We start from the raw sequence: 57373 nt of genomic DNA, 5'->3' as shown, positions 1-57373 counted from the left end.
TGTAATACATAATATTTCCAGTGAAAACAGCCACTATATAAAGCTCAAGAGGTGTGTGACCTCTCGAGCATACAGCGATTAATTTGCAACCTTACGCTCGTAACCTTCTTTGATATCATCAAAATAGGGTGCGATCGGGAAACTCTTACCGTACTTAGAGAGATCATCCGGTGTAATTTCTGCGAATAACTTCTGCCAGCTCTGCTTATCCAGATGTTTTTTCACGTGTGTGGCATCAATGCCCGGATACCAGTTGAAACGTTTCACGATGCCCTCAGCTTGAATGTCGGGGCTGGTAGCCAACTCGATAAACTCGCGAGCGAGCTCTGGATTGGCCGCTTTGTCCGGCACGACGTAGTACATTGGCTGTCCTGGCATGCCCGGAGCAAGCAAAGTTAGTTTCAGTGAAGGCGGGATCTTGCCCTGTTCTTTCCAGCTATAGAACATATCGACCCATACTGGTCCCATGAAGATTTCGCCACGGTTTAGCATGTCTAGCGTACCGGCGTTACCTGGCGTGAAAGTGATGTTCTTGTTAAACACTTTCAGCTTTTCGAACGCGGTATCCCACTGAGATTGAACACCTTTTTGGTATGGCTTGGTTGACAGCTTATCTGCATCCGAGCCATATGCATAAACCCAACCCGTCACAAAACTCACACCAGACATACCGTTCTTGATGCCGTTGTAGCCGAATGCCTTCGGATTATTTTCAACCCACTGAACAAGCTCATCATATGATTTTGGGGGTGTCGGGATCAGGTCGCTGTTATACGCGATAGCTGTCTGGCTGTGGAACATTGGCATGACATACCCATCAACATTGGTACCCAGCGCATTTCTGGCACTGTCACGAGTAACCATCGCGCCTGTATTGATATCGTTCCGGTAGCGACTTAAAAGCCCTTGCTGAACCATCTCTCCACCAATTTTTTGATGGACAACCGCGACATCGATATCCCACGCTTTCAGGCCACTCTTATTTTGAGCAGAGAGCTTTTCCAGAATTTTATGAGAGCCTGCATCGCCAGGGCCGGTACCAACAACATTAATCTTGACACCTGGGTGTGCGGCTTCAAACTTTGGCGCTAAGTAAGTTTTTACGTAGTCGACCATGTTTTGGCTTCCTGCAGATGCGACATTCAGTGTTGTTTCCGCTTGGCTTACGCCGGAAACAAGAATTGCACCAATAGCTGTCAGTAAAGTCATATTGGTTTTTACAAACATAGCTAGTCCTTAATTTAGGTAGTTACTCGTGGGTTAGTGAATCGTCAGTGTTGCCCGCTATACATATGGAGCGAATGGTGGGGTACGCGTAATAAAACGTTTAAATCGGGTTCAAGAGGAGTCGGATGAATCGCTTGAATCAGCTGACCCTCACACTCTACGCTGACGCGATAGCTGTGACCAAAGAACGCACTTTGCAAAACCCTTCCGGAAAGCTGCAGCCCGTTCTCTTCAGACAGAGAGCGACGGGGTGTTTCGCAATTCTGTTCCACCAATTGCGCTTTCTCGCTTCGGAAATAAATTTGCAGCCCTTTGCTGTTTTCAGGCCAGACAACCAGATTGTCCGCCCCCATAAAGTCTGCGACAAAAGGCGTTTTTGGCTGGTTGTATACTTCCTCAGATGTACCCAGTTGCTCTATTTTCCCCTGATTCAGAACAGCAATGCGGTCCGCCATGACCAGGGCTTCTTCCTGATCATGGGTCACGATGAGGGATGTAAAACCAAATTGCTTTTGCAAAGATTTAATCTCATGGCGTACCTGAAGTCTTACTTTTGCATCTAGATTCGACAGCGGCTCATCGAGAACCAAAATGTCTGGCCGAATTGCCAAAGCTCTTGCCAAAGCAACGCGTTGGCGTTGGCCGCCGGATAAATCCGTGACTTTCTGATCTTTTAGCCCTTCTAGATTTACGATTGCCAAAAACTCATCGATCCTTTGATCAATTTGTTGGGCGGGAACCTTTCTCACTTTCAGGCCATAGCCGATGTTCTGCGCAACAGTCATATGCGGCCAGAGTGCGTAGCTCTGAAAAACCATGGTGATATTTCGTTTCTCTGCCGGTAGGTTGGTCATGTTTTTATCACCAAACCGGATCTCGCCTTCAGAAACAGGAAGAAAGCCACACAGCGCATTCAGTAGCGTCGTTTTACCGCAACCGGAAGGACCAAGCAGAGCAATCATCTCGCCTTGATGAACGGTCAGATTTATATCTGAGAGTATCTGCTTATCTCCGTAACCGGCACATAAGCCCTGAATGTTCAAACTAGTCATTGTTACCTCGAAAATCAGAAATATATAAAGTTCACTTCTGATGCTTAGATTTTTTTCGTCAATGAACACGTGTTCATTGACGTGTAAAAAAAATGCAAAAATTAACAGACATTATATGAGCGTACTTTGAGCTCGCTTTATGACAAATTAATTAATGAAAGAAGAAAGTTTGGTTTAAACAATGAAAATTGAAGTTATTGGATGTGGAAGTGCTTTCTCAAAAATAAGCAATACATCGTCGTTACTTGTAACAGACAATACAGGTAACCAGTTATTGATAGATTGTGGTCCGACTGTTCCTCGGGCTTTATATAATCGTTCTACAAGCGTCAACGAAATAGGCGCTATATATTTTACTCACATTCATCCGGATCATTGCACGGGACTCACGGCATTATTTAATTATTGGAAAAGCCATCACCGTACTGAGCCTGTGACTATTTTTTGTCAGGAAGAAAATAAATCTCCGTTGCAGTTTCTCGCCTTATTTGCCAACTGGCCAGCCAAAGAACTGTGCTTCGAAGTTCACTGGCAAATGATCACGGATCATTTTGTATGGAATCACTGGCAGTTGGAAACGGCTGAAACACAGCATGAGTTGACGAATAGGGCATTACGAATTTCAGCTGATGGGCAGCAGTTGTTTTATAGTGGTGATGGCAGGCCGACTCAGGCTTCGATTGATTTAATGCAACATACAGATTTGGCATTCCAGGAGTGTGCTTCATTTGACGCCCTGGATGAAACTTCATCCCACGGCGACTTCTACGCTTGTAAAGCTTTGTTAGAAAAATCCAATATAAAACGGCTCGGCCTCTATCATTGCTGGGATGAAGCCATTGCGGAAATAAAACAGAGCGCAGCAACAATCGAATATCTGTTTGTGAGTCACGATGGTTTAACCATCGATTTATCAGAATGACAAAATGGTGGATACCAAGTTGAGCACCAAAAATAAACCCAATGTCGTGACCGCGCAGGATGTGGCGAATTTGGCCGGCGTATCACGATCAGTTGTTTCCAGGACGTTTACTGAAAACGGCAGTCTCTCGGAAGCGACGAAGCAAAGAGTACTGAAAGCGGCTGAACAACTCGGTTATCAGGTGAACTTTCTGGCACAAGGTTTAAACCGGCGCCGTAGCCAGCTGATAGGGGTGGTTGTCGCGCATATCAATGACCCTTTCAGAAGCCTTTTGCTGGAAGCCCTGTTAAAAGAGATCCAGGCACGAGGCTACCAGTCCATGGTGACTGAGGTCCGTCCGGGGGATGAACTTGATGAAACCATGCGCCGATTTACGCAATACCGAGTATCCGGTGTCATCGTAACTTCCGGTCAGCCGCCGGAGGCGTTGGTTAAAGAGTGTCTTCAATACAGTATTCCGATTGTCGGTATTAACCGAGAAATAGATCTGCCCAAAGTCGACGTCGTTTGCTCTGATAACCACGCTGGCGCCAAATTGGCAGCCGATCAGCTGATTGCTGCCGGATGCCGTTCAATCGGTTGGCTGAATTACAAACACTCGACCTGGTCGGGTTTAGATCGGGAAAAGGGCTTTCAAAGTTCACTCAAGGGCTGGTTAGAAAACAAGGACCATGAATATATTGAGATTCAATCGGAAAGAAATGGATATGAAGGTGGATTTCTTGCTGCTGAGCAGTTGATAGCCTCTGGTCAACGACTCGATGGGATTTTCTGTGCCACAGCGCTCATGGCCTGCGGTTTTCTCGATGGCATGCGAAAAAATGGGCTGGATGCGCCCAAAGACTTTCACATTATTGGCTTCGATAATACGCCTTTAACGGCTCAATATAGCTACCGGCTGACCACGATAGAGCATGATGTCGTCGAAACGGCTAAGCGTGCCTTATGGTGTCTGGAAAGCAGAGCGCGTCATGAGGACATGGAACAAAGAGTTGAGCTGATTCCGGTCAAACTCATCACAAGAAACACATCACCAATCCACTCGCAGGATTCATAGGTAAGAAAATGAAAGCAGCAGAGAAACTGGAAGCGCTGGAAAACGCAATTAGAATCGCAGGCGACAAAGCGCTGTCTTTTCGCAAACAAGGCTTAACGATCGAAGTCAAAGGTAAGAATGATTTTGTGACTCAGGTCGACAGGGAAGTTGAAACAGAAATTAAAAGCGTCATCAGTCATCTGTTCCCTGAGGATGGCTTTTTGGGTGAAGAGAGCGGCATTAGCGCAGGAGAAGAAGGGATTTGGGTGATCGACCCAATTGATGGCACGACCAACTATATACAAGGGATGGATTATTGGTGTATCTCCGTTGCCTATGTAAATAATGATCAAATTGAACTGGGTTATATTTATGCGCCGGAAAGGGATGAATTCTTTGCGGCTCGAAAGGGGCTGGGCGCTTGGTTGAACGGACGTTGTTTAAAGATGGAAAATGAAGCGGAAGGCCAGTCTATCATTGGGCTTGGCCACTCTAACCGCAGACCACTTTCAGACGTAATAAACCTATTGACCATTTTAGATGAAAACAACGTCGATCATCGACGATTTGGCGCTGGTGCGCTGATGCTTGCTCATGTTGCTTCAGGACTCGTTCATGGATATTTTGAAGCGCACCTCAACAGCTGGGATGCGCTTGCGGGGTTACTTCTGGTCGAGGAAGCTGGCGGATGTGTCCCCGACTTTCTGGCCAATGATGGATTAATTAATGGGAATCCTGTTTGGGTCAGTACTCAGCGTCTGTGGCCTGTCCTCAACACCTATATGGAACAATTTTCATGATCGCTGTCGATAAAATTTCCCTTGTTGGCTATGGTGCAGCCATCTGTACAACCTGCTCGTTTATTCCTCAAGTTTGGCAGGTCATTCAGTCAAGAAATACCGAGTCCATTTCACTCTTGATGTACTGTATATTTGTCTTTGGTGTCTTTCTTTGGTGTCTTTCTCTGGTGTGTCTACGGTGTGGTAGTCAGAGATTTACCTTTAATTATGGCCAATCTCATTACGCTCATTCTGTCGGGCCTCATACTTGCAATGAAGCTCCGTGATACAACAAGTAAGGTCGACAATTAGTTAACTTCCATACACAATCAGGTTATGTCCGAGTAGAGGTAGTACGTGGGTTGTCACGTAATATTAGGCACTTTAATTACGTTATCAAATGGAACTTATCATGCCTAGTTAGAAAGTTTTCCATTAATGTGAAAATTAATAATGACATGATGGCTGTGGTCGTGCTGTCTTTGGGAAATAAATTCTATACATGATTCTTAAATTATTCATTCACCCTAATTTTTTAGGGTGAAAATTACAATTTTCCTAATTAACTCGATAATTGATGCGAAAATATTGCGGCATATGTATTCATTAAAATGTTAATATTTTTAACTATCGTCTCCATCATATGCTGACAATGACTTCAATTTAGGCTTGGCTTATTTATAGTTGAGTTCGCTGATTTTTTCATGCACGAATCCGTTTCGCACATCATTGCGTACCATCAGCAGCCCCCGTTTAGCGGGGGCTGTTTTTAATTGTGGTCGCTAATCGATGCTGTTGGATTTGTCTGAGAGCGCCCAAGCAAGCTGTGAATATCCTCCTGCTTGGGTAATCGCTTTGTAACATTGATTTATTTATGTTTTGCTCTTTTCAGGCTACGGGCCCCTTCCAGCATTAAGACCACGACCGCCAGCCAAATCGCGATATAGGTAGGCCACTCTTTCGGACTGATGGTTTCCCCCAGCAAATAAGCAACCACTAACAACAGGACAGGCTCCACATACACGAGCAAGCCAAACAGGCTGAGGTTGAGATGCGGGGCTGATAACGATTGAAACGCGAGAGCAAGGGCACTGATGATTCCTAAGCCTGCCACCACCCAGAGCAAATCAAAACTCATTGGTAGTTCGGAAAGCACATGGCCACTATGAAAAATAAAGTAGAGGCTGACAGGCAGGCTGAGCATCATATCAAACCAGATACAGCCAATGTTATTGGTATCGGTTTTGTACCGTAACCAGAAGTAGACGGGATAACCTAAACATACTACCAGTGTTGGCCACGACAGGGTTTGAGAGATCGCGAGTTGATTGGCCACTCCAACGACAGCAAACAGACAAGCCAGTTGCTGGAACCGAGACATTTTATCTTTGAAAGCAAACCGGCCGACAACCACCATAGTGATGGGCATAATGAAGTACCCTAGGGACACGGCGAGTCCGTATCCGTTTCCGGGAGCCCACATGAACAGCCACAATTGAATCCCGACCAGAAAGGATGAGGCGAGACGAGTGAGCCAAAAATGGCGTTCATTGCGTAATCGTTGGTAAATGATGACAACTTGAGGCCAATAGCCCTGTATCAGAATGAATAATGTTAACAGTGGGAAGGTGAGAAAAATACGCCAGCCGTAAATTTCCAGCCCCTCTAGGTCTTTGAGCAGTGAGGTGTAAGCGAACATCAGGGCGAAGAGAGCCGACGCAATGACATTCAGGGTGACACCGACAGTGGTATTAGTGCGAGTTTGCATACGTTGATATCGAGTGAGTGGGTAGATGGCTGTATTTTATTGCGTGCTTCTTGATAAAGGTGCTCTAAATACATACTGTTAGTGAGAAAATTTCTCACCCGGAAAATCATCATGACACTGGATAAATATGATTATGCACTGCTTGAGTTGTTGCAGAAGAATTGCCAGATCCCTTTACGCGAACTTTCGGAGGCGGTTCACCTGTCCACGGCCTCTGTGCAGCGTCGTATTCAAAAACTCAAAGATAACGGCTATATCCAGGCAAATATCGCGATCTTAGACCCAAATAAGCTGAATCAGGTGATTACAATTTTGGTCGAGGTTCAGGCGGATAAAACGCACATGGTGGATTTGCAGTTACTAAAGGACAGCTTTTCCGGGTCAGAAATTCAGCAATGTTACTACGTGACCGGTGAGGCAGACTTTATGTTGGTGTTGCTTGTGCCGAACATGCAGCGTTTTCAGGAGATCTGCGATAAATTGTTTCACAGTAACCCAAATGTGAAATGGTTCAGAACCATCGTGGTATTAGATCGCGTCAAGGCGACGCTGGATGTGCTCTAGTTGTAAGGGATGTAGGAGATCATGCTGAAAAGTTATGCTGTGGGGGAATAGATTGAGGGAAGCTCGCTGAACGAGAGCGTCAATTTGTGGAACCCGTAAAACTAGCATCTCAACCAAAGTGAATAGCCCCCTTTTAGCACCTTCATTAAATGAGTAACCCATTAATAAAAATAATGGAAAAAAGTCGCTTGGATGCACGTAATTTCGTTGAGGTGAGTGCTTTGTAAGGATGGGACCGCGCTTGCTTATCCGTGACCTGCTTAATTCTTAATCCCCTTAATTCCTCTGGGCTCGGAGCAATCTCACTGTGTCAGCCCTAACGCTTGTCGACTGATAAATAGCTCACGGACGTTACAATAGTATGATGTATACTTTACAGTAACTTAACCGTATATATGGGTAAATCTGTTGACCAAAACATTATTCTCGCAGTGGTTTCCCGGGCTCGTTCAGCTTAAGCATTACCAAAATGAATGGCTCGCCAATGACATTCGAGCTGCTTTTTCTGTGGTGGCGGTTGCATTACCTGTCGCCATCGCTTACGCGCAATTAACGGGCGTATCGGCGATTATCGGCCTCTATTCATGTGTGTTGCCGATGCTGGTTTATGCCTTCATGGGCACTTCCCGACAACTCATCGTTGGCCCCGATGCCGCGACCTGTGCGGTGATTGCTGCCGTAGTTACACCGCTTGCTGCAGGCGACCCTATCAAACACTGGCAGCTGGTGATGACCATGACCGCCATGACAGGGATATGGTGCATACTGGCCAGCCGCCTCAAATTAGGCATTTTTGCTGATTTTCTCTCTCGTCCGATTCTTCTCGGGTTGCTCAACGGTGTGGCACTGACCATCATCGTTAACCAGTTTGCCAAAGTCGTGGGCTTGAAATACGAGCAACGTTATTTGCTGGAACGCTTGTGGGAGGCTCCCCAACGGTTGGCTGAACTCCACTGGCCGACTCTGGGGTTAAGTATCGCTACGGTGCTGATTTATCTGGTGACGAAGCGCTTTCGCCCTACCTGGCCAGCCGCGATGCTCGCGATACTTGTCACGACCGCCTCTGTTTGGTTGCTTCATTTGGAAGAACAGGGCGTTTCCGTTGTCGGTGTTACTCAAGGTGGTTTGCCCCAATTTCAAACACCGGAGTTTGAACTGGGCGTGGTGCGTGAATTGGTGGTGCCCGCCCTGAACCTTGCCATTGTGAGCTTTGTGAGCATGATGCTCACGGCGCGCAGTTTTGCGGCGAAAAATGGTTATGACATTGATGCTGATAAAGAATTTCGAGCGCTGGGCTTTGCCAATATCGCTTCCGCGTTTTCACAAGGCTTCGCGATTAGTGGCGCAGATTCCCGTACCGCAGTAAACGACGCCAATGGCGGAAAGTCACAGTTGGTTTCGATTATTGCGGCGATTACGATTGCGGTGATCGCCGTGTTTATCTATCAGCCTTTACAATTTATTCCGATCGCCTCACTTGGGGTGGTATTGATTATCGCCTCCCTGTCGCTGCTCGATCTCAAAGCGATATGGACATTAAGGAAACGCGACAAAGACGCCTTTTATCTTGCCACCATCACCTTTGTCTCTGTGTTGGTGGTTGGCGTGATTCCGGGTATCACCTTAGCGGTACTTCTGGGGCTGTTTCAGTTCTTGCGCATCGTCATGCGTCCAAGCGATCAGATCCTCGGTCTGGATGAAGAAGGCACCATTCGCACTATTGATGGCACAGGCAAAGCCTCGCCAATTCCGGGCATGGTGATTTATCGCTTTAACTCTCCGCTGACCTATTTTAATGCCCCTTATTTCAAACGCCGTTTGTTAGAGCATACGGAGCATACGAAGGATGTCGGGTGTGTGGTGGTAGATGCCGTATCCAGTTTTACTCACCTTGACTTAAGCGTGATGGCAACGCTGGCTGAAGTTCATGAAACCCTTAAAAAACGGGGTATTCGCTTAATCCTGGCCGGGCGAAAACGTCGCTTGCGGCAGTGGTGTGAGCTGACAGGTATCAGCACCAGCGAAGGCGGTATCTTACTTCGTGCCGATATGTACCTCGCGATTAAACTCAGTGGCTGTTATCTCAGTGCTGTTGGCGAAGGGCAAGTACCAACCGTGCAAAAAGAACCTGATTTGGAGCCAGCGCCGAAGCCGATACCTGAAGTCGCTTAACGTGCCATTATTCGGTGCTAAGTGCTAAGTGCTAAGTGCTAAGTGCTAAATGCTAGGTGCCAGCATCTGTATAGTACGAGCACCGAAGATGACAACACAGAAGCTGCCAGTATTCCTCTGTTGGAAATGATTATCCACTGAGTAACGTTCAGTTCCGAAAATGGCTAGTATTGCCTTTTTGACGGGGTAGACTAAAAGCATGACTTCAGCCTGAACAAAGGAAGCAGGCATGCTAACCCCAATGCAATGTCATGAGGCCAGAATGGCCCGTGATCGCCGTTATGACGGTTTGTTCTTTACGGCGGTGAAAACCACCGGGATCTACTGTCGCTCAATTTGTCCCGCTATGCCACCGCTGGAAAAAAACGTGGAATATTTTGATTCGGCGGTGGCGGCCGCGCAGGCGGGGTATCGCCCGTGTCTGCGGTGTCGTCCGGACAGTGCGCCGGGGTCGCCCGCCTGGCTGGGGAAAAACACGACACTCCGCCGCGCACAGCGTCTGATCGATGAAGGGGCGCTGATTGCGGGTAGCATTGCCAGGCTCGCGGAACGGTTAGGGGTGACGGATCGTTATCTTCGTAAGCTGTTTCAGGACGAACTGGGGTTGTCGCCCAAGGCGTACAGCCTGTATCAGCAGTGCTTGTTGGCGAAAAAACTATTGCATGAAACACGCCTGCCGGTTACCCACATTGCGCTGGCCAGTGGTTTTGGCAGTATCCGTCGGTTCAATGACTGCTTTAAACAGCATTTTTCGCTGGCGCCAACTCAGGTTCGTAAACAACCGGGAGAGCCTGTCTCCGGGGCGGTGACATTCTCTGTCAGTCTGGCGTATCGTCCTCCTTATCATTGGGCGGGAGTGCGTAATTTTTACGCCTCGCGGTTGATTGAAGGGCTGGAATGGCTGGATGACACCTCTTACGGTCGCACGTTTCAGTTCTTCCATACTGATGATGTTGTTGGTGAAAAGGATAAAACCGATGGCACGGCTCAGTCAGCCCGTATCTATCACGGGTGGTTTACCGCCCGCCATGATGCTGACAATACCCGTTTTATCGTCACTATTTCACTCGATGATCTGAGCGTGCTGCCGCAGGTGCTGGCTACCATCCGGCGATGTTTGGATCTGGATGCCGATTCGAGCGTGATAGATACTGCACTGGAGCGAGCAACGGTGTTACCGCTACCGGTGGAGGGGTTGCGCTTACCGGGGATTTGGAGCCCGTTTGAAGCAGGTATTCGCGCCATTTTGGGTCAGCAGGTGTCAGTCAAAGCCGCGCGAAACCTGGTGGTCAAGATAGTGGCAATGAATCCTGAAAACACTGACGCCCATTGTTTTTTCCCGACCCCGGAACAACTGCTGGAGTATGATTTGAACCAGCTGGGAATGCCGGAAAGACGACGCCAGACACTGCGGGAGTTTGCCCGGTTTGCGGCAGAGCATCCGCTGGATAATCCCGATGCCTTACTGGCGTTGCCGGGCATTGGACCCTGGACGGTAAACTATTTGCGTATGCGAGGGTGCAGCGATCCGGACATTTTCCTGGACGGCGATCTCGGCGTGAAAAAAGCGCTTGAGCACTGCGAATGCCAACCTGCACTAGCGGCACCCTGGCGTAGCTACCTGACCCTACATTTATGGAATACCTTGTAATGAGTAATCAATTGATTGAAACCCCGATCGGGATGTTAAACGTTGTTGCTGACGAGCATGGCGTGAAGGCCATTGAGTTTGCCGCCGCTCCGGATACGCTGCAGCAGCCGAGTGACGTGACACGCCATTGTTGCCAGCAGCTGGCGGAATATTTTGCCGGAGAACGGCAGACGTTTGAGGTGCCGCTGAATATGGCGGGTACTGAATTTCAGCATCAGGTCTGGCAGGCGCTGGATACCGTGAAATTTGGGGAAACCTGTTCTTACGGTGATATTGCCCGTTCTATCGGTAACCCTAAAGCCGTCAGGGCGGTTGGGGCGGCGAACGGTAAAAACCCGGTGCCAATCATTGTACCGTGTCATCGCATTATTGGTAGCTCGGGCAAGCTGACCGGTTACGCGGGCGGGCTGGACATAAAAGTTTGGTTACTGACGCATGAAGACCCGTCACGAGCTTGATATGGCGCAAAACGAGACGTTGGTACTGTCGCTATGCTGGTGCCCTTCAATTTGACCGGCAGTGGCCGTTTAAGCCGCTTGTAGTCTGAATGATTGGGGATACTGTTTGTCTATTCATTTCATTGTCTAGTCGGCTTCATGAGCCAGTTGTAACGCCACAATAGAGCTATGTGCCAGCAAGCGAGGTTTTTATGATCATTGAACCTGTGATTCAAGGGGTGATAGCCCGTTCGGCTCATCCTTACGGTTGCCGCCAGGCCGTGCGGGAGCAGATTGAATATGTCCGCTCAGCCCCGCCAATTCAAGCCGGACCGAAACGGGTTCTGATCCTGGGTGCGTCCTCCGGTTTTGGACTGGCATCGCGTATCGCCCTGACTTTTGGGGGCGCAGAGGCCGATACTGTCGGAGTCTCTTTTGAACGAGGACCGAGCGAAAAAGGTGTGGGCTCAGCAGGCTGGTATAACAACATTTTTTTCCGTCAGGAAGCGGAACAAGCCGGTCGGGTGGCAACCAATATTATCGGAGATGCGTTTTCGCCGGAGGTGCGGGATCAGGTCATCAAAGCGATCAGAACCGATTTGGGTGGCCAGGTTGATTTAGTGGTCTATAGTCTGGCAACGGGCGTGCGTCCTGATCCCACAACCGGCGAGTTGTGGCGCTCTGTGATTAAAACCGTGGGGGAACCACTGACCGGTCAGACGGTAAATCTCGAAACCGGGCAGCTGGACACCGTCACGGTGGATGCGGCGACGCCCGCCGAGATCGAAGCGACTGTCAAAGTGATGGGGGGTGATGACTGGGCTGCGTGGATAGATACGCTGCTGCAGGCCGGTGTACTGGCTCCCGGATGCCGCACTGTGGCGTATTCCTATATCGGACCGGCGATCACATATCCGATTTATCATCAGGGCACACTGGGGCGGGCGAAAGTGCATTTGCATGCCACTGCGGCTGATATTAACCGCCGACTGAATGCCATTGGTGGCGGGGCGGATGTGGCTGTCTGCAAAGCTCTGGTGACCAAAGCCAGTGTATTTATCCCTGCACTTGGACCGTATATTCTGGCCCTGTTTAAGGTGATGAAAGAGAGCGGAACTCATGAAGGATGCATCGAGCAGATGCAACGGCTGTTTCAGTCCCGTCTCTATGGGCAGCAGCACATCGGGCGGGATGAGCAAGGGCTGATTAGAATGGATGACTGGGAAATGGCAGAAGACGTACAGCTGGCCGTCACTGAGCTAATTGCAATGATAACGCCGGAAAACTTTCAATCCGTTTCAGATTATGCCGGTTATCGGGAAGATTTCCTGAAATTAAACGGGTTTGGTCTGCAAGACGTCGATTACCATCAAGAGATTGATTTTCAAGAGCTAAAAGTGCTGGAACCTTAGTTTGTCGTTTTGACTGTGCCCTGTTTTTATTGGCTGACAGGGCTCTTGATTGCGCTGACGGGGACTGTCAGAGTTTTAACTAGCCGAGTGGTTTTCGATGGCTTTATCTTTATGAAAGTGGGCTGTTCTGACAGCCTGTTTCGCACTTCTTTTGCGTTGTCTCTTTTATCTCTGTTCTGCCTCTTTCATCTCTGATTGCCTCGTCTTTTACCTTCTACCTTCTCTCTCTTTCTTTCTTATCTTTGTATCTTTATCTGTATTGGTATGCCCGATTCTGCTTGTGTATCGATTGGTGATGGGGAGAGGTTTACCGTGCCAGGAGTAGCTTCATATTGGTGGGTTTAACCGCTATAGCTGTCAAATATATGACGAGCATTGGTTAATAAATCGTCATATTTTTTTGGGAAGTGACGATCAATATCACGTTATTTTGCTTTGTGGGATAGGCTAGACTGAATATATCTGTGTGATTTAACTATCAGTTTATTAATAATATCTTTTTATGTGAGGATATTTCTGGTGAATATGCATATTTATCTTTACAATTCAATTTATAAAAGAACAACAAAATGAAGGGCTCATGATTGAACGTCGTCATTTTCGTCGCATTCTTTACCGTGCTCCGGCTATGCTGCAACAGGCATCCGGAGAGTGGCGAGCAGAAGTACTGGATTTGTCCCTGAAGGGACTGCTGATGACTTGTCCTCACGACTGGCAATATAATTCACAAGATAACCAATATGTTATTGCTTTTTGTTTGCACGAAAGTGACATTGAACTGAGGCTGGAGGCCCGGTTGGTCAGTCATGACGCTAATTATCTCCATATGCATATACACCATATTGATATAGAAAGCGCCAGTCACCTTCGGCGTCTGGTCGAATTAAACGTGGGCACTGATGCGCTCTTACATCGAGAGTTAGAGCAACTCGCAGATTTACATCATGATGAAGAGCGGTAGCAGGTCCCCATGTCAGAAAACATTTGTATTTCGGTGTCTCATAGCCGAGGCACCTCGCATTATTTAATCAACCGCTTTAAGAAACGATATTTTGCTTTGGCCGCTGCCTCTGTGCTGGTATTAGCAGGAAGCGGCAGTTACAGCGTGTATTCCCTTTACGAGGAAAGCCAGCTGTCATCCAAGCAATTAAATGTGCTGAATAAGCAATCCCGCCATTTAATGGCGTCTTTGTCGGAAGAGAGTGAAGCGAACCGGGCACTACGTCAGGAGCTGGAAGAAAAGCGAGCCGAACTGGCGCTGCTGACACAGCGTATCGACGATGTTGAAGCGGTACTTGGTGTCAACGGTGAAGACGGTGAAGATATGTCGCTGCAAGCGCGGGTTGACAGTGCGGCTGTTAGTTCGGCGGTGCGGGCAACATTGTTCCGTCTTATCCCCAACGGCAGCCCAACGCCGGACACGCGGATGTCTTCCCGCTATGGCTCCCGCGTACACCCGGTTACCGGCAAGCAAAAATTCCACCACGGTCTCGACTTTTCAGCCAGAATTGGCACACCGATTTATGCACCGGCAGATGGGATTGTTGAAGTCGTGCGCTCGGGTAACAAAGGTTACGGTAACTTCATCCGCCTGAACCACTCATTTGGTTTTACCAGTTCTTACTCCCATATGAGTAAGTTCAATGTGAAACGCGGCAACTATGTCAACAAAGGTGACTTGCTGGGCTGGACGGGCAACTCGGGACTATCGACCGGGCCGCATCTGCATTATGAGATCCGTTTTTTGGATCGAACCCTGAATCCGCGTTTGTTTGTTGAATGGACGCCGGATAATTTCGAAAGCCTGTTTGAGAAAGAAAACAAGGTTCAGTGGGCGTCGCTGCTGGAGATGATCAATAATATGGTTTCGATGCAGGTACAGCTGACTCAAACGCCTCGTTACAACCCGACGTTGCAGACGGCCAACAATCTGGCTGAGCAACATTCGGACGGTGACCAGGTTCAAGTGTCAAAGCTGTAGTCCTGTGAGTGACTATTCTGTAAGTCATCATGAAGGGTAGCGGATGAGCCGGGAATTATATGTTGGGGTGATGTCAGGCACGAGTCTGGACGGAGTGGATGTGGCGCTGGTGGCGATAGAGCATGAGGCGTCCGACGCACAGCCAGTGTCAGTTAGCCTGCAGGCTCACTACGATCACCCGATGCCGGATGAGCTGAAACATGCTTTGCTGGAAGTCTGTCTCGGGCAAGCCACCAACTTGCGTCAGATCGGTGAACTGGATCACCGTCTCGGCCACCTGTTTGCGGATGCGGTGAATGCGCTGTTAAGGCAAAAGGGAATCTCTCCTCAGGATGTTACCGCAATTGGCAACCATGGCCAGACCGTGTATCACCATCCGGAGAGTGAATACCCATTTACCACCCAACTCGGGGATGCCAACATTATCGCGGCCAAAACCGGGATCACCACGGTGGCGGACTTTCGTCGCAAAGATATGGCGCTGGGTGGCCAGGGAGCACCTCTGGTGCCGGCTTTTCACCGCATTTTATTCGCCCAGGCTAACTCGACGACAGTTGTCCTCAATATTGGCGGTATTGCGAATATCTCTGTGCTACCGCCATCCCGTACTGTGGCTGGCATGGCTGGCGCAGTAGGGGGCTCAGGGCAGAATGCTCGGGTAGACTCAAAAGCGGAAGCCATAACGGGCGTTCACAGCGGGAAGGTTGTCGGTTATGACACGGGACCCGGTAATATGTTGATGGATGCCTGGATTTATCAGCAGCAGGGTGACAAGTATGATCGGGACGGCGCGTATGCCCGGTCTGGGTGTTGCCACGCGACCTTGTTGGCTCAGTTACTGAGCGATCCTTATCTGACCCAAACCTATCCGAAAAGCACTGGTCGGGAGCATTACAACCTGCCTTGGTTGAACGAGCAATTGGCACTTGTTGCTGTGGCAACAGGTGAACGGTTGGCTCCGGAAGATGTGCAGGCGACTTTGCTGGAGTTTACCGCCCGAACGATTGCAGATCAGGTACATACCTTTAAGTTTGGCCCAAGCCCACGCCTGTTGGTTTGCGGCGGCGGTGCGAACAATCCGGCGCTGATGGCACGATTGTCTGCGTTGCTGCCGGAATGGCTGGTGGGCAATACCCGTGATGAAGGGGTAGATGCGGACTACATGGAAGCGATGGCGTTTGCCTGGCTGGCCCGGCAGCGGATACACAACCAGCCGAGTAACGTGCCGGAAGTGACCGGAGCAAGCCGCCCTGCATCATTAGGTGTGATTTATCCGGCAGATTGATGTGCCTTAGGTCGACTTGGCTACTAGGTTGTTTGCCAGGTTGTTTACCAGTGTGATTGCTGAGTTGATTACCTGGTTAATTGTTGGATTTATTCTGGGGTAGCCGCAGGGTTCATTTCAGGTGCCCCAGCAGCCTAAACTGGACGAGCAATGAGTTATCGCATATGAGAGAAAATAAGCCGGTTTTAAACGCCGGCTTATGAAACCTTATGGCTTCCGCTTTCGTAAAATTATCATCCGGTCACCACCATCCAGTCTTCATAAAAATATCGTCGGGGCTACAGACGTTTGGCTTCAATAAATACTAATCTCAGCAGTGTCAATTGATACTATTTCCATGATGGAAGAAAAAATTGTGCGTTAAATACAGTATCGCCTTATTAAATGAGTATAGAGGTATTATAAATCTATCAATGAATGTTTTTCATTTCAGGGATTAGATTTTATTAGCGTAATAGCGACTTACTGCATGAAGCCAGTAGGTTTCTAAATATCAGAAAGTGAGTGAAATATTTCTGTGCGAAAGCAGTGTTTTATCAAATAAGCCACTTGGTTTGCGGTATAACGCAGAGTTTTTAAAATTGATTGGGTTATAAAAGCTTGCAATAGTTGTCATACTAAATTAAATGCATTAATAATAGAGGTAATAAATAAAATACAAATAACATAATTGTTATTAACTGGCTGGGTTTCATTTCATGCAAGGCATTCAATTTGATGTAATAGACTGGATGGCATTATCGCCGGGCATCAGTCAGCCTGAACAATGGGCCGACTGGCAGGCTAATGGATATGCCTGGCCAGATAATGAACATTTTGTCCCCAGTGATGCGATCCCTCCGATGCAAAAGCGGCGAATGAGCACCTTGAGCCGGTTAGCGGTTCAGGTGGCCGTGTCTCTGACTCGTGAACAATCGGTTGATTATATTGTGTTTTCCTGCCGCCATGGCGAACTGACCCGAACTAGCCAGCTGTTGCAATCGGTGTTAGCCGGACAACCGGCATCGCCGATGGCGTTTTCTCAGTCAGTCCATAATACCGCGACAGGACTGTTTACCATTATTGCCGGTCAGACTGTTGCGGCGACATCGGTATCGGCATCCCGTTCATCGTTGCACGCTGCTTGCATTGAAGCCGCAGCTTATCTGGCCTCAAATCCGACGCATCGCGTACTGCTGGTCGATTTTGATGAGCCTCTGCCTGATCCTTACGGTCAGTATGAAACGCAGGATTTCCGCGGTTATGCCCTGGGATTGTTGCTGACGTCTGGGCAAGAGTTTCTGGTCCAGGGGCAAAGACAATCAAACCGCCACGCAGGATTTCAGATTGACTCACCGGATTGCAGCCCTTTACCGCAAGGCTTGATGCTCGTAGACGCACTGGTGTCGAAAGCCCGGCGCTGGACGATGCGGGAACCCCGGTATTGCTGGCATTGGCAACGTGCCAGAACCTGAATTTTCTGCGTTACCCGACTGGGTGGGCAAGAACATGAAATAGAAAGGAGAAATGATCATGGAAAAATTACATCAGGAATTGAAAGCACTCATTATTGAAACGCTGAATCTGGAAGATCTTTCGATTGAGGATATTGAAACGACCGCGCCGCTGTTTGGTGATGGGCTGGGATTAGATTCCATTGATGCGCTGGAACTGGGCCTGGCAATTAAAAATCAGTACAGCGTTATTCTCGATACGGATGACAGTAATACGCGGACTAATTTCGCATCGGTAGAAAATCTGGCCAAATTTATTTCTGAACATCGTCCGTCAGCGTCACTCTGAATCTGAAAAGTCAACGAGCAATAGAAAATAAGGATGGAAGGCGTTGGCATTTAACGGCCATTTTTTATAGCGCACTTTTATGTCCGTAATAAATGTGTTTATTTTAAGACACTGGATTTGAAGACACTGTTATTTAAGATCATGCTTTTAGGCCGTATTTCAATCATGTTAAACAGCCACATTTTTATCGATGGCAGTTAAGCAATAGTTTATCAATGTGATGATGAAATATGGGCCTGCCGTCTTTAATCGGCGCCACTTCACGCGGCTATTGATTTCTGACTTTTCACCGTTTCTGAAGGCTAGACATTCTGTCTTTAATCACTGGCAGAATGTTGCGTCGGTAATACAGACCAAGGATAGCGAATGGTATTGAATCACCAGCAAATCGGATCGCCGTTACCCAGATCGCCGTTTTCTATATCGTTGTCCTCTTTGCTGGGGGCGGAACGCCCACGGACGCTTCGGGTGGCATCTGGTATTCAGGGTACAAAGCAGTGGAAGGACTATTGCTGTGATGTCGGGTATTGGCAGCGGGTCTTGCGCCAACGATCAGAGCAACGCTGGGCGTTGTGTTTTGACGATAGCTATTGGCTTGCCGTGGCATTTATGGCTGCGGCTTTTGCCGGTAAAGTGTTGGTGCTGCCCGGCAATATACGCCCTGGTGCACTGGCAGAATTAGCGGATCAGTTTGATGGTGTGCTTAGTGATACAGACTTAATAGGGCCGACATCAGTACCGTTGCTTGTTGTTTCTGACCTTAATACCACCACAGAGCAGGATGTCGGAACGGAAAGGGAAGACACTCTGTTGTCTCCGATTGCGTTGCTGCCAAGTTTATCGGCGGAACGGCCTGAGCTGTTTGAGCCGCTGGCACTGTCAGACATTTCCCTGATTCTGTTTACGTCTGGTTCCAGTGGTGCACCTAAACCTGTTTATAAAACACTCGATTTACTGGATGCGGAAATTCAGGGGCTGGAAGCCTGTTGGGGGGCAATGTTTGACGAGCATGACGCTTTGTCTCCTGAGGCGGGGAGGCAAGGCGGCAGTGGCGACAGCAAAGGGGCCTTATTGATTACCAGTACGGTTTCCCACCAGCATATCTATGGCTTGTTATTCCGGGTGTTATGGCCCTTGTGCACCGGACGATGCTTCGCCCGCACTAACTGGTTGTACCCGGAGCAAGTTATTCAGAACGCGTCATCGGATGTCGTTTTGATCACCAGTCCGGCGTTGCTGAAACGGCTGACAACGGCATCAGCCCAATCCTATCGCGGTGTATTTTCCTCCGGCGGGCCACTGTCAGTCGAGGTGTCCCGACGGGTGGCGAAGCTGTTGGGGCTGCCACCGATTGAAATTTATGGCAGTACCGAGACTGGCGGAATTGCTCACCGCCAGCAGGTCATCGCTCAGCAAGCTTTTATTCAGCAGGCCATTACTCAGAAAGTTCCTACTCAGAAAGCTCTCACTCAGAACAGTACGCTGAGTGCCGAATCGGCGACCGTCCAGACTGATGAGAATGAACAGGCGTGGCAGCTTTTCCCGGGGCTGGAAGCCCGACTCAGTCCGCAACAATGCCTAATGCTGCGATCTCCCTATCTGCCCTCGAACGATTGGTATGTCACTCAGGATGCCTGTGAATTACGGCCTGAGGGCAAGTTTCATCTCAAAGGACGGGTCGATCGGGTAGTGAAAATCGAAGAAAAGCGCATCTCGCTGCCGGAGGTGGAAGGGCGGCTTTCGCAACATCGCTGGATTGCGGATGCAGCAGTCATTGAAGATAAGCAGTACCAACGTGCGCAGTTAGCCGCCGTGCTGACATTGTCACCCGATGGGCTGGCTGCGTTTGAACGGCTGGGCAAAGGGCCGTTTGCCGTGTCATTGCGTCAGGCCATGCGGGAGTGGGTGGAACCGGTCGGCATTCCTCGGCGTTTCCGTTTTGTTGAGGCCATTCCGGTTAATGCACAGGGAAAGCGTCAGTGGTCAGAACTGGTGAGTTTATTCTCCGCAACGGACGGTTTGCGTCCGGAGGCGAGTAATGACAAAGGCGAGCCAATGAGAAAAGGGAAGCAATGAACAGGGAAAAACGAGATCAACAGACACGTTTTCCGACCGTGTTGCAAGAAACCGTTCGTGGCAATGTCTGTGAACTGTTATGCCGGATAGACCCAGAGATTATCTATTTTTCCGGCCATTTTGACGCGCAGCCGGTGTTACCCGGCGTGGCGCAACTCGAATGGGCGGTCACCTGTGCTGTGACTTACCTGCAGACCCCGGATCAGTTTGGCGGGATGGAGTCTGTAAAGTTTCAGGCACCGATTCTACCAGCCGCAACGGTTGTGTTGGCGGTTGAATGGCTCCCTGAAAAGCACAAGCTTAAATTTGCCTACCGCTCCCCGGATGGTCACCACCAGCATGCCTCAGGGGTTATCTCACTTTTCCCGCTTGCTGCTCAGCGATCTAACCGCTCAGCCTGTTGACTGCTATTAAAACGAGAACAGTTAGTTAGAACGAACCCGGCGGGACAGAACGAACAAGGCTAGGCAGAACAAGGAACATGTTATGACGACTCAGAAACCTCAACCCATTCGATTTGGTGCCGGGCGGCTGACTATTGAAGATGTCATCGCCATTGCTGATGGTGCCCCCGCAGCCATGAACCAGGACGCGGCGTTTACCGCCAAAATTGACCGTGGTGTTGCTTTTCTGGAGCGATTACTGCTGGACGACGGAGTCATTTATGGGGTGACAACCGGTTATGGTGACTCCTGTACGGTCGCGATCCCCCCAGAGCTGGTGCCTGAATTACCGCTGCATCTGACCCGTTTTCACGGCTGCGGACTGGGTGAACATTTGACTCACCGTCAGGCTCGCGCCGTACTGGCAACCCGGCTGTGCTCATTATCACAAGGGGTCTCCGGTGTGAGCCATGAGCTGTTGAATCAGATGGTCACCTTGATCAATCAGGGGGTTTCGCCCTATATCCCACAGGAAGGTTCGGTGGGAGCCAGCGGGGATTTAACGCCGTTGTCTTATCTGGCTGCCGCCTTAGTTGGCGAACGGGAAGTCATTTATCGCGATGCGGTACGCCCCACGGCAGAGGTTTTTGCTGAACTTGGCATTACTCCGCTGACCTTGCGTCCGAAAGAAGGACTGGCGCTGATGAACGGCACGTCGGTGATGACCGCTTTGGCTTGTCTGGCATTCAGCCGGGCGGAATATCTGGCGCAGTTGGCGACACGAATCACCGCCATGGTATCGGTTGCGATGCAGGGGAATGACTTCCATTTTGATGAAGCGCTTTTCGCGGTTAAGCCGCATCCCGGCCAACAGCATATTGCCGCCTGGCTGCGGGCTGATCTGCAAAGCGATGCCCCGCCGGCAAACAGCGACCGCCTTCAGGACCGGTATTCACTGCGTTGTGCGCCTCATGTGATTGGGGTGTTGCAAGACACGCTGCCCTGGTTGCGCCAGCTGATCGAAAATGAGCTGAACAGTGCCAACGACAATCCCATTATTGATGGCGATAACGAACGGGTGCTGCATGGCGGCCATTTTTACGGCGGTCACATTGCCATGGCTATGGATACCCTGAAAACGGCAGTGGCGAATCTGGCAGATCTGCTGGATCGCCAAATGGCGCAGTTACTGGATCATAAATTCAATAACGGCCTGCCCAGAAACCTGAGTGGTGCGCAAGGAAATCGAGCGTCCATTAATCATGGCTTCAAGGCAGTACAAATCGGGATCTCAGCCTGGACGGCAGAAGCGTTGAAACACACGATGCCGGCCAGTGTCTTTTCTCGTTCCACCGAGTGCCACAACCAGGACAAAGTCAGTATGGGGACTATTGCGTCCCGCGACTGTTTGCGGGTATTGGAGTTGACCGAGCAGGTAGCGTCGGCGGCTTTGCTGGCGTCAACGCAGGCGATGGTACTGCGTCTGCGTCAGGGCGAGTTGCAGCCGGAGCAACTCAGCCCGGCCCTCCATGGAATGTTGTACGCCGTGCTGGAGGATTTCGAGCCGGTGGTTGAAGACCGCCCGCTTGAAACCGATTTACGCCGCGTGGTGCATATGATTCAACACCAGCAGTGGTTGCTCTATCCGCATCCCCAGGAGCCGCGGAACCGGGTATCCGGTCATAAGGACGGATGATGAATAGCAACAAACCCATTTATATTCACGCCTGCGGCATCCATTGTGCCCTCGGGTTATCCCGTTCGGTGATTCATCACAGCTTGCAAAGCGGCGATGCCCCCGGCATGCAAGTGACCACAGACAGCCTGAACAGTGGCGGGCAAACGGTGGTTGGTAGAGCTGTTGAGCCTCTGCCTGAGATTCCGGCAAGGTTTAGCCATCAGAATACTTACAACAACCGGCTGGCACTGTCTGCTTTGAATGATATTAAGCCGGAGATTGAACATGCTATCGCCCGCTATGGGCGTGAACGGGTCGCGGTGATCGTCGGCACCAGCACCTTTGGTATGGCTGACGGGGAAGCGGCGATGACCGCGTTTCTGGAAAATGGTGCGTTCCCGGACGATTACCATTATCACCAGCAAGAGCCCGACAATACGGCGGAATTTATTGCTGACTATTTCGATATCCTGGGGCCGGTATATACCTTGTCAACGGCGTGTACATCCAGTGCGCGGGCGTTGATTTCGGCTAAGCGCTTGCTGGAGTCCGGTCTGGTTGATGCGGTGTTGGCAGGGGGAGCGGATTCGCTGTGTCAGCTCACACTGAACGGTTTCCATGGGCTGGATGCACTCTCTTCAGAACGCTGTAATCCGTTCAGTCAGAACCGGAACGGGATCAATATCGGCGAAGGCGCGGCGTTTCTGTTGCTGAGCCGTGAGCCGAGAAACCATGAGGGGCATCCCAATACGCCGCATATAGCTTTGCTGGGAACCGGAGACAGTTCCGATGCGCATCATATTTCCGCGCCCCATCCGGATGGGCTGGGCGCCGAAAGGGCGATGCGCCGTGCATTGGCTGATGCGGGCTTATCGCCCGCGCAGATTGGTTACATCAATGCCCACGGAACCGCCACGCAGCTGAATGATGCGATGGAAAGCCTCGCCATTGCCCGGGTGTTTGGGTCGCAGGTGCCGATCAGTTCCACCAAACCCCTGACTGGTCACACTCTGGGAGCGGCTGGAGCCGTGGAAGCCGCCATTTGCTGGCATGTGTTACACCATCAGTTGCCCCTGCCAGCTCAGGTAAACGACGGCGAGCTCGGTGATATACCGATTTCACAGGTGTCACCGGGGATGGCACTGCGTCAGCCGGCTATTATGAGTAACTCTTTTGCTTTTGGCGGCAATAACGTCAGCTTGATTTTTGGAGTGTTGTGATGCGAGAACTGCCTGAGTTGTCTTATCTATTACCTCATACCAAACCGATGCTGATGGTTGATGAGCTGGTGGCGGTGGGGCCGGAACAGGTTCACTGCCGTACGCGTGTGTCCGGCCTTAACCCGTTTTTTGATGCGCAGCGTCAGCATCTGCCGGGCTATGTCGGGATCGAGCTGCTGGCACAAACGGTGGCTGGCTGGGCCGGCTATCAGGCCTGGCAGGCCGGTCGACAGCCCGATATCGGTTTCTTACTGGGCAGCCGCCGTTATCACTCTGAGGTTTCGGCTTTTGATGTCGGCACCGTGCTGGATTTGTACGGTGAACGCATTCTGGACAATCAGGGCATGGCGGTATTTTCATGCCGTATTGAGATTGAGGGACAGAGTGTGGCGACCTGTCAGTTGAATGTGTACGTCCCAGCGACGGCGAAACTGGCGCAAATGGTGGTTAATCCGCATGACAAGGAGCAAAGAACGTGACCAGACAGGTATTAGTAACCGGTGCCAGCAAAGGCATTGGTCGGGCCATCGCCTGCCAGTTGGCCAAAGACGGCTTTACGCTGGTGGTGCACTACGGTCGAGATGAATCCGGGGCCAGGCAGACGCTGGATGAGATTCAATATCTGGGAGGTCGAGGCAGATTGATTCAGTTTGATATTCGGGATCGGGCGCAGTGTCGCCAGCAACTGGAAAACGACATTGAGCAGCACGGCGCTTATTACGGTATTGTCAGCAACGCCGGTGTCACACTGGATATGGCTTTTCCGGCGATGACCGAAGAGGCATGGGACGGTGTGGTACACACCAATCTGGACAGTTTTTACAATGTGCTTCATCCCTGTGTAATGCCGATGGTGAAAAACCGGCAAGGTGGGCGCATTGTCACGCTGGCGTCCGTGTCGGGGCTGATGGGAAACCGCGGCCAGACCAATTACAGCGCTGCCAAGGCCGGAGTCATTGGTGCGACCAAAGCGTTGGCACTGGAACTGGCGAAGCGAAATATCACCGTGAACTGCGTAGCACCGGGGCTGATTGAGACCGGGTTGGTGGATGATAATCTCAAAGCGCAGGTTTTGCCGCAGATCCCAATACGGCGTGCCGGAAAGCCTGAAGAAGTGGCGGGGCTGGTCAGCTACTTAATGTCAGACATCGCAGGATACGTGACACGTCAGGTGATTTCGGTGAATGGCGGGTTATTGTAATCGGGTTATGGTAGTAGCAAGCCGGATGCCGAAGATATGTTGAAACCTTGAAACCTGAAAAATATGTGCGCGTAACAGTGATCAAGCGCGGTTATTTACAACTGTTCACACATTGCCAGGCTATACCTCGCTTGCTGATTGATGGCGGTAAGTGTAGATTCTTTCTCAGTTTTTAATTTTAACAACGCGAGCACTTGAGCCACAGTGAGTGCCGGTGTTTCGGTAAATGGGTTTGCCGGATATAGCACAGATAATGGCCAGATAAGTGGCTGGTTTGCGGATGTAATCAGGCTTTGGCATTAAATGAACACTTCAAAGCAACACCGCCAATTAACACTTTGTATCAACACCATGATTCAATACCTTGAATCAACACCTTGAATCAAGGCTCAGGACAGGGGAAAGGACGAAAAATGAACTGGAAACTGGGAATCGTGATCTGTTGTTTGCCGTTGGTCAGTCAGGCTCAGGAGCAGGCGTTGCCGCTGGGGCCAATATTGGCTGAACAGCAGGCACAACGCGAAGAACGCGCCCTTGGTGATGTGTTCATTGATGCGTCCCGCCAGTCATCCCAGACCTTTGAATTTATTGGTGAAGGCAGCCGACCGGTGCATAACCGGATGGTGGATGAAAACAGTATTAATCAAAATGTGAACACGGTAGCCCCGACCGAATTTGGTGCGGGCATGCGCTTTCGGGCCACTGACGATTTCAGTATTTCCGTCAAAGCGGGAGGTGAAGTCCGAAATGATCGGGATCTGGATGTTGACAGTGGCTCGGTAAACTTTGAGTTTGGTTTCTAATTCGCGGCACCTTTTTTGTCCCCATTCCTTTCATGTACCCGCTCTCTGTCTCTCGCGTGGCAGTTTTCCCCTGTGCTTTACACCTGACATAGAGCGCAGGGAATCTAATGCAGGAAAATTAACGCCGGGCACTTAACCCCGTCGCGCTATCTACGGCATGACATCCGTTTAACTGCATAGTCTTATCTTCTATCTTCTATCTTCTTGTTTGGGCTTTTCTCTTGTTCCATCTTCCCTTTTCCTCAGATTCAGCGCTTCCCCGGCGTTCGGTATTTTAGCCCCATTTCTTAACCCTTTGTCATTAAGAAAAGGGGCCTATTAACAATGTTATTTGAAGTGGTTAGCGGTTATGCAGCATCTCAATCAGATGAAGAAAGAGTGCGCTGGCTGTCTCAATCAGGGCATCCGGAAAATCGTAGTCCGGATTATGCAGTTGCGGGTGGCTTTCACCACTGCCCACACAAAACAAGGCACCAGGCCAACAGGCCAGAAATTCGGCAACGTCTTCTGACCAGCGCATCGGCTCTTGCAGCTGGTAGACAGGAAGCCCCAGTTCACTGGCGGCACGCTGCACCAGTTCATTGTGGTGATGTGTGTTAACCGCTGCGTTAAATGATTCCTGCCAACTCACCTGATAGTGCAGCCCAGTTTGCTCACTGTATGTCCGGGTTGCGGCTTCTACCGCGTGCTGCATTGCCTTGAGGACATCACTCTGTTCACTGCGCAGAGTAGCGAGCAGTTGGGCGTCGCCTGGCGCGGTACCAAACGCGGGCTCACCCAGTGTGGCATGAATGATGGTCACTAACGAGAACACATCAGGGAAACGGGTCGGGAGTTGTTGTAACTCCTGCATTAGCGCGATGAGGGTGTTGGTTGGGTTAATGCCGTTTTCCGGTTTGGCAGCATGGGAGGTTTTGCCTTCCAGGGTAATGGTGACACCGGTTGAAGCACAGGCAAACGTTTCGGGACGGGTGATCACGGTATTGAGCGGGTAACCCGGCAGATTGTGGTACGCGAATACATTATTGACGGCCTGACCGGCCAGCCACGGATCTCGCAACATGTCAGCCGCACCGGTGCCCGTCTCCTCCGCCGGTTGAAACAGTAGCAGGACGCTGCCAGAGACTGGCGGGTGGCTGGCGAGGTGGCGTGCAACCGCCATCATGCTGGCAGTATGGCCATCATGGCCGCAGGCATGCATGACTCCGGGATGTTGCGAGCAGTGTGCATGGTCGCTTTTTTCCACAATCGGCAGGGCATCAAAATCAGCGCGCAGCAAGGTTGTCGTGCCGGGCCGGGTACCGCGGATTTCACACACAATACCGTGACCGCCAATGTTTGTCCTGGGCGTAAGCCCGAATGCGTTAAGTTGGCTGATGATGCGTTGCGCCGTTGTCTGTTCTTTTCCCGATAGTTCTGGGAATTGGTGCAGGGTGCGGCGAAACAGGATGGGGTCAAAATTCTGTGTCGGTAACGTCTTTTCCATAGCGCATCACAATCGAAATAGTGAACAAGTTGAATAGGTTACGCCCGGTGGGGTGAGAAGGTTGTGAGCGGGATCGCAACCTTAGGAGACGCTGCGTGTTGAAGAAAGCATTGCCGTACTTACGTGAGCGGAAAGGTATCATTCTGGGGGGACGGCGATTATAATCAAAACTGTACTAATTGGTACAGTTTTGGTCGGGCGGGAGGCATGATGCAACCATCTCTGAAACTCGCTGTACGTCCTTCAACGGTCGTCAAACAGCAAAAAATCCTGGAAGTTGCCACGATCTTGTTTCTTGAGCAGGGCTATAGAGATACAGCACTGGATCAGATCGTTCAGCGTTGCGGTGGCTCCAAACAAACCCTTTATCGTTATTTCGGCTGCAAAGAAGGCTTGTTCAAAGCGGTACTGGCTCACAATCTTGAGTCGTTGGAAGACGTGTTCGATTTTTCAGAAAAAGCGTCTTTGCCGGTGGAATCGTGCCTAGTGAGTTTCGGGCAGGATTACATTCATCGGCTGTGTACCAATCCGGTGCTGGGATTGTATCGGATCGTCGCGGCGGATTTTCATCAGCACGCAGACATTACGGATTTCTTTCTTGCCAACGGGCCGGATAAAAAACATCAGTATCTGATCGCGTATCTGGCGTCAGATAAGGTGGCACAGCAGCTGGCCATTCTGTCGCCAGAGCAGGCATGCTGCAACCTGTTGGCCTTGTTGAAGCAGGATTTTTTTTATACCACGCTGCTGGGTAAACCTTTGCCCGATAAGAAGTGTCTGGATCAACAGATCCGCCAGTCGGTATCGGCGTTTATTCGGATGTACCAGCCAGCTCGGTAAGTTGATCACCAAGCCATTTGTTTAAGTCAGGTATGCCAATCTGAGTTGCGAGGCAGACCAATGGCCGCTCATGTTTCACCGGGCAGAATCCCAAACAGGGGACGCGTTATGTCATCATTAAAACTGGACTCGCTGAAGTTGTTTCAGCATGTGGTCGCGCAGGGCGGCATTACACAGGCGGCTGATTTTCTGGCGATGCCGAAGTCCAGCGTCAGTCGGAAAATGAAAGAGCTGGAAGAGGCGTTTAACGTCAAGCTGATCAGCCGCAGTGCGCGTTACTTCGCGTTAACCGAGGCCGGTGAAATTTTTTATGCCCGCAGTCTTGATGTGCTTTCTCAGGTTGAGGTGATGGAGCAGGAAATGGCGGTTCATCGTCAGGAAATTGCCGGTAAGATCAGCATTTTGTGTGTATCGCCTTTGCTGAAATGTATCGGTGAGCATCTGCGTGAATTTTGTCGCCAGTACCCGGGCATCGAACTGGAGTTCCATGCGCAGGAAGTTGTGGAGCGGAATATTCCCAAGCGGCGTTTTGATTTGCTCATCCAGCTTGAAAAACCGGTGATCAGCAACCTTATCGCCCGAACCATCGGTGACATGTATGCTGATTATTATGCGAGCCCTGATTACCTCGCGGAGTTCGGTTGTCCGACTGAGCCGGAAGAATTACTCAGCCATAAGCTGATTTTTCGCGAGCTGTCACAAGATCAACTTAAGCAGTGGTGGTTTCAGGACCCAGTGCGCGTGATGGATCTGGGCCCAGCCAGTATGACGGTGGTTGATTCGTCAGATATGGCACTGACCCTGGCCCGGCAGGGCTTCGGGATTGCAATGTTGCCGGATATTCAGGTGATTCCGGCGTTGCAAGATAAGGAACTGGTTCCTCTGTTCGGTCAGCGACATCGCAGGTGTTTACCGGTCAATCTGGTGTATCACGATCGCGAACATATCCCCCGTCGTGTCAGGTTGCTGATTGATTTTCTGACGGTCAATTTTGCGGAGGCAGCGGCTAAATACTCACTGCCTCAACGTTAGGGGCATTTTAGTCTTACAGTGGAAATGAATGTCTATTTTTGCTTTTTAACCATTTTCTTGCCAATCAGGATCACCGGCGCCATGAGCAATACAGCCAGCACAAAAAAGAGGAACGTGTTGTTGAGCGACAGGGTTGACACTTCCAGCTGTAAGGTCTGGCTGAGCTGACCGGCGTTTAACTGGCCGGAAGGCAAAAAGCCTTGGGTCAGAACGGCACGCTGTACGGCTTGAGTGTATTGCTCAATGGTCTGGCTGCCGTGATCCAGCGTCCGGGACAACTCGGTCATCGACTCTGAGCTGGTTACCTGCATGATTCGGGCGAAAATGGCAGAGCCAATCAGTCCCCCGAATGTCCTGCAAATGTAGAAGACACTTATCCCTTCCGGGCGTTGCTCTGGCTTAAAATGTGCCAGCATGGCGATGGTCACGGACACATTGAGCAGACCCACTCCCAGTCCCCGCAGACACAGGGGAAACAGCAGAGCCTCCGGGCCGACATAGCTCGGCAGATGGCTGAACATGACGATGGAAATGATCATCAAAACCACCCCGATAGGCGTGATCATGTCGCTGGGAAACCGATTCTGGTTGGCGGCCGCCACACTGATTAACATACCGACGCACATTGCCAGAAACGACGGCAGTTGGATCAGCCCGGCGTTTTCGTGGCTGTAGTGCATTACATGGCTGAGAAAGTTAGCCACCAGAGCCCCGCTGGCCGTGACAGCGAACCCCGCCAGAAACCCGTTATACATAAAGACGTTATTATGCAAATTGGTCAGCACTTTGTGATTGATGGTGTGACCGGTGCGCTGAGCCGCTTTCATCAGAGCCATTGCGCCCAGCGCCAGTACCGCCACCACCAGTGTGGCTTGCTGAAAGAAAGTATGATCAAACCAGTTGTAATAGCTACCGCGCATGAGGAGAAACACCGCGAGTGTTATGCCGCTGGCCATGATCAGATAGGGCAGGGCATGGGATTTTTTCGCGCTATCAAATGGCGCAACATCGGCGATAAAGTCGGCCTGAAAACGGGCAATCAGCAGTATGCCTGCGAGCAGATATGAAAGCAGCTGCCACTCAACCGTATCCGCCAGCCAGGACAACAGCCAAGGGTAAACACCCATAGGTAATAAGGTTGAACACAGCAGAATCAGCGCCGTGATGAGCGTCATTTCCCGGTAGTTACAGCCATCAAGTACCAGCAGGTTCACACTGACCATGATCAGGCTCGCACAGACGCCGAGCACCAGCCATACCCCGCCATGGATCCCCGGCATCTGAATGGTGTTTGCCAGCACCAGGTGCGACAGTGCTGCCAGCACTAATGTCTGGCACAGCACGCTGTTGGGCCGAAAACGGCGCATAATGAGCGGGGTAAACAGCAGAGTGACTATCTGGGCAATGGTAAATCCGATATTCAGATAGTTGATCTCATCGAGAGAAAGGCCATTACTGGCGGCCATATGGGTAGATATAGCCTTGAACATCGCCGAAGTCAGGCCGACTGGCAGCATTGCTGACAACGCCAGAACGGCCAGGGAAAGCGAACGCTTCATACACGTGATCCTATGGGGCTGACGAGAGGCATTACGGGGTGACTTTGATGCTGGCAATGGCCGACAGTCCCGGGTACACCCGGCCCTGTAAATGATCCGGCAGAGTCAGGTGAATTTTCACCGGCACTCGTTGCACCACTTTGACAAAGTTCCCGGTGGCGTTTTGCGGCGGCAGCAGGCTGAACTGGGCACCCGTTGCTGGGGTAACGGAATCCACCGTGCCGATAATTGGTGTATCCGGGAACATATCCAGGACGACTTCCACCGACTGACCCGCCGCCACATGGGTAAGCTGGGTTTCCTTAAAGTTGGCATCCAGCCAGACATTGTGGGGAACCAGGGTGACAACCCCCATCCCCGGTTGGACAAATTTCCCGGTCTGCACCTGACGGTTTGCCACAAAGCCATCCACCGGAGCCCTGACGATGGTGCGGTTAAGCGCAATGGTATTGAGCACCAGTTTCGATTCCGCCTGCTGAAGCTGGGCTTTGAGTTGTTCCCGCTCGGCAGACAGGGTGTCGAGCTGCTTCTTGCTGGCTTCCAGCGCGAGGTGGGCATTTTTCAGCGCCACATCGGCTTCAATGGCCTTGGTGTGTTGACTATCAAATGCAGTCTGGCTGATCGACGAAGAGCGAAGCAGCTTGCTGAATCGGGCGCGTTCGGAATGCTGCAGGTTGGCATTGGCCTTTGCACCCTGGATGGCGGCGCTCGCCTGCTCGATGCTGACCTGTTGCAGCCTGATGCGGGACTGGTTATTGGCCAATGCGGACTTGGCGACTTCAATGGCGGCATTGGCAATGTTCACATTGGCCAGATAGTCCTGATTGTCGATGGCAAACAGCGGCTCACCGGCTTTTACCCACTGGTTATCTGCGATATACAGCTCAACGACCCGTCCGTTGACTTCCGGTGAAACGACCGTGATATCGGCTTTTACGTAGGCGTTGTCGGTTGTGACATAGTCTTGCTCTGCCCAGTATTTCCAGCCCCCGAAGGACAAGGTAGCAAGGGCAGTAAGAGCTATGAGGGTTTTCTTCATCATCGTCGTGACTTCTTATGGCTGACTAATGTAGAAAATGTACTGATTGGTACGATAATGGGCGAGCGAAATAAGTGGAATGTTACTGACCAAAAAATGGAACGATCAGTCACGGTGAGCCTGATAAGCCGTTAAACAGGATGAGAACAAACAGGGTGAGAGCCGTGCGATGTGAAAAATAAAGCCGCGGTGAGTCGTCACCACGGCTGGAAGAATGCGGTGTGAAAACCGGTGTAGCGCTAGCGCTGTGCCATGATCTCTTCTGTACGTTGAATCAGGTAATCTTTAAACGCCTGACAACGGGCTGGCATCGGATGACGGGGGCGATAATAGAGGTTGATGTCAAACCGGCTGGCAACAAAATCGGTCAGCAGGACTTTCAGGCGGCCATCTGCCAGTGCTTCCCTTACTACCGAATGGGGCAGGTACGCCACGCCAGCTCCCCGGATGGCCATATCCCGCAGAATTTCGCTGTTGTCACATTCCATGGCATCGCTGATGGTGACAGGCCTGTTCACGCCATCAAGGCGGAAGTACCAGCGGTTGCCACCAACCAGCGTACTGGCATACAGACAGCGATGTTCGCGCAGGGCTTCCGGCTCGGTCGGGGTGCCGCAACGGGCCAGGTAGCTGGGAGCGGCACAGGCGTACAGTGGCTCACTCAGCAAAGGGCGGCGGATCAGCAGAGAGTCTTTTTCTTCGGTTTCGCGATTGGTGGCCTTCGCGCGAATCATAAAATCAACGCGCAGCGGGTCGGTTTCGCCGGCCTCAATAAACAGGCGGAAGTTAACCTGCGGGTGCATTTCCATGTATTCCGCGATAATTTCGCGCAGAAAGTACGCAGCATACAGGGGCGTGGAAGAGATGCTAATCACCCCGCGCTGCTCATCGGCCATGTGCTCGACTTCTGAGCAGATAGTATCAATTTCAGGGAGTAATGCCGAAAATCGGCGATAAAGCAGTTCCCCAGCATCGGTCGGGATCAGTTGGCGGGTGCTGCGTTTCACCAGTTCGACGGCCATCAGCGTTTCCAGCTCTTTGACCCAGCGACTGGCCGCTGCGGCGGAAATTCCCCAGGCGTCAGCCGCCTCACGAAATGAACCGTGCTGGATGACTGAGCAGAAAAAGACAATTTTATCCAGTTGTTGCTGGCGGGCGTTGATACCGACCGGGTGCTGAGACATAGGACATCCTTGTTGCAGTATTCTCCGGGGGTATGATGCCCGGAGAATAGGTGCAGACAACCAAGGCAGGGCTAAGTTGCAGTGGGCTTCACAGAGTTCCTGCTCAGCCTTTGGTCGAGCTCACAGCGGGTGTGAAGGAAAACTCAGGTTGAAAGATGTCAATCGGCATGGTTTTCAGGGCCGGATCAATCTGCGGGCGGAACGCCATTTGCGCCAGGATGTCACGTTCCAGATCGATGCCCGGGGCAATTTCCTCCAGCACCAGGCCGGTCGGATCCAGCCGGAAAACGGCCCGTTCCGTAATGTACCGGACCGGCTGGCCAGTTGCGATGGCCCGCTTGGCGGAGAAGGTGATTTGCTCAACCTCGGACACGAATTTGTGCAGCTTGCCTTCCTGCAACACTTTCAGCTTGCCATTAGCAACGTCAATGGCCAGTCCGCTGGCGGTGAATGTGCCGCAGAAGTAGAGCGATTTGGCATGCTGAGTGATGTTGATAAACCCGCCGCAGCCGGGCAGTTTGTCACCGAACCGCGAGACGTTGATGTCCCCGGTTTGCGCGCATTGGGCCAGACCGAGAAACGCCTGATCGATGCCTCCGCCGTCGTAGAAATCAAACATCTGATCCTGCGTAATGATGGCTTCCGGATGGTGGCTGGCCCCAAAGTCGAGTCCGCTGGCCGGTAATCCGCCGATCGCGCCGGGCTCGACCGTCAGCGTTAGGTGCTCCAACAGACCAATCTGACCGGCAACGGTGGCGATGTACTCCGGTACCCCGATTCCGAGGTTCAGCACGGCCCCCGGTTGTAATTCCATCGCGGCACGGCGGGCGATCAGGGTTTTAGGATCCAGTGTTGTTGCTCCCGCTGCCGTTGTAGAGCGGGGAGCGGCATGGCGGTAAGAGGGGCCGGTGACAAAGGCCGGGTTGAAGCCGGTGGCGAAAGTTTGCATGTGATCGCCTTCATCGTCGCACTTGACGATCGCATCGACAAAGATCCCCGGGATCTTGATGCTGTGCGGATCCAAGGTGCCAGCCGGAACAATATGTTTGACCTGAACGATCACTTTGCCGCCCTGATTACGTGCGGCTTGGGCTGCGGCCAGATTTTCAACCACCAGACACTCGTCTTCCATGGTGATATTGCCGTTTTCGTCAGCGGTAGTGCCGCGAAGGATGGCGATATCAACTGGCAGGCGCTGGTAGAACAGGTACTCTTCCCCGTGAAGATTGACCACATTGATCAGATCTTCCGTGGTCACCGCATTGATTTTTCCGCCTTCCAGACGGGGATCGACAAAAGTATCCAGACCCGTGGTGGTGAGTGTGCCCGGTTTACCGGCGGCAGTATCCCGCAGCAAATGGGAAATCACACCCTGAGGCAGGTTATACCCCTCGATTTCGTTGCTGAGTGCCATTTTCTGAAGTTCGGGTACCAGCCCCCAGTGTCCGCCAATGACCCGTTTCACCAATCCTGGCTTGGCCAGATGGTTGGCGGCACGCCCTGTTCCGTCTCCCTGACCAGCGGCAAAAATCAGCGTTAAGCCTTGTGGGCTGGCCGTATGGCGGTAGCGCTCGCCCAGTGCTTTAACAAGCATTTCCGGCACCACGGAGCCAATGAATCCTCCCAGCATCACAGCGTGTCCGTTCTCAACCCAGGCGGCCGCCTGCTCGGCGGTAAGTTGGCTGACTGGCATTCGTACTTCCTTTTCACGATTAAGTTGTCAAAAAAGTGTATGAAGTGTTTCATGCCGAATTAATATCCACAGATGAAATTGTTATTTTCATATCTGTCGGTTAACCGTCATGCGAAATAAATAACTGACTGATAATAAATGGTTTTTATGTCTTTTGCCTGTTCGTAATCTGCCAGGGAATAGGGCAATACCTTGACTGGGATCCCAGTTTGGGTCCGTCCGGCGCTGAGACGGAAAAAAGCGGTATTTTCAATCATGGCTGCTCGGTCTAGCATGTTAATGACCTGTTACACATGACGTGACCCGGAGAAAAAATATGGATGTTGCTGTAATTTTACTCACCCTGGTGGGCCTGATGTACTTTGCCTACCGTGGTGTGTCTGTTCTGGTTCTTGCCCCGATTCTGGCAATGGCGGCGGCGTTGTTAACCAGTGATTTCCCTTCCCTCTACGCACTTTCAAACGTGTTCATGCCTGCGGCGGCGAACTACATTAAACTTTATTTCCCTGTATTTATTGCCGGTGCCATTTTCGGCAAGTTGATGGGAGCCTCAGGTGCGGCACGTACTCTGTCGGCATTCATCATTAAAAATCTGGGGCCACGCCACGCGATTTTGTCTGTTGTGCTGGCGACAGCCCTGCTGACATACGGTGGGGTGTCACTGTTTGTGGTGGTGTTTGCCATGTATCCCATTGGGGCGGAAACTTTCCGCGCGGCAGGCATTCCGAAGCGTCTGCTGCCTGCAGCTATCACGCTGGGGGCGTTTACCTTTACCATGACGGCATTGCCGGGAACTCCGCAGTACCTGAACACTATGCCGACCATTCCATTTGGCACTACGATTTATGCTGCGCCGGTACTGGGCTTGCTGGCGGCGACCATGATGCTGGTGCTTGGCACGCTCTGGATCAAAATGCGTGCGCGTAAAGCAATGGCTGCCGGTGAAGGCTATGGGGAAGAGTCGGATGCTGAATCTGCGGGTAAGGAATCGGATCCTGCGCCGGGGGTGATCATGGCGCTGGTACCAATTGTGCTGGTGTTTATCATCAACTTCCTGCTGACGAATGTGTATTTCAAGTCACCGGAAGTGGTCGATAACTACAAGGCGCTGGAGGTGAACATTAACGGCACTTGGCCGGTGATTCTGGCTTTGGGCGTGGCGATCGTCTTTATGCTGGCGGCATTTCGTCAGTATCTGTTTGAGCCAAACAAGCAGGTGTTTGATGGTTCTGTGGGTTCGTTGCTGCCGATTTTTAACACGGCTTCGGAAGTCGGTTACGGGGCGGTGATTACTGCGCTGTCAGCCTTCGTGGTAGTGAAAGCCGGGATTGCGGCGATTGATATTCCGGATCTGTTTAAGGTGGCGATTACCTCAACCAGCCTGGCGGGGATCATCGGCTCATCGTCCGGCGGTACCGGGATGGTGCTGGCCATGCTGGGTAATGACTTCATGAGCATGGGCATTAACCCTGAAGTGCTGCACCGTGTGGTGCTGTTGGCGGCGGGTGGCCTTGATACGTTGCCTCACTGTGGCGCGGTCATTACGCTGCTGGCGGTCTGCCGTCTGACGCACCGCCAAAGCTACGGGGATATTGCTGTGGTGACCATGGCGATTCCACTGCTGGCTGCCTTTACGGTGATAGTGGTACACCTGACGACCGGGCTTGTGTAGCGAGCCTCTGTAATCAATTGATGTACAAGTGATTTTAGCCTAGTTACTTACGCTTATTCACTTAAGCGTAGCCACAAAACCTGGCTGCTATTCTCACACTGAAACGCCCCTGCGCTTACCGCGATATGCGGTCTGCTGACAGGGGCGTTATTCTTGCTGGCAGGGCTGCACGTAAATCGCGTCTGTCGGAAAGCGGCCATCCCGGCTGGGATGCTGGCTGTGCAACCGGCATAAGTCGTGATGGATACTGATCGCCTGCACCCGAAAATTCTCGGTGTGCCACTGACCATCTTCCCGGATACGAATTTGCAAATTTTCGCCGTTACTGACGTGTTCGGGCAGACGAATGTCATAGGTATCGCTGAATGCCAGCAGCCAGTAATCGTCCATGGTTACCAGGCGACCTGTCCCCGGTGTTGTGACCGCACTGACATAATCCAGTTTCTGGGCAGCATGCACCGGAAACACTGCGGAAAACACACTCATCCCGACCGCAATCATAGCGCCCCGCAGCGCCCTGAATCTTGCCATCGCTGGGATAGGTCTTGCGATGCTACCGCTCATAGACACCTACCTCTCATAGACACCTACTACTCATTGATACCTACCGCTCATAGACACCGACTATGAATAGGTACCTAGCTGTCATAACAACTCATCACGAAGTGACGGTGATAGATTTAACTATAGTGCGGCCCTGTGGCTAGCCCGGACAAGAAAAGAGACACCGCTGATGCATGAAAGCCACAACAAAAATGCCAACACAAAAAAGCCACGCAAAAAAGCGATGACAGCAAAGCGAATAGAAAAAAGCCTCCGGCACTTGAACGTGCGGAGGCTTTGCATGAAGAGGGCGGATTTACCGGTTAAGCTTCAGACGATGCCAGACTGAGCTCGGGGTCGCTCTGACGACGGCGAAGGGCAAACAGGCAGAAGGCCACAAACCAGACACTGCTGGCGGCGACACCCAGCCAGGACGAATGGGTAAAGCCCATGACCAGATAGCCGAGCAGTGCACCGAACGCGACTGAACCGGCATAAGGTAGCTGAGTGAGCACGTGGTCCATATGGTGACAACCGGCACCCGTTGCCGACAGGATACTGGTGCTGGAAATCGGTGAGCTGTGATCGCCAAAAACTGCGCCAGCCAGTACGGCGGACAGCATCGGCAGTAACATGGTGATGTCACTGGCTGCCGCAATGTCACCGGCCAGCGGCAGCATGATGCCAAATGTTCCCCAGCTGGTGCCGGTGGCAAACGCCATGACACATGACAGCAGGAAGACGACGGCTGGCAACAGTTCTACCGGCAGACTGCCCTGTGACAGTGACGCGAGGTAAACGCCGGTTTGCATGTCGCGTACTACGGTGCCGATTGTCCAGGCAAACAGCAGAATAATGATCGCAGGCATCATGGCTGAGATCCCTTGCGGCGCGGCTTTCAACCAGATTTTTGCCGACAGTTTCAGGCGCAATGCCAGACCCATCGAGACCACCAGGCTGCAGATTGCACCGTATACCAGCGACAGGCCAACGTTGGTATTTTCAAACGCGCCGATCAGGCTGAAGGCTTGTCCTTTATCGGACAACACATCCGCACCGGACTGAACCATGAAAAAGACGGTTGCAGCGGTCAAGGTCAGGATCGGCAACACCATATCAATCATCCCGCCCTGAGCGGTTTCTGGTGTTTCCATATCCAGACCCGGCGGACGGCCTTTACTGTGATCCCACAGCTGACCTTGCTGGGCGCGGGCTTCATGCTTTCGCATCGGCCCGATATCCAGCTGGAATGCAATAACACAAATCACCATCAGCAGGGTAAAGACCGCGTACAGATTCATCGGCATCATTTCGACAAAGGCGGCGATCGGGCTTTGGTCCGTTAGCTGGTGGGCCGCCAGAATACCGCCGACCAGTGCGATAATGTAGGCACCCCAGGAGGAAATCGGCATCAGGACGCACACTGGTGCGGCGGTTGAATCCAGCAGGTAGGCCAGCTTGGCGCGTGAAATCTGAAACCGGTCGGTCACTGGTCGGCAGATAGCGCCAACAGACAGGCTGTGAAAGAAATCATCAATGAAGAAGATGAAAACCATCAGCCCGGTCAGGGACTTGGCACTACGGCGATCCTTGCACCGTACGGCTGCCCAGTCGGCAAAGGCCTGAGTGGCACCGGACACACTCATCAGACTGATCAGTGCACCGAGCAACAACATGAAAATCAGCATGTTGACGTTATCGTGGTTTAGGGCACCGCCGCTCCAGAAGATAGCCACTATTTTCTGATACAGGTAGTTCAGGGTCTGGGACAGGGAAAATTGGTTCAGCATCAGGGCACCGGCAACGATACCTGCACCCAGTGACAGCAGTACCTGTCGGGTGACGACAGCCAGCAACACCGCCAGCAAGGGGGGAAGCACGGACCAGGCAGAATCCGCAAAAGGAACAAGGTTCATGATCTCATTTCACCTACAACTTAAAGGTGGAGATCTACCAAAAGGACATGTAACGAAATCGACAACCAAGGCATGACGTGTTACCCCTTAGGTAGCGCTCCATAGGAAAAACTATGGCAGTGCTGCGCCTGTTCGACGCAGCCCCAGCGGCTGAGTTTGATGACTCAGTCACTTCGGCGCTGACTCCTTTCCCCGGCTTCATCGGTATCACCCTCTGCTCGGTTACTGATAGGCAGCGCGCCTCTACTGATTTAGGGTTGCTGCGAGCAGACACGGGTCTGCCCACAGCAAATGTTATTATATACGGCTATTTAGCGATGTCAGCATACAATTCACTTTCAATGACTATTAATTCAGCACTATGAATTGCTTTCGATCAAGGAACTGTTGAACAAAGCGCTGTGGCGGAAAAAACGCCGGCTGACAGAGCGGTGAATTCTCAAACCTCAATCCAGCACAGCGAAGCGACTGACCGTTTAGAGACAACACCGCCGGGGCAAAAGTCCCGGCAGTTGGTTGATTAGTTGGTTGATTGATATGCTGATTGATTGATATGCCGTTAGTAGTATCAGGCAACGTGGGCCGATTGGCAATCAACCAGGGAGTCCGGCTGGGTGTGCGTCTCTGCAGGCAGGGCGAAGAACTGCTCATGCAGCGTGCAAATGGCACTCTGGTAGTCATTGTCATCGACCACAAACTGCACGTTGACGTTACGTACCGATGAGTGGGCGGCAATCGGAAAACATTCTGCCTGCATCAGCGCTTGCATTCCCCGCCGCAGTGCCTCATTGGTGTTTATGTTGGCCCCGATGGCAGAAATCATTGCGACCAGTCGCCCGGTAATGGCGGCCTTCGGATACCGTTTCTCCGCCTTATATAACACCTGATTAAGGTTATCGGCACCACCGGTCAGGTAGTAGGTGATTGAGTTGGCGTTCATCTCTTTGCCAATCAGGTTGACGCTCGACTCACGAATCAGTTGCATGATGTCGTAACCGACATTATCAACGTGACCTACCATCGCCTGATCAAACAGATGCAGCGCAAATACTTTGTCACGCCCGGCAATGATTTCAACCCGATCCTGCGAGGGAGTAAAGGCATTTGAAATCAGCGTCCCCGTGTGCTCTGGCTCAAAGGTGTTTTTGATTTTCAACTCGATATTGTTCTGGCGAAGTCCGGAAGCGGCATTGGGGTGGATCGCTTCCATCCCCAGATTCGCGAGCTGATCGGCCACATCGTAGTTTGTTTCCCCCATAGGCAGAACCGACTCTGGCCCCACGATGCGCGGATCTGCGCTGCTGAGGTGATATTCCTTATGGATGATGGCCTGCCGCGCGCCGGTCAGCACCGCGATGCGGCTGAAGGTCATCTCGCTGTAACCGCGGTCGTACGTTTTCATCAGTCCTTCGTCACAATAGGCGTATCCGGTGACGATAGGCAGTTCCTGGCTCAGGTCGATATCGGCAAACGCCTGACGAATGACGTCATCCAGATCACCGGTGTACTGATTGTTCCAGCTGGACAGGTCAACAAAGCGCGCATTGATACCCAGCGTTTTCAGCTTCAGGGCGGTATTGAAGGCGCTGTGCGCCTCACCGAAGGAGGAGAGAAACTCTCTGACCTGAGGCAGATAGTGGCGCAACGTGAACTGGCCGAATTCGCACATTTCCAGGATGTTGGTGATGCACTGTTTTGCATCCTGAACCCGGGCGCGGATAAATTTATCTGCCCGAAGACGGTTCACCGGATCGGCAAACAGGTTGTCGTTGATCAGCAGCAGGCGCTGCTCCAGATCGTTCATGGCCTGGCGCCAGTCCGGTGAACGTTTGGCGATCAGCTGGTAGATGCCCGGCTTGCCGGTGCGTTTACATTCCAGCAGATCATTGGTGATCCCGGCATAGGCCGAAACCACGAATACTCGGTTGTAGCGCTGCGAGGGACGCAAAATAATATTGTCGAGCACAGCATCGAACGCTGACATCGACGTGCCACCGATTTTTTCTACGGTGTGAGACATAGTTCATCCTTTTGGTTACGGTCACAGCGTGACTGTCAAAGTGAAGGTGTCTGTGTCGTTGGAATCTCAGGTTTCTTCCATTAGTGGATACACGCCGTTTTGGTCGTGAGTCTCCTGACCGGTCAACGGCGGATTAAACACGCAAGCCATGGTCATATCGCCGCCATAGGCACGTAAAAAATGTTCATCGTGCTGATCCAGGATATAGAGCGTACCGGGTTTGATTGGGTAGGTTTTACCCCCAACGACCTCTATTTCGCCTTCCCCGGACATGCAGAACACAGACTCCAGATGGTTCTGGTAGTGAATGTGGGTTTCGGTATCGGCATAAATCGTGGTGATGTGGAAAGAAAAGCCCATGTTGTCATCTTTCAGGAGCATACGGACGCTTTCCCAGTTTTCTGCGACCACGCGGCGCTTAGTCTGACGACAGTTTTCCAGTGTTCTTACGATCATCATTTTTCCTTATGAGGCTTTTTTAATGAAGTTGGCTGCTGTTGTTGCCACGGCTTGTTCAAACAGCGCGATCCCTTTGGCCATATCGTGTTCGGTAATGGTTAGGGGACAGAAGAATTTAATGACTTCGTCGTCCGGGCCAGCGGTTTCGATCACTAAGCCCTGTTCAAAACAAGCGCGTGCGATCTTACCGGCGATCTCTCCGTCCCGACAGGCGATGCCTGTCATCAGTCCGCGGCCTTTTAGCTCGCTGAAATAAGCCGGGTATTGAGGCACTAACTGCTGGAGAGCGTCTGTCAGCTGTGCCGAACGGGCCTGGATATGCTGTTCAAACTGATCGTCCTGCCAGTAAATTTCAATGGCTTTCGAGGCGGTGACAAAGGCATGGTTGTTTCCGCGAAACGTCCCGTTGTGCTCACCGGGCTGCCATTTATCCAGCTCGGGTTTGAGCAGAACGACGGCCATCGGCAGGCCATAGCCGCTGATGGATTTTGACAGGGTGACGATGTCAGGTTTGATTCCGGCTGGTTCAAAGCTGAAAAATGTACCGGTGCGCCCACAGCCCGCCTGAATATCATCGACAATCAGTAAGATATCGTGCTGATGACACATTGCCTCCAGACGCTGTAGCCATTCATCAGAAGCAGCGTTCAGTCCGCCTTCCCCTTGAACCACTTCCAGAATCACGGCGGCAGGTTTGTCCAGGCCGCTGGAATGATCGTTCAACATGGCTTCAAAAAGCGTCAGGCCATCAACGCCATCGGCATAATGTTCATACGGCAGGCGGGTCACGTTCTGTAATGGCTGTGCCGCACCTTGGCGGTGGTGCTGGTTACCCGTTGCAGCCAGTGCACCAACTGATACCCCGTGGAAGCCGTTAGTAAAGGCTACGACGTTCTGGCGACCGGTTACTTTGCGTGCCAGCTTTAAGGCGGCTTCAACCGCATTGGTACCGGTCGGCCCGGTGAACTGCAGCTTGTAGTCGAGATCCCGCGGACTGAGGATCAAATCTTTAAAGCGGGCAATGAATTCAGCCTTGGCCGTGGAATGCATATCCAGTCCGTGCGTCAGGCCGTCCTGGCTGATGTAATCAAGCAGCGCCTGCTTCATGACCGGGTTATTGTGGCCATAATTAAGAGCTCCGGCGCCCGCCAGGAAGTCAAGGTAGGCATTTCCTTGTTCTGTGTATAACCAGCTGCCCTTGGCATGCTGGAACATGACCGGAAAATTGCGTGCATAGCACTGTACGTTTGACTCATGACTTTGAAAAATTGTCATTCTTTAACCTTTTGGGTTGAGAGTTAGCTAGATTTGAGCTCGATCCTGAACAGGTATTCGCTGTCATGATGACCATCGAAATGAGCGTGTTTATCGAGAAACGTCGTCACGTCACCGTGACGTCCGTGATGCTGATTGAATTTGTGAAACAGCGCCCACGAGCCCCTGTTGTCGTCAGTGATGGTGGTTTCGATATAGCGGATACCGGCATTTTCTGGACGGTCGAGTAAAGCTTCCAGCATTCGGAAGCCGACACCGCATCCTCGTGCTTTCGGGCTGACGGCCACTTGCCAGATAAACAAGGTGTCCCGGCGATTTGGCGGTTGATACGCCGAAGTAAACGCAACGATGTTTTCATTTTTCTCGACAACGACGCAGGTATCACGAAAGTGCTCTGCCTGCAGGAAGTTGCAATAAGAGGAATTGGTATCCAGCGGTGGGCATGACGCGATGAGTTCGTGTACCTCAAGCCCGTCTTCCTTGCTGGGTTTACGAAAAGTCAGCGCGTCCTGCTTATTCGCTGTGGTATGCGGGTTCATTACCCAGGGTGCCATCGTAATCATTGGTCGCCACATTTGTTTAGAGTTCTAATTAATTTGTTTTTATCATACGGCGTTAAAAATTTGTTTCAACCCTAAATGTTTTCTGGTTTGTGTTTGATGTTGTTATCTGTATGATTTTATTGGTTTAATTTGTTTGTTTTAATTTTTAATGACAATTTTATTGATTTTTATTCTTTGTTTTTGTTTATTTCTCTAATTTATTTTGGGTGAGAGGTTGCGTCAGCACGAGATGCTGTTGATGAGGAAACGGCGGTTTAAGCTGTTGTTCTTGAGGTGGTTCTCGAGGTTGTTTTCGAGGTTGTTTTAGAGGTTGTAGTCGAGGCCTCTATCGGTGAAAACCGACTCAGAAAGTTGGCGTTAGGGACGATTTAATGCATTAAGCCGGATAGTGATTTGCACCGGGCAGTGATCGGACAACTGGTAGTCAGGTAACCAGTGCGCTTCGGGTACGACTTCGCGAAATGAGTCTGGCTGCATGAGTAAATCGGCGCGTCTATCAAGCACGATATGGTCAATAAAATGGGGGAAAGTGCGGGTAACCCAGCGCTTTTTGTTGCGATCATAAAATCGGCTGGGACATTGGCTGTGGGACGGATAACCGGCACGGTTGAGTGCCAATTCAGCAGGCTGACCATCATTAAGTTGCTGCCAGAATCGATCGTTTTCTGCACTCAGGCGGCGGTTGAAATCCCCCAGAATGATAAAAGGAACCGGTTCTCTGGCCCGCTCTTCTGCCCATTGTTCAAGGATCTGCTGTTGGCGGAACAGTTGGTGACAGGCTTTCCGGTCCGCCTTCTTTTGTGGCTTACCCTGTTTATTTGGGGTCTTCTTCTGGCTGAATGAACAACCACTTTTCAGATGCACTGCCAGAAGCCGAAGCACCGGCTTACCGCCCTCCATCAGGGAAATGTCCACGCCATAGCGGAGTGAATGGCGCCCATGCAGATCCAGCGCGGTTAAATCTGGGTGACGCTGAAAGTCCAATCCTTTGCGCAAGGCAAAACCGACAAACTGCGGCCAGGGACGATGCCTGTTTGAAGCTCCCGATATTGCCTGACGATCAGAAAAAACATAGTGGAAACGCCCCTCGCCCAGTAGCTTATCCAGGGCTTTGGAATCCGCCACTTCCTGAAAAGCCAGCACATCGGTGTTTAGTTTTTCAGCCCAGGCTGCCAGGACACGAAAATCTGCGGCATGGCGGGTCGGGAGAGTGCGACGGGGAAGATCAGGGTAGATTTTCCGCAGTTCAGCGGGGGGCAGGCTGCTTAACCATTGCAAATTCCAGCTGGCAACCCGGATGTGGGGTATTTGAAAACGGGCAATCGGGTTGTCATATGAATAGCCATCTGCCTGTGAATGGTCATTTGCCTGCCATTGCTCGCCGTGTCGCACTGAATTTTCTTTGGTATCTGCTGTGTTGGTTTCAGCTACGTTGGCTTCTGTTGCGTTGGCCCCTGATGCGTGCGCCGCCGTCAGTGTGGTGCCCGTTGCCCAAATTACAGCCCCAAAAACACTCATCCACAGCACTGTTTTACCGGGGGCAGCTCTCCAAGAAACGGCTCTCCATGGCACTACTCTCAATGGTAAGGCTCTCCATGGCAATAGTTTCCATGACAGCGTACTCCAACGAATAGCTTTCCAAAGTACAGCGTTCCAAAAGAAAGCGCACCAGGAAAAGCTGAGCAAAGCAGCAAGTAAGGAAGCCGGTAACTGTGCTGTGAATGCGAATGAATTCATGGCCGGCGAAAACCTGAAGGCTGCCACTGTGCTCGAAGCGAGGCTCCAGGAGACTCGAACCCACATCCTTCTCATCCCTCTTCGGGCTCGTTGCGAATGCCGTTTCACCGTGCGGCAAATCTGTGAGTATGACACAGTAGATTGCAGACAATGGGGGGGAACTGGCAAGGAACGGCTCCAAAATTTACGGGATCTGAGAGGTATGCTTGCACTATATCGTGAGTCGCTACCAGCCCAGTTCGTAACGCACTGTTAGGCCTGAGGGATGGTTCGCAGCCTTTTGAACAGGGGGAATTTTGTTACAGCGCTGTCTGCTGCGGCCATCAAACTACCCAGATGTGAGTGTTTCTGTTGCGGGGTTTGCTGTTGCATCGATCTTGGTCAAAAAGGTGTTCTTGTATTTATGTTGCTGATTAACAAAAAACTTTCAGTTGATCACTATCGGTAAGCACCTTTTTGCTCTATCATGTGCTACTTATTTCATATGTTGAGTCTTAACAGCAAGGGATTATTCCGAGAATGAAGGCAAGTAAGGCAAAGTTAGTGGCAGTGGTATTGGCGTCAACAATGGTTTTATCCGGTTGCTCTGCGGTATCAACGGCGGTGAAAAAACGTAATCTGGAAGTGCAGACGCAAATGTCAGATACCATCTGGCTGGATCCTGTTTCCGCGGATAAGAAAACCATTTATGTTCAGATCCGTAATACCACGGATAAACAAATTGATATCTCGGACGCTTTGCAACACAGGTTGGTGGCGAAAGGCTACCGGGTTGTGAATGATCCGGCGACTGCGCATTACTGGCTTCAGTCTAACATCCTCAAGCTCGATAAAATGGATTTACGTGAAGCGAATGGCTTTCTGACCAACGGCTATGGTTCCGCGCTGGCGGGTGGCACACTGGGTATGTTGGCAGTCGCATCGCGTTCATCCAGCGGAAACAGCATTGCTGCGGGAGGCCTGATTGGTGCGGCCATTGGTATCGCGGCTGATGCCTTGGTGGAGGATGTCAACTACGCCATGATCACCGATATTCAGATTGTGGAGAAAACTAACCTGAAGGTGAACACCACGCAGACGGCAGATGTGAAAAATGGCTCATCCAGCCACACCACCAGCAATACGACGCTGACTGAAAATAAAAAGCGTTACAACACCCGTATTGTATCAACGGCCAATCAAGTAAACCTGGACTTTGAAGAGGCCAAACCGGTACTGGTCGATGGTCTGGCAACCTCGATATCCGGTGTGTTCTGATGCCATGCTGACCGCCTCTCCGGAGGCGGTTTTTTTCGCGATACTTTCAGCGTATTGTCATACCTGCTTGCTATCCTGACCCATTTTAAGGGCTCCCTGAGGTGAACGCTGAGGACTCACCGTAATTCGGTATCAGGCTTGTACGTTTTCCTCTGTGGGTATCCTTTACGGAAACAGACAATAAGCGAGATGGTTGAAGATGGAAGTGATATTGGTTTCAAACCAGGAAGAAGTGGCAGCCGTGGCGCCGGTTATTCAGCAATTGCGTCCTCAGTATGAGCTGAATGAACTTATCGGTCTGCTGATACAGCAGATGAAGTCGGGGTATCAGTTGGCATACGTGATGCGCGACGGTAACGTGCTGTCGGTGGCAGGTTTTGTGACCGGGCAGAAGTTATCCTGTGGTCAGTATCTTTACATCGACGATTTTGTTACTGACGAGGCGCATCGTTCAGAGGGCGCGGGCCAGTATCTGATGGATTGGTTTAAGGACTATGCCGAAGTGAATCATATTGATGAAATTCATCTTGATTCCGGTGTCCAGCGTTTTGCGGCGCATAAGTTTTATCTGACCGAGGGATTTGCGATCAGTAGCCATCATTTTTGCTATCGCTGCTGAGGCCGTACGGACTAAGCGTCAGGTGATACCACCGGTATCAGCGGGGAGATCGGCTTCATGTTGATCACTGTGCGTTTGGCAAACAGGGTCGTTAAGATCTGGGTATCCTGGGTTTCTTCTGCATTTCGGGTTTCATGAGCGTCAACGTTATTCCGCTGTGGAGCCAAGAGCCCGGCGATAGGGTGTGATGAATATGGGCGATGCGTTGACAGTTCTGCCACATCCACCAGCTGTAACAAGGCGTGGAATTTATGCACGTAGTTGACCGTTTCTGCCGGTAACCTAAGCTGGCTGAATCGCTGTTTGTCACTGCTTTGCGCCCGGCTGACCCTGCCTTCACCGGCATTGTATGCTGCCAGGGTGAGGTTCAGATCCTGATGGAATTTCCGGTACAGAAAAGTCAGGTAGTCCAGCGCCGCTTGGGTGCTGTGGCTAACGTCAAACCTGTCATCCCGCTCTGGGGTAACGCTCAGGCCAAAACGTTTGGCGGTGGCTGGCATTAGTTGCCATAACCCGGCTGCTTTGGCAGGTGAAACTGCCAGCGGATTGAATGTGGACTCCAGCATAGGTAATAACACCAGCTGTCGGGGCAACTGCCGCTTGTCCAGCTCTCGATAAATCATCTCGATCGTGTGCCGCTGACGCATCAGATGACGCTGAATCCGCTGTTGGTGCGGGGTAAGGCGCGCATGTTGTGCTTTGACCTGTTGCTTGAATTCCTCAGACTCTGCCGGAAAACGCAGACGGCCCGTGTTTTGGGGTGAACGCTGTCCTAAAAACGCAGGTTGTGATGGGGAAAATAGTGGCCGGGTTGCCCAGTCCATCGCCGGGATAGCGGTTTGTGCCTCGGCATATAGCGGTGCGGCGGACACCGGCATCAGGAGCAGACTTGCCAGCAATGGCAGTAAGCGCCGCTTTAAGCGGAAATGACTTAAGCGGAATTGACGATGTTGGGGTGCGGTAAGGGTGCCAATAACCCCTGCGGTTGCCGCATGGGTTGCGGCATAGTTTGTCGCACGGGTTGTTGCATGAATTGCTGGAGCGGTAATGCCTTGAGCTATCATGTTCGAAGGCGGCGATGAGGCAAACGACATCACATCTGCATCAGCTGGTCACGGGCATAGTGGCGCTGTGAGCCCTGACTGATTTCGGCTAACAGTTCCCCGAACGAAGCGGACAATTGCCCGTTGTGCTGATTGAGTTGCCGACAGGCCACAATGACGGACTCAAGACGTTGCCATTGCTGCTGCATTTTTTCCCGTAACGCCGGTGGCAGAGCCTGAAACAGGCTGCGAATACCTTGCGGAGTGGCTGGCAGTCCCAATTGCCGCAGTTGCACTGTTCGTTGTGTTGAACGTTGTGCTAAGACGGCAAGCAGTGGCTGCTGGCGCTGCATCATTCGTTGCATGGCTTCGCCATCGAAATTCAGATAACTGGCCTGCAGTGCCTGTAAAATCTGCTGCAGTTCGTTATATTGCTGAATGTCTTGCTGAATTCCCTTCAGAAGCTGCATGACAAGCTGTTGTCTGACCGCGGTGGTTTGCGCGGCTGATTTACCGGATTCCACTGTCTTACTCATGGCCCGTGTGGAATTGCATAATGGCCCCAGACAGCGCCTGAATATCCAGTTCCAGCTCACCCCGTGCCAGTGCGTCTTTCACTGCCGCGACTTTGTCCATATCAATACTGGGTAGCTGCTTCAGTTGCTCCTGCATGTTGGCCATGCGTTGGGTATCAACCTGAACGCCAGGCTCCGGACGCGGCTGACTGCTTGCCGTGGTTGAAGTGCGACGCGAAGAATGGTCAAACTGCGTTTGGGTAATAGCGCTGCCAGCCACTTTATCAATTTTCATCCTGAGTTCCTGTTGCTGATGGAGTCTGATTAAGATAGGCGGCGAAAAATCGGATTAATTAAATCTTTCAGGGCATGCTGTTGCGGGCCAACCGCCGAGGTGGAATTGATCCTTTTGCTGAGCGTATCTTATCAGCTAACAGCGTCAGGTCTCGCATTAGGTCTCTTAGAGAGCAACGTCAGAGACAGGGGTCAAAAAACGGTTTCTACTTTGCCGTAGTCGGTTACGCGAACCTTAATCACTTTCTCTGACCGGGAATTTTTAACCTCAATCTGCTCATTTTTGCCCCCGTCTTCCAGTGCAATTCCCCGGGTACTGGCCTGCATTCCGTCTTTCCTTGCGGTGATCAGCACTTCATCTCCGGTTTCAACCAGCCAGCGCTGTTGCAGCGAAGCGGGACGGATCACCTGTCCACTGCGAATACGGCGTTCGGTGCGTTTGCCCGTTACGCTTGGAATCTGTGTGGCGAAATCAGTCGCTCGGTTAAAGCGCATCACCTGCATTTTCAGCATATCGGCTGCCAGTTTGGTTCCCCGGTTGAGGGCGGTTCGGGCGACCACAACCGGTAACTGCACTTCAACTTTGACAGTGGTATTTATTCGCCAAGGGTACGTGCCGCCGTCACAACGTACCTGACGTTTAAGATTCCCCACTGGCTGGTTGTTGAGGTCGCTGGCCGCAATGGTTAACGGCACCGGGCATACCGGCAGGTGCTGCACGGCCGCGGGAACCGTGATTGCTATGTCGGTCTGCACGTTCTGCCAATGGTGCTGCCGGGCATAGGCATCGACCTCTGCCTGCATTTCCTGCCTGACAAAATCTGCCAGCGCCTGCTCGGTCATGGTCTGTGCTGCAATAGCCTGCTCAGTTTTCGTCTGCTCGCTTTCAGTTTGCTCGATTTCAGTTTTCTTAGATAGAGCCTGCCCGGTAATAGCGCTGAAAGCGGGCGGATGGCTTATCCCCAGCAGGGCACTGCCGAACAGGGCGGAAAGAAAGCAAATACGAGATTGACGGCGCTTCCGTCCAGCTTCCGTTGGGCGGAAGTTCCGCTTCCGTGTCGCATTGTAAAGTATTGATAAATAAATCATAAAAAGATGGCATGTATCTTGATTAATGCTTCGTGGACCAGCCAGACCTGAGGAATTTCAATGGCGATCAGTTTTGACAGTGCGCTCGGTGTTCACCCGGATGCGCTTAATTTCAGGGTACAACGCACCAAGGTGTTGGCCAGTAACTTAGCAAATGTTGACACCCCTGGATACCTTGCGAAAGACCTGCGCTTTGAAACCGTTATGCGCAATACCGTGCCGGGGAAAGTGGATAAGCCGGTACCGGACTTCAAAATCTCTTCGCTGTATGCCATGCCGTACCAGAACAGCAAAGACGGCAATACCGTTGAGTTGGGGGTTGAGCAGGCGAAGTTTACTCAGAACAACATGGATTTTCAGACCAGTCTGACTTTTATGAACATGAAATTCAGCGGGTTAGCCAAAGCCATAGAGGGACGTTAATCACTATGTCATTTACCGATATCTACTCGATTGCCGGTTCGGCCATGAATGCTCAGACCGTTCGTCTGAACACCGTTGCCAGTAACCTGGCTAACGCCGATGCCGTGTCTGCTAACCCGGAGGATGCCTACAAGGCACTGAAGCCGGTTTTTGCCACCGTGTACAGCAACACGCAACTGGCTTCCGGTGAAAACGCGTATCCGAATGCGGAAGTGCGGATTGTGGACGTTGTGCAAAGTCGCGGCGACGCCGAGAAACGCTATGAGCCGGGCAACCCGCTCGCTAACCGGGAAGGGTATGTTTATTACCCGGACATTGATGTGGTGGCTGAAATGGCCGACATGATGTCCGCAACCCGCAGCTTTGAAACCAATGTTGAAGTGCTGAGCAATGTGAAAAGCATGCAGCAGGGGCTTCTGCGACTTGGGGAGGGTGGCCGATGAGTCTGGCGCAATTTACCGCCCTGACTGCGGATTCACCGGTATCGGCGACAGCCGGTCAGGAAAGATCGGTCACGGCCAACCCTGCTGACCGAAACAGTGCGACCTCGCTGCAGAACGAGTTCATCACCCTGATGGTGGCGCAGGTGCAGAATCAGGACCCGTTAAATCCACTGGATGGCACGGAATATGTCAGCCAGCTGGCGCAGTTTTCTCAGGTGCAGAGTACCGAGAACATGGCGCAGGTGATGCAAAACAGCATGGTACTGCTCGATAACATGCAGGTGCTTTCTACTGCTGGTCTGGTTGGGCAAACCGTGTTTGTGAACACCAACGAAGTGGAGCTGGGCAGCGGCCCGCAACACGGCAAGCTGGAACTGGCGCATGCCTCGAACATGGTCACGCTGACGATCACCGATGAGTACGGTCAGGAGACCTCTTTGCCGTTAGGGGCGCACGGTCAGGGGGATGTGGATTTTGCCATTGATCCGCAAGCTCTGGGGCTGAAGCCGGGTAAGTACACCGTATCGGTGAATGTTGATAAGGGCCAGGGGCAGCCGGTCATGCTGATGGCCGGTGAAGTCTCTCAGGTGCGGGTGCCCAGTAACGGCGGCGCGACGCTGGTCAATGTTGCCGGGGTCGGCAGTGTTCCTTTCTACCTGATTAGTCAGTTTGGTGCTTAACCAGACATTACTTAATAAGACAGTACTAAAAAGAGTCACTCATGAGTTTTGATATTGCATTAAGTGGTCTGGATGCCACAAACACACAGCTGAACACCATCAGTAATAACATTGCTAACGTGTCAACGTCCGGCTTCAAGGAATCCCGTACTGAGTTTTCTGCCGTGTATAACGGTATGCAGCCAAGTGGGGTTGAAGTGGCCGCGATTTCCCAGAACTTTTCCAAAAATGGCCCGGTTAACGGCACTGGGCGTGCGTTGGATCTGGCGATTAATGGCAGCGGCTTTTTCGTGACGAAAGATCACATGGGGCAGCTTCTCTATACCCGTTCCGGGATTTTCGGGACGGATCGGAACAACAACATTGTGACCAATGGCGGTATGAAACTGCAGGGTTACTCCGTGGACAATAACAACACCCTGCAAACGGGTGCCGTCACTGATCTGAAAATCAAAACCTCATCCCTGGCGGCCAAAGCAACGGACAGTGTGGACTTTGTGGCGAACTTTGACGCCCGCGCGACCGTGATTGATACGGCGCAGAATCCGTTCTCTCCGACCGATACCGACTCATTCAGTTCGTCATACACCACCAAGGTATACGACTCGCTGGGTAACCCGCATACCGTGACCCAGTATTTCACCAAAACCGGGGATAACACCTGGCAAGTCAATGTGCAGGTAGACGGCGCTGATCAGCCAGCCAAAACCCAGCAAGTGACCTTTAACACTGACGGTACGCTGGCGGCACCAACCAAGCCATTTACCGTATCGCTGACACCGGGCGGTGCCAACCCGATGGACGTCGCAATTAATCTCGAGGGCAGCACTCAGTTTGGGGCGGATTTTGGCGTGAGCACCAACTCACCGAACGGCCATGCCTCCGGTGAATTGGCCGGTGTGCGGGTCGAAGATAACGGCATGGTGTTCGCGACGTACACCAATGGTCAGTCCCAGTTGCAGGGACAGGTGATTCTGGCGGATTTTGCCAACCCGCAGGGACTGGTGAAAGCAGGGAACACCTCCTGGATGCAAAGTTACAGCTCAGGTGCGCCGATTAACGGTAATCCGGGGGCCGGGACTTTAGGCAGCCTGACCTCCGGTGCGCTGGAAGGGTCTAACGTGGATCTGACCAGTGAACTGGTGAGCCTGATGACCGCCCAGCGTAATTATCAGGCAAACGCAAAAACTATCTCGACCTCCGATAAGCTGACCCAGGCCCTGTTCAACGCGGTTTAAGCCTGAAAGACAGAGAGAATCAGTGTAATGGATAGCTTGTTATTTACCGCAACCAGTGGTGCCAGCCGGGTGATGAAGGCCCAGCATGTGCACTCGAATAACCTGTCGAATGCCGATACAGTCGGATTTCGGGCGGATTTGGAGCGGGTGCAAAGTATGCAACTGCAGGGCAACGGTTTTGCAGGTCGCACTCTGGTTGCCACGAACTCGGCGTCTACCCGTTTTGACAGTGGTGACATGATCAAAACCGGCCGACCGCTGGATATCGCCATTAATGGCGAGGGTTTTTTTACGGTGCAGACGCCCGCTGGCAATGAGGCTTATACCCGGGCCGGTAATATCCGGGTTGATGAACTGGGTAACCTGACCGTCAATGGGTTCCCGCTGATGGCGGATGGCGACCCTCTGGTGCTGCCTGCGTACCAGAAAGTGGAAGTCAGCGATAAAGGTGTGATCAGCGTGATTCCACCCGGCGGTGGAGCGGAAGTGGAAGTCGGGCAGCTCAAGCTGGTGAAACCGGCGGCGACTGAGCTGCAAAAGGAAAGCGACGGCCTGTTCCATGCTGTGCAGGGGGAAGCTTTAGCGGCAGACCCGACGGTGCTGGTGGCGGCAGAGCATCTGGAAGGCAGTAACGTGTCCGCCATTGATGAGCTGGTAAATGTCATGTCTCTGACTCGCAATTTTGAAATGCAGGTACGGATGATGAAAACCGCCGAAACCCTGGCTCAGGCCGGAAACCGGTTAATGAGTAATCGCTAAATTCAGGCGGGATGGTTACTGCAGACAGGCGACGAAAAGCAATCGACAAGCGTCAGTCACAAAGCCTAAGTAGCGAAGTCTAAGCAACGAAACCTAAGCAACGAAACATAAGCAACCAAGCCTAAGCAACCAAGCTTAAGTGACAAGCATTAGCATCACAGCATCCGCGACGAAACAAACAACGAGGAGAAGCAGGAATGCATTCAGCATTATGGGTCAGTAAGACCGGGATGGCAGCGCAGGACACCAAGATGACTGCCATTTCCAACAACCTGGCGAACGTGAATACCGTCGGTTTCAAACGTGATCGGGTGGTCTTTGAAGATCTGTTCTACAGCATCCAGCGTCAGCCGGGCGCTCAGGTGGATCAGGTGAATCAGTTGCCAAGCGGGGTACAGCTGGGCAGCGGGGTACGCGTGGTCGGTACTCAGAAAGTCTTTACACAAGGGAACTCACAGAACACGACGCAGGACTTGGATATGGCAGTGCTGGGCGCGGGCTTTTTCCAGATTGAGAATTCTGACGGGGAAATCATGTATACCCGCAACGGCCAGTTCCATGTGAATTCTGAAGGCCTGATGGTGAACAGCCAGGGGCTGCCGTTGCAGCCGCAGATTCAGGTGCCGGAGAATGCCACCAAGCTGAATATCGGTGTCGATGGCACCGTGACCGCCGTTGTCGCCGGTGACCCGCAACCTCAGGATCTGGGACAAATCACGCTGGCGAAATTTATCAACCCGGCGGGTCTGGAAGCCATCGGCGGTAACCTGTTCCGTGAAACGGAAGCCAGCGGCGCTGCCGAAGAGCTGATCGCCGGTCTGGATGGCGCGGGCAGCATCAAACAAGGGGCATTGGAAGGCTCGAACGTGCAGGTTGTCGAGGAAATGGTGGACATGATCACCACTCAGCGCGCGTACGAAATGAACGCCAAAGTCGTGTCCGCGGCTGACGACATGCTGAAGTTTGTCGCCCAGTCGGTGTAAGGGGCCAATGATGAAAGGTCTGTCTTTCTCTTTGCTGGCCTGTGTGTCTGCAGCCGTGCTATCCGGCTGCAGCATCCGTCCGGAATTTGTGCCGCCTGAGCCTGATGATTTGGCTTATGCGCCGCCGCCGCTCAACTATGCGCTGCCTGAGGCGCAGAACGGTAGCTTATACCGCCACCAGTACATGATGACACTGTTTCAGGATCGCCGGGCCTACCGGGTTGGGGATATGCTGACCATTTTGCTGGATGAAGAAACCCAGTCGAGCAAAAAAGCCAACACCAAATACGGCAAGGACTCTTCCCTGAATTTCCTGGCTCCGACCTTTGGCAATACCACCCTGGATGATTTGTCAGCCAACATTGAGGCCAATCGAGGCTTTGACGGTGCAGCTTCTAGCTCGCAGGGCAACAAACTGCAGGGCGGAATTACGGTAACGGTTCACGAAGTGCTGCCAAACGGCGTACTGCGTATCAGCGGTGAAAAATGGATTCGCCTGAATCAGGGAGATGAGTTCATTCGACTGACCGGCATTGTCCGGGTGGATGATGTTGATCGTCGCAATCAGGTGTCCTCACTGCGTATCGGTGATGCCCGCATCACCTACTCTGGCCGCGGCGCGCTGGCCGACAGCAATGCTGCCGGTTGGCTAACACAGTTCTTCAATAGCCCATGGGTACCATTCTGATGCAGACACTCCGAACCTTTTTCCGCGCGTTGGCTTGCACCGCCGTGTTAGGCAGCCAGGTATTGATAACGCCGCTGGTACAGGCGGAAACCCCGATGCCGATTATGGATCTGGTTGATATTCAGGGCATTCGTAACAACCAATTGGTGGGCTATGGCCTGGTGGTCGGTCTGGACGGCACGGGCGATCGAAACCAGGTGAAATTCACCAGCCAGTCCATTACGAATATGCTGCGCCAGTTTGGGGTGCAGATTGGGGAAGGGACTGATCCCAAACTCAAGAACGTGGCCTCGGTCAGTGTGACGGCTTATGTCTCGCCAATGTCCGGCTCTGGCCAGGAATTGAATGTCGTCGTGTCATCGATAGGGGATGCGAAAAGCTTACGGGGTGGCACGCTGCTGATGACGCCACTGCGTGGTATCGATGGTGAAGTGTACGCGGTGGCACAGGGCAATGTTGTGGTTGGCGGGGTGCAGGCGGAGGGCCGCAGCGGCTCGAAAATCACCATCAATACCCCGACCACCGGGCGGATCCCGAACGGGGCTACCCTAGAGCGAGAGATTCCGTCTGACTTTAATGACAAAGACACCATCACCCTGAACCTGCGTAAGCCCAGCTTCACGACGGCTAAAAATATTGCCCGTGCCATTAACGGCATTTTTGGCCCGGAAGTGGCAACCGCCATTAATCAGGGCAAGGTTGAGATGCTGGCACCTAAAGACACGCAGCAGCGGGTCACGCTGATGTCGATGCTGGAAGATATCACGGTGGTGGAAGGGCGTCGTCCGGCGCGGGTGGTGTTCAACTCCCGGACCGGTACCGTAGTGATCGGCCAGCATGTCAAAGTCAGCGAAGCGGCAGTCAGCCATGGCAACCTGACTGTGACGATTACCGAGAGTCAGCAGGTCAGCCAGCCGAATGCGTTTTCCAATGGTGAAACCCGAGTTGTGAATGAGTCCGGTGTCGATATTAACCAGGATACGGCGCAGATGTATATCTGGCCGGAAGGTACGGAGCTGAACACCATTGTTAGTGCGGTAAACAGCCTGGGTGCGACGCCGGATGACCTGATGTCGATACTGCAGGCGTTGCAGGAAGCCGGTGCACTGAACGCCGAACTGGTTGTGATTTAAGGAGGGGGCATGAAAGTAGACAGTAATGGTGACATGGCACAGATGAACGCCATGCTTTACCACGACAACAGCGCGCTGGCCACTATCCGGCAACAGGCCGATCAGCAGGGGGCGCTCAAAACGGTCGCTGGCCAGTTTGAAGCCATGTTCCTGCAAATGGTGCTGCGTCAGATGCGCAGCAGCAGCGATGTGCTGGCGCCGGAGGACAATCCGTTTTCCAGCAAGGAGCAGGGGGTATACCGTGATTTTTACGACGGTCAGCTGGCCATCGAACTGGCAAAAAAGCAGCGCAGCGGGATCGCTGACATGCTGATTAAACAGCTGAGTCCGACCCTGCCTCATGCCAGTCAGGCGCTGTCAAAAATGCCGGTCAGTCATGCCACGGCGCCGCAAACGGCAGCCAACGATAGCGTTGGATTGGGCACTGCCGCAGTCACCACGCCTTCGACTGACGAGGGGCTGGCCGCGTTTAATGATACGGCTCTGGCCGCCGCCTACGATCCAAGAGTGTCCTTCCGTCAAATGTTTCAGGAATCCATGGGCACCGTTGCTTTCCAGCAGCCCCTGATCCATAAAGTGGAGCTTTAATTGCCATGTCCATGATTAATATCGCGTTGTCTGGCCTCAATGCCAACAAAGTCGCGCTTGATGTGACCGCCCAGAATGTGGCGAACGTGAACACCCCGGGTTACAGCCGGCAACAGGTACTGACCAGCTCGCTGGGCGGTCAGGGGCGCCACAGTGCCGGAGGGGGTGTGGAAGTCACCAGCATTCGCCGTGTGGCCGATCAGTTTCTGGTCAAGCAAACCTGGCAGACCAACAGCCAGGCCGCGTATTCTTCGCGCTATTTGTCGAACATGAGCCAGCTGGAAAGCCTGTTGGGCGCGGATGCGTTCAGCCTGTCTGGCGGACTGGATACATTGTATGCGGCGCTCAACGATGCCACGGTGAAACCACAGTCGATTCCGTTGCGCCAGCAGGTGATTAACGAAGCAGAAGCGCTGTCACGCCGTTTCAATACGCTGACCGAATCACTTCACGCTCAGCACAAAAACATGAGCGATCAGCGGGGTGCGGCGGTTGAGCATGCCAACAGTCTGCTTAGCAATCTGGCTGATGTGAACCGCCAGATTGTTGAAGCTTCAGCGACCAGCGGTAATGCCGCGCAGCTGCTGGATACCCGGGAAAACCTGATTGGCGAGCTGTCGAAGCTGATGGACGTCAGAACCACAGAACAACCGGACGGCAGCCTGCAGGTGACCCTGGCTTCCGGCCAGCCACTGGTACTGGGCTCGGAAGCCGCTCAGCTGAATACGGTGCCTGACAACACAGATCCTTATCTGGCGACGCTCAATCTGGAATTTTCCGGCCAGCATTTTCCGGTGAACGGAAAAGTCGGCGGGCAGTTGGGGGCGATTGATGATTATCAGTTGGAGACCCTCAAGCCCAATTTGGCAGCATTGAATGATATGGCTGCGAACCTGGCGGACGAATTCAACCGCGTGCTGGCTACCGGTAAGGATTTGAACGGCAATCAGGGGGCACCGCTGTTTACCTACAACCCGGCTAATCCGGCAGCCAGTCTGACAGTGGCCGATTTGTCTCCGGAAGACCTGGCGTTTTCAGCTGATGGTACGCCGGGCAACAGCGAAGTGCTGCAGAAGCTGGTGGCGATTGGAAACCAGTCTTTTGCCATCAGTGGGTTTGGCAATGTCACCATCAATGATGCGTTTACTTCGATGGTTGGCGAGACCGCCATTAA

56 protein-coding genes and 1 riboswitch (2 of these 57 only partly in view) are annotated in these 57373 nt (G+C 52.0%); of the genes, 36 read left to right on the top strand and 20 right to left on the bottom strand.

Features of this window, described 5'->3' with window-relative positions:
- From FH974_RS24700 to FH974_RS24690, 3 genes are all read right to left on the bottom strand, one after another.
- Positions 1–10, bottom strand: partial view of an ABC transporter permease gene (locus FH974_RS24700; RefSeq protein WP_207103920.1) — the 5' portion only. 824 nt of this gene lie to the left of the window's left edge; only the first 10 of its 834 coding nucleotides appear in the window; the start codon lies at positions 8–10; its stop codon lies beyond the left edge, outside the window.
- Between the two features lie 68 nt (positions 11–78).
- A complete protein-coding gene (locus FH974_RS24695; RefSeq protein ID WP_207103919.1) occupies positions 79–1227 on the bottom strand; it encodes an ABC transporter substrate-binding protein in 1149 nt (382 codons plus the stop codon).
- Positions 1228–1271: 44 nt separating this feature from the next.
- Positions 1272–2279: an ABC transporter ATP-binding protein gene (locus tag FH974_RS24690; RefSeq protein WP_207103918.1), complete on the bottom strand. Its 1008-nt coding sequence runs from the start codon at positions 2277–2279 to the stop codon at positions 1272–1274.
- Between the two features lie 181 nt (positions 2280–2460).
- Between FH974_RS24690 and FH974_RS24685 the strand changes: the two genes are divergently transcribed.
- From FH974_RS24685 to FH974_RS24670, 4 genes are read left to right on the top strand one after another with little or no spacing between them, the layout of a single operon-like run.
- Positions 2461–3201 (top strand): MBL fold metallo-hydrolase, encoded by a 741-nt coding sequence (locus FH974_RS24685; protein WP_047885032.1) that lies wholly within the window; start codon positions 2461–2463, stop codon positions 3199–3201.
- A 19-nt stretch (positions 3202–3220) separates the two neighbouring features.
- A complete protein-coding gene (locus FH974_RS24680) occupies positions 3221–4258 on the top strand; it encodes a LacI family DNA-binding transcriptional regulator (RefSeq protein WP_207103917.1) in 1038 nt (345 codons plus the stop codon).
- A gap of 8 nt (positions 4259–4266) precedes the next feature.
- Positions 4267–5037 carry an inositol monophosphatase family protein gene (locus FH974_RS24675; RefSeq protein ID WP_207103916.1) on the top strand — a complete coding sequence of 257 codons (771 nt, stop codon included), beginning with the start codon at positions 4267–4269 and terminating at the stop codon, positions 5035–5037.
- A complete protein-coding gene (locus FH974_RS24670) occupies positions 5034–5303 on the top strand; it encodes a PQ-loop domain-containing transporter (protein WP_242551931.1) in 270 nt (89 codons plus the stop codon). The genes FH974_RS24675 and FH974_RS24670 overlap by 4 nt, the downstream gene beginning before the upstream one ends.
- A 581-nt stretch (positions 5304–5884) precedes the next feature.
- Here the strand turns inward: FH974_RS24670 and rarD are convergent.
- A complete protein-coding gene (gene rarD, locus FH974_RS24665; protein ID WP_047885036.1) occupies positions 5885–6784 on the bottom strand; it encodes an EamA family transporter RarD in 900 nt (299 codons plus the stop codon).
- Positions 6785–6895: 111 nt separating this feature from the next.
- Between rarD and FH974_RS24660 the strand changes: the two genes are divergently transcribed.
- The 17 genes from FH974_RS24660 (at position 6896) to FH974_RS24580 (ending at position 25429) form a co-directional block, all read left to right on the top strand.
- A complete protein-coding gene (locus FH974_RS24660) occupies positions 6896–7348 on the top strand; it encodes an Lrp/AsnC family transcriptional regulator (protein WP_047885037.1) in 453 nt (150 codons plus the stop codon).
- A 408-nt stretch (positions 7349–7756) separates the two neighbouring features.
- Positions 7757–9520 (top strand): SulP family inorganic anion transporter, encoded by a 1764-nt coding sequence (locus FH974_RS24655; RefSeq protein WP_047885038.1) that lies wholly within the window; start codon positions 7757–7759, stop codon positions 9518–9520.
- Between the two features lie 229 nt (positions 9521–9749).
- Entirely contained in the window at positions 9750–11171 is a 1422-nt protein-coding gene (locus FH974_RS24650; RefSeq protein ID WP_047885039.1) for a DNA-3-methyladenine glycosylase 2 family protein, read from the top strand.
- Positions 11171–11629 carry a methylated-DNA--[protein]-cysteine S-methyltransferase gene (locus tag FH974_RS24645; RefSeq protein WP_047885040.1) on the top strand — a complete coding sequence of 153 codons (459 nt, stop codon included), beginning with the start codon at positions 11171–11173 and terminating at the stop codon, positions 11627–11629. Before FH974_RS24650 ends, FH974_RS24645 begins: the two co-directional genes overlap by 1 nt.
- Positions 11630–11820: 191 nt before the next feature.
- The gene (gene fabV, locus FH974_RS24640; protein WP_047885041.1) at positions 11821–13020 is read left to right on the top strand and encodes an enoyl-ACP reductase FabV; all 1200 of its coding nucleotides are present in this window, start codon (positions 11821–11823) and stop codon (positions 13018–13020) included.
- Positions 13021–13600: 580 nt separating this feature from the next.
- Entirely contained in the window at positions 13601–13981 is a 381-nt protein-coding gene (locus tag FH974_RS24635) for a PilZ domain-containing protein (protein ID WP_047885042.1), read from the top strand.
- 9 nt (positions 13982–13990) lie between these two features.
- Positions 13991–15001 (top strand): M23 family metallopeptidase, encoded by a 1011-nt coding sequence (locus FH974_RS24630; RefSeq protein ID WP_047885043.1) that lies wholly within the window; start codon positions 13991–13993, stop codon positions 14999–15001.
- Positions 15002–15044: 43 nt separating this feature from the next.
- Positions 15045–16286: an anhydro-N-acetylmuramic acid kinase gene (locus FH974_RS24625; protein WP_047885044.1), complete on the top strand. Its 1242-nt coding sequence runs from the start codon at positions 15045–15047 to the stop codon at positions 16284–16286.
- 698 nt (positions 16287–16984) lie between these two features.
- Positions 16985–17740 (top strand): beta-ketoacyl synthase chain length factor, encoded by a 756-nt coding sequence (locus FH974_RS24620; protein WP_047885045.1) that lies wholly within the window; start codon positions 16985–16987, stop codon positions 17738–17740.
- Positions 17741–17798: 58 nt separating this feature from the next.
- A complete protein-coding gene (locus tag FH974_RS24615; protein WP_047885046.1) occupies positions 17799–18068 on the top strand; it encodes a phosphopantetheine-binding protein in 270 nt (89 codons plus the stop codon).
- Between the two features lie 366 nt (positions 18069–18434).
- Positions 18435–20144, top strand: coding sequence for an AMP-binding protein (locus FH974_RS24610; protein WP_207103915.1), 1710 nt, complete (start codon positions 18435–18437; stop codon positions 20142–20144).
- On the top strand, positions 20141–20548 hold the full coding sequence (locus tag FH974_RS24605) for an ApeI family dehydratase (protein ID WP_207103914.1): 408 nt from the start codon (positions 20141–20143) through the stop codon (positions 20546–20548). The genes FH974_RS24610 and FH974_RS24605 overlap by 4 nt, the downstream gene beginning before the upstream one ends.
- Before the next feature lie 82 nt (positions 20549–20630).
- Entirely contained in the window at positions 20631–22223 is a 1593-nt protein-coding gene (locus FH974_RS24600) for an HAL/PAL/TAL family ammonia-lyase (RefSeq protein WP_207103913.1), read from the top strand.
- Positions 22223–23425 carry a beta-ketoacyl-[acyl-carrier-protein] synthase family protein gene (locus FH974_RS24595; protein WP_207103912.1) on the top strand — a complete coding sequence of 401 codons (1203 nt, stop codon included), beginning with the start codon at positions 22223–22225 and terminating at the stop codon, positions 23423–23425. The genes FH974_RS24600 and FH974_RS24595 overlap by 1 nt, the downstream gene beginning before the upstream one ends.
- A complete protein-coding gene (locus FH974_RS24590; RefSeq protein WP_047885050.1) occupies positions 23425–23904 on the top strand; it encodes a hotdog family protein in 480 nt (159 codons plus the stop codon). Before FH974_RS24595 ends, FH974_RS24590 begins: the two co-directional genes overlap by 1 nt.
- Positions 23901–24626, top strand: a complete 726-nt coding sequence (locus tag FH974_RS24585; protein WP_047885051.1) for a 3-ketoacyl-ACP reductase FabG2 — start codon at positions 23901–23903, stop codon at positions 24624–24626. Before FH974_RS24590 ends, FH974_RS24585 begins: the two co-directional genes overlap by 4 nt.
- 413 nt (positions 24627–25039) lie before the next feature.
- Entirely contained in the window at positions 25040–25429 is a 390-nt protein-coding gene (locus tag FH974_RS24580) for a hypothetical protein (RefSeq protein ID WP_047885052.1), read from the top strand.
- Positions 25430–25769: 340 nt separating this feature from the next.
- Here the strand turns inward: FH974_RS24580 and FH974_RS24575 are convergent, their stop codons facing one another.
- On the bottom strand, positions 25770–26915 hold the full coding sequence (locus FH974_RS24575) for an amidohydrolase (protein ID WP_047885053.1): 1146 nt from the start codon (positions 26913–26915) through the stop codon (positions 25770–25772).
- Positions 26916–27122: 207 nt separating this feature from the next.
- Between FH974_RS24575 and FH974_RS24570 the strand changes: the two genes are divergently transcribed.
- Positions 27123–27755: a TetR/AcrR family transcriptional regulator gene (locus FH974_RS24570; RefSeq protein WP_242551930.1), complete on the top strand. Its 633-nt coding sequence runs from the start codon at positions 27123–27125 to the stop codon at positions 27753–27755.
- Between the two features lie 108 nt (positions 27756–27863).
- Positions 27864–28787, top strand: coding sequence for a LysR family transcriptional regulator (locus FH974_RS24565; RefSeq protein ID WP_207103911.1), 924 nt, complete (start codon positions 27864–27866; stop codon positions 28785–28787).
- A 32-nt stretch (positions 28788–28819) separates the two neighbouring features.
- Here FH974_RS24565 and FH974_RS24560 read toward each other — a convergent pair whose 3' ends face one another.
- The 4 genes from FH974_RS24560 to FH974_RS24545 all read right to left on the bottom strand — a co-directional run bounded on the left by FH974_RS24560 (position 28820) and on the right by FH974_RS24545 (position 34262).
- On the bottom strand, positions 28820–30346 hold the full coding sequence (locus FH974_RS24560; protein WP_207103910.1) for an MFS transporter: 1527 nt from the start codon (positions 30344–30346) through the stop codon (positions 28820–28822).
- A 31-nt stretch (positions 30347–30377) separates the two neighbouring features.
- A complete protein-coding gene (locus tag FH974_RS24555) occupies positions 30378–31385 on the bottom strand; it encodes an HlyD family secretion protein (protein WP_207104273.1) in 1008 nt (335 codons plus the stop codon).
- Between the two features lie 239 nt (positions 31386–31624).
- Positions 31625–32569: a LysR family transcriptional regulator gene (locus FH974_RS24550; RefSeq protein ID WP_047885057.1), complete on the bottom strand. Its 945-nt coding sequence runs from the start codon at positions 32567–32569 to the stop codon at positions 31625–31627.
- Between the two features lie 103 nt (positions 32570–32672).
- Positions 32673–34262, bottom strand: a complete 1590-nt coding sequence (locus FH974_RS24545) for an acyl CoA:acetate/3-ketoacid CoA transferase (RefSeq protein WP_207103909.1) — start codon at positions 34260–34262, stop codon at positions 32673–32675.
- A 316-nt stretch (positions 34263–34578) separates the two neighbouring features.
- Here FH974_RS24545 and FH974_RS24540 point away from each other — a divergent pair, with 316 nt between their 5' ends.
- Positions 34579–35934 (top strand): GntP family permease, encoded by a 1356-nt coding sequence (locus tag FH974_RS24540; protein ID WP_047885059.1) that lies wholly within the window; start codon positions 34579–34581, stop codon positions 35932–35934.
- Between the two features lie 147 nt (positions 35935–36081).
- Here the strand turns inward: FH974_RS24540 and FH974_RS24535 are convergent, their stop codons facing one another.
- The 7 genes from FH974_RS24535 to FH974_RS24500 all read right to left on the bottom strand — a co-directional run bounded on the left by FH974_RS24535 (position 36082) and on the right by FH974_RS24500 (position 44228).
- On the bottom strand, positions 36082–36498 hold the full coding sequence (locus FH974_RS24535; RefSeq protein WP_207103908.1) for a hypothetical protein: 417 nt from the start codon (positions 36496–36498) through the stop codon (positions 36082–36084).
- A 302-nt stretch (positions 36499–36800) separates the two neighbouring features.
- Positions 36801–38393 (bottom strand): Na+/H+ antiporter NhaC family protein, encoded by a 1593-nt coding sequence (locus FH974_RS24530; protein ID WP_047885061.1) that lies wholly within the window; start codon positions 38391–38393, stop codon positions 36801–36803.
- Between the two features lie 84 nt (positions 38394–38477).
- Positions 38478–38647, bottom strand: a riboswitch (Lysine riboswitch).
- A gap of 314 nt (positions 38648–38961) precedes the next feature.
- A complete protein-coding gene (locus FH974_RS24520) occupies positions 38962–40413 on the bottom strand; it encodes an aspartate kinase (RefSeq protein WP_207103907.1) in 1452 nt (483 codons plus the stop codon).
- A gap of 66 nt (positions 40414–40479) precedes the next feature.
- Positions 40480–40869, bottom strand: a complete 390-nt coding sequence (locus FH974_RS24515; protein WP_047885064.1) for an ectoine synthase — start codon at positions 40867–40869, stop codon at positions 40480–40482.
- A 9-nt stretch (positions 40870–40878) separates the two neighbouring features.
- Positions 40879–42147 carry a diaminobutyrate--2-oxoglutarate transaminase gene (ectB, locus tag FH974_RS24510; RefSeq protein WP_047885065.1) on the bottom strand — a complete coding sequence of 423 codons (1269 nt, stop codon included), beginning with the start codon at positions 42145–42147 and terminating at the stop codon, positions 40879–40881.
- Positions 42148–42170: 23 nt separating this feature from the next.
- On the bottom strand, positions 42171–42710 hold the full coding sequence (gene ectA, locus FH974_RS24505) for a diaminobutyrate acetyltransferase (protein WP_242551929.1): 540 nt from the start codon (positions 42708–42710) through the stop codon (positions 42171–42173).
- A 357-nt stretch (positions 42711–43067) separates the two neighbouring features.
- The gene (locus FH974_RS24500; protein WP_207103906.1) at positions 43068–44228 is read right to left on the bottom strand and encodes an endonuclease/exonuclease/phosphatase family protein; all 1161 of its coding nucleotides are present in this window, start codon (positions 44226–44228) and stop codon (positions 43068–43070) included.
- A gap of 738 nt (positions 44229–44966) precedes the next feature.
- On the opposite strand from FH974_RS24500, the gene FH974_RS24495 reads away from it, so the two are divergent.
- Both FH974_RS24495 and FH974_RS24490 read left to right on the top strand, forming a co-directional pair.
- Positions 44967–45704 (top strand): complement resistance protein TraT, encoded by a 738-nt coding sequence (locus FH974_RS24495; RefSeq protein ID WP_207103905.1) that lies wholly within the window; start codon positions 44967–44969, stop codon positions 45702–45704.
- 199 nt (positions 45705–45903) lie between these two features.
- Positions 45904–46323 (top strand): GNAT family N-acetyltransferase, encoded by a 420-nt coding sequence (locus FH974_RS24490; protein WP_207103904.1) that lies wholly within the window; start codon positions 45904–45906, stop codon positions 46321–46323.
- Positions 46324–46334: 11 nt separating this feature from the next.
- Here the strand turns inward: FH974_RS24490 and FH974_RS24485 are convergent, their stop codons facing one another.
- The 4 genes from FH974_RS24485 to flgA form a co-directional block, all read right to left on the bottom strand.
- Complete coding sequence (locus FH974_RS24485; protein WP_242551928.1) at positions 46335–47417, bottom strand: lytic transglycosylase domain-containing protein; 1083 nt, start codon at positions 47415–47417, stop codon at positions 46335–46337.
- Entirely contained in the window at positions 47417–47902 is a 486-nt protein-coding gene (gene flgN, locus FH974_RS24480) for a flagellar export chaperone FlgN (protein WP_207103903.1), read from the bottom strand. The genes FH974_RS24485 and flgN overlap by 1 nt, the downstream gene beginning before the upstream one ends.
- Positions 47895–48176 (bottom strand): flagellar biosynthesis anti-sigma factor FlgM, encoded by a 282-nt coding sequence (gene flgM / locus FH974_RS24475; protein WP_047885070.1) that lies wholly within the window; start codon positions 48174–48176, stop codon positions 47895–47897. Before flgM ends, flgN begins: the two co-directional genes overlap by 8 nt.
- 191 nt (positions 48177–48367) lie before the next feature.
- Positions 48368–49264, bottom strand: a complete 897-nt coding sequence (flgA, locus tag FH974_RS24470) for a flagellar basal body P-ring formation chaperone FlgA (RefSeq protein ID WP_207103902.1) — start codon at positions 49262–49264, stop codon at positions 48368–48370.
- Positions 49265–49324: 60 nt separating this feature from the next.
- Here flgA and flgB point away from each other — a divergent pair, with 60 nt between their 5' ends.
- The 10 genes from flgB to flgK form a co-directional block, all read left to right on the top strand.
- Positions 49325–49687: a flagellar basal body rod protein FlgB gene (gene flgB, locus FH974_RS24465; protein WP_047885071.1), complete on the top strand. Its 363-nt coding sequence runs from the start codon at positions 49325–49327 to the stop codon at positions 49685–49687.
- A 5-nt stretch (positions 49688–49692) separates the two neighbouring features.
- Entirely contained in the window at positions 49693–50130 is a 438-nt protein-coding gene (flgC, locus tag FH974_RS24460) for a flagellar basal body rod protein FlgC (RefSeq protein ID WP_047885072.1), read from the top strand.
- The gene (flgD, locus tag FH974_RS24455; protein WP_207103901.1) at positions 50127–50810 is read left to right on the top strand and encodes a flagellar hook assembly protein FlgD; all 684 of its coding nucleotides are present in this window, start codon (positions 50127–50129) and stop codon (positions 50808–50810) included. Before flgC ends, flgD begins: the two co-directional genes overlap by 4 nt.
- Positions 50811–50851: 41 nt before the next feature.
- Positions 50852–52048: a flagellar hook protein FlgE gene (gene flgE / locus FH974_RS24450; RefSeq protein WP_047885074.1), complete on the top strand. Its 1197-nt coding sequence runs from the start codon at positions 50852–50854 to the stop codon at positions 52046–52048.
- A 27-nt stretch (positions 52049–52075) separates the two neighbouring features.
- Positions 52076–52807: a flagellar basal-body rod protein FlgF gene (flgF, locus tag FH974_RS24445; RefSeq protein WP_047885075.1), complete on the top strand. Its 732-nt coding sequence runs from the start codon at positions 52076–52078 to the stop codon at positions 52805–52807.
- Between the two features lie 197 nt (positions 52808–53004).
- Positions 53005–53790: a flagellar basal-body rod protein FlgG gene (gene flgG, locus FH974_RS24440; protein WP_207103900.1), complete on the top strand. Its 786-nt coding sequence runs from the start codon at positions 53005–53007 to the stop codon at positions 53788–53790.
- A gap of 10 nt (positions 53791–53800) precedes the next feature.
- Positions 53801–54478 carry a flagellar basal body L-ring protein FlgH gene (gene flgH / locus FH974_RS24435; protein WP_047885077.1) on the top strand — a complete coding sequence of 226 codons (678 nt, stop codon included), beginning with the start codon at positions 53801–53803 and terminating at the stop codon, positions 54476–54478.
- Positions 54478–55611 (top strand): flagellar basal body P-ring protein FlgI, encoded by a 1134-nt coding sequence (locus FH974_RS24430; protein ID WP_373689499.1) that lies wholly within the window; start codon positions 54478–54480, stop codon positions 55609–55611. The genes flgH and FH974_RS24430 overlap by 1 nt, the downstream gene beginning before the upstream one ends.
- Before the next feature lie 9 nt (positions 55612–55620).
- Positions 55621–56199, top strand: a complete 579-nt coding sequence (locus FH974_RS24425; RefSeq protein WP_207103899.1) for a rod-binding protein — start codon at positions 55621–55623, stop codon at positions 56197–56199.
- Between the two features lie 5 nt (positions 56200–56204).
- A protein-coding gene (gene flgK, locus FH974_RS24420; RefSeq protein WP_047885079.1) for a flagellar hook-associated protein FlgK crosses the window boundary here: on the top strand, positions 56205–57373 show its 5' portion. 199 nt of this gene lie beyond the right edge of the window; the window shows 1169 of its 1368 coding nt (coding positions 1–1169); its start codon is at positions 56205–56207; its stop codon lies beyond the right edge, outside the window.

Source organism: Photobacterium ganghwense, assembly GCF_017329545.1.
Taxonomy (GTDB): Bacteria; Pseudomonadota; Gammaproteobacteria; order Enterobacterales; family Vibrionaceae; genus Photobacterium; species Photobacterium ganghwense.
The sequence above is the reverse complement of the archived record's forward strand: the minus strand, read 5'-3'. Positions and strand labels throughout refer to the sequence as shown.

Excerpts from the sequence above, each read along its gene's own strand:
- FH974_RS24540 (WP_047885059.1), top strand. The coding sequence starts at position 34,579 with ATGGATGTTGCTGTAATTTTACTCACCCTGGTGGGCCTGATGTACTTT.
- FH974_RS24635 (WP_047885042.1), top strand. The coding sequence starts at position 13,601 with ATGATTGAACGTCGTCATTTTCGTCGCATTCTTTACCGTGCTCCGGCT.
- FH974_RS24550 (WP_047885057.1), bottom strand. The coding sequence starts at position 32,569 with ATGTCTCAGCACCCGGTCGGTATCAACGCCCGCCAGCAACAACTGGAT.
- FH974_RS24690 (WP_207103918.1), bottom strand. The coding sequence starts at position 2,279 with ATGACTAGTTTGAACATTCAGGGCTTATGTGCCGGTTACGGAGATAAG.
- FH974_RS24565 (WP_207103911.1), top strand. The coding sequence starts at position 27,864 with ATGTCATCATTAAAACTGGACTCGCTGAAGTTGTTTCAGCATGTGGTC.
- FH974_RS24685 (WP_047885032.1), top strand. The coding sequence starts at position 2,461 with ATGAAAATTGAAGTTATTGGATGTGGAAGTGCTTTCTCAAAAATAAGC.
- FH974_RS24645 (WP_047885040.1), top strand. The coding sequence starts at position 11,171 with ATGAGTAATCAATTGATTGAAACCCCGATCGGGATGTTAAACGTTGTT.
- FH974_RS24545 (WP_207103909.1), bottom strand. The coding sequence starts at position 34,262 with ATGCCAGTCAGCCAACTTACCGCCGAGCAGGCGGCCGCCTGGGTTGAG.
- FH974_RS24530 (WP_047885061.1), bottom strand. The coding sequence starts at position 38,393 with ATGAACCTTGTTCCTTTTGCGGATTCTGCCTGGTCCGTGCTTCCCCCC.
- FH974_RS24430 (WP_373689499.1), top strand. The coding sequence starts at position 54,478 with ATGCAGACACTCCGAACCTTTTTCCGCGCGTTGGCTTGCACCGCCGTG.
- FH974_RS24495 (WP_207103905.1), top strand. The coding sequence starts at position 44,967 with ATGAAGGCAAGTAAGGCAAAGTTAGTGGCAGTGGTATTGGCGTCAACA.
- FH974_RS24485 (WP_242551928.1), bottom strand. The coding sequence starts at position 47,417 with ATGTCGTTTGCCTCATCGCCGCCTTCGAACATGATAGCTCAAGGCATT.
- FH974_RS24555 (WP_207104273.1), bottom strand. The coding sequence starts at position 31,385 with ATGAAGAAAACCCTCATAGCTCTTACTGCCCTTGCTACCTTGTCCTTC.
- flgE (WP_047885074.1), top strand. The coding sequence starts at position 50,852 with ATGAGTTTTGATATTGCATTAAGTGGTCTGGATGCCACAAACACACAG.
- FH974_RS24595 (WP_207103912.1), top strand. The coding sequence starts at position 22,223 with ATGAATAGCAACAAACCCATTTATATTCACGCCTGCGGCATCCATTGT.
- FH974_RS24660 (WP_047885037.1), top strand. The coding sequence starts at position 6,896 with ATGACACTGGATAAATATGATTATGCACTGCTTGAGTTGTTGCAGAAG.
- flgH (WP_047885077.1), top strand. The coding sequence starts at position 53,801 with ATGAAAGGTCTGTCTTTCTCTTTGCTGGCCTGTGTGTCTGCAGCCGTG.
- FH974_RS24630 (WP_047885043.1), top strand. The coding sequence starts at position 13,991 with ATGTCAGAAAACATTTGTATTTCGGTGTCTCATAGCCGAGGCACCTCG.
- flgN (WP_207103903.1), bottom strand. The coding sequence starts at position 47,902 with ATGAGTAAGACAGTGGAATCCGGTAAATCAGCCGCGCAAACCACCGCG.
- FH974_RS24490 (WP_207103904.1), top strand. The coding sequence starts at position 45,904 with ATGGAAGTGATATTGGTTTCAAACCAGGAAGAAGTGGCAGCCGTGGCG.
- FH974_RS24515 (WP_047885064.1), bottom strand. The coding sequence starts at position 40,869 with ATGATCGTAAGAACACTGGAAAACTGTCGTCAGACTAAGCGCCGCGTG.
- FH974_RS24650 (WP_047885039.1), top strand. The coding sequence starts at position 9,750 with ATGCTAACCCCAATGCAATGTCATGAGGCCAGAATGGCCCGTGATCGC.
- FH974_RS24425 (WP_207103899.1), top strand. The coding sequence starts at position 55,621 with ATGAAAGTAGACAGTAATGGTGACATGGCACAGATGAACGCCATGCTT.
- FH974_RS24600 (WP_207103913.1), top strand. The coding sequence starts at position 20,631 with ATGACGACTCAGAAACCTCAACCCATTCGATTTGGTGCCGGGCGGCTG.
- flgF (WP_047885075.1), top strand. The coding sequence starts at position 52,076 with ATGGATAGCTTGTTATTTACCGCAACCAGTGGTGCCAGCCGGGTGATG.
- FH974_RS24590 (WP_047885050.1), top strand. The coding sequence starts at position 23,425 with ATGCGAGAACTGCCTGAGTTGTCTTATCTATTACCTCATACCAAACCG.
- FH974_RS24670 (WP_242551931.1), top strand. The coding sequence starts at position 5,034 with ATGATCGCTGTCGATAAAATTTCCCTTGTTGGCTATGGTGCAGCCATC.
- FH974_RS24520 (WP_207103907.1), bottom strand. The coding sequence starts at position 40,413 with ATGTCTCACACCGTAGAAAAAATCGGTGGCACGTCGATGTCAGCGTTC.
- FH974_RS24560 (WP_207103910.1), bottom strand. The coding sequence starts at position 30,346 with ATGAAGCGTTCGCTTTCCCTGGCCGTTCTGGCGTTGTCAGCAATGCTG.
- FH974_RS24610 (WP_207103915.1), top strand. The coding sequence starts at position 18,435 with ATGGTATTGAATCACCAGCAAATCGGATCGCCGTTACCCAGATCGCCG.
- flgG (WP_207103900.1), top strand. The coding sequence starts at position 53,005 with ATGCATTCAGCATTATGGGTCAGTAAGACCGGGATGGCAGCGCAGGAC.
- fabV (WP_047885041.1), top strand. The coding sequence starts at position 11,821 with ATGATCATTGAACCTGTGATTCAAGGGGTGATAGCCCGTTCGGCTCAT.
- FH974_RS24575 (WP_047885053.1), bottom strand. The coding sequence starts at position 26,915 with ATGGAAAAGACGTTACCGACACAGAATTTTGACCCCATCCTGTTTCGC.
- FH974_RS24500 (WP_207103906.1), bottom strand. The coding sequence starts at position 44,228 with ATGAGTGTTTTTGGGGCTGTAATTTGGGCAACGGGCACCACACTGACG.
- flgM (WP_047885070.1), bottom strand. The coding sequence starts at position 48,176 with ATGAAAATTGATAAAGTGGCTGGCAGCGCTATTACCCAAACGCAGTTT.
- FH974_RS24535 (WP_207103908.1), bottom strand. The coding sequence starts at position 36,498 with ATGAGCGGTAGCATCGCAAGACCTATCCCAGCGATGGCAAGATTCAGG.
- rarD (WP_047885036.1), bottom strand. The coding sequence starts at position 6,784 with ATGCAAACTCGCACTAATACCACTGTCGGTGTCACCCTGAATGTCATT.
- FH974_RS24625 (WP_047885044.1), top strand. The coding sequence starts at position 15,045 with ATGAGCCGGGAATTATATGTTGGGGTGATGTCAGGCACGAGTCTGGAC.
- FH974_RS24695 (WP_207103919.1), bottom strand. The coding sequence starts at position 1,227 with ATGTTTGTAAAAACCAATATGACTTTACTGACAGCTATTGGTGCAATT.
- flgB (WP_047885071.1), top strand. The coding sequence starts at position 49,325 with ATGGCGATCAGTTTTGACAGTGCGCTCGGTGTTCACCCGGATGCGCTT.
- ectA (WP_242551929.1), bottom strand. The coding sequence starts at position 42,710 with ATGATTACGATGGCACCCTGGGTAATGAACCCGCATACCACAGCGAAT.
- ectB (WP_047885065.1), bottom strand. The coding sequence starts at position 42,147 with ATGACAATTTTTCAAAGTCATGAGTCAAACGTACAGTGCTATGCACGC.
- flgD (WP_207103901.1), top strand. The coding sequence starts at position 50,127 with ATGAGTCTGGCGCAATTTACCGCCCTGACTGCGGATTCACCGGTATCG.
- flgA (WP_207103902.1), bottom strand. The coding sequence starts at position 49,264 with ATGATTTATTTATCAATACTTTACAATGCGACACGGAAGCGGAACTTC.
- FH974_RS24580 (WP_047885052.1), top strand. The coding sequence starts at position 25,040 with ATGAACTGGAAACTGGGAATCGTGATCTGTTGTTTGCCGTTGGTCAGT.
- flgC (WP_047885072.1), top strand. The coding sequence starts at position 49,693 with ATGTCATTTACCGATATCTACTCGATTGCCGGTTCGGCCATGAATGCT.
- FH974_RS24675 (WP_207103916.1), top strand. The coding sequence starts at position 4,267 with ATGAAAGCAGCAGAGAAACTGGAAGCGCTGGAAAACGCAATTAGAATC.
- FH974_RS24615 (WP_047885046.1), top strand. The coding sequence starts at position 17,799 with ATGGAAAAATTACATCAGGAATTGAAAGCACTCATTATTGAAACGCTG.
- FH974_RS24605 (WP_207103914.1), top strand. The coding sequence starts at position 20,141 with ATGAACAGGGAAAAACGAGATCAACAGACACGTTTTCCGACCGTGTTG.
- FH974_RS24570 (WP_242551930.1), top strand. The coding sequence starts at position 27,123 with ATGATGCAACCATCTCTGAAACTCGCTGTACGTCCTTCAACGGTCGTC.
- FH974_RS24620 (WP_047885045.1), top strand. The coding sequence starts at position 16,985 with ATGCAAGGCATTCAATTTGATGTAATAGACTGGATGGCATTATCGCCG.